The 46373-nt window shown below is 68.1% G+C and carries 49 protein-coding genes and 5 pseudogenes; 24 read left to right on the plus strand and 30 right to left on the minus strand.

All coding sequences use genetic code 11. The features are described from left to right. Positions 1–96: 96 nt before the first annotated feature. Positions 97–918 (minus strand): ABC transporter permease, encoded by an 822-nt coding sequence (locus ACGFU7_RS33885; RefSeq protein WP_393701008.1) that lies wholly within the window; start codon positions 916–918, stop codon positions 97–99. Then, positions 915–1859 carry an ATP-binding cassette domain-containing protein gene (locus ACGFU7_RS33890; protein ID WP_393701010.1) on the minus strand — a complete coding sequence of 315 codons (945 nt, stop codon included), beginning with the start codon at positions 1857–1859 and terminating at the stop codon, positions 915–917. The genes ACGFU7_RS33885 and ACGFU7_RS33890 overlap by 4 nt, the downstream gene beginning before the upstream one ends. 347 nt (positions 1860–2206) lie before the next feature. Here ACGFU7_RS33890 and ACGFU7_RS33895 point away from each other — a divergent pair, with 347 nt between their 5' ends. Together ACGFU7_RS33895 and ACGFU7_RS33900 are read left to right on the plus strand one after the other, a co-directional pair. Next, positions 2207–3400 (plus strand): alpha/beta hydrolase family protein, encoded by a 1194-nt coding sequence (locus tag ACGFU7_RS33895; RefSeq protein WP_393701011.1) that lies wholly within the window; start codon positions 2207–2209, stop codon positions 3398–3400. Positions 3401–3781: 381 nt separating this feature from the next. Next, positions 3782–4324: a DUF4303 domain-containing protein gene (locus ACGFU7_RS33900; RefSeq protein ID WP_393701013.1), complete on the plus strand. Its 543-nt coding sequence runs from the start codon at positions 3782–3784 to the stop codon at positions 4322–4324. A gap of 45 nt (positions 4325–4369) precedes the next feature. Here the strand turns inward: ACGFU7_RS33900 and ACGFU7_RS33905 are convergent, their stop codons facing one another. From ACGFU7_RS33905 to ACGFU7_RS33940, 8 genes are all read right to left on the minus strand, one after another. After that, a complete protein-coding gene (locus ACGFU7_RS33905; protein WP_393701015.1) occupies positions 4370–4672 on the minus strand; it encodes a hypothetical protein in 303 nt (100 codons plus the stop codon). A 49-nt stretch (positions 4673–4721) separates the two neighbouring features. Next, positions 4722–4940 carry an FAD-dependent oxidoreductase gene (locus ACGFU7_RS33910; RefSeq protein WP_393701090.1) on the minus strand — a complete coding sequence of 73 codons (219 nt, stop codon included), beginning with the start codon at positions 4938–4940 and terminating at the stop codon, positions 4722–4724. A gap of 87 nt (positions 4941–5027) precedes the next feature. Next, positions 5028–6104 (minus strand): LacI family DNA-binding transcriptional regulator, encoded by a 1077-nt coding sequence (locus tag ACGFU7_RS33915; RefSeq protein WP_393701017.1) that lies wholly within the window; start codon positions 6102–6104, stop codon positions 5028–5030. 68 nt (positions 6105–6172) lie between these two features. Further along, positions 6173–7429: an enolase C-terminal domain-like protein gene (locus tag ACGFU7_RS33920; RefSeq protein WP_393701018.1), complete on the minus strand. Its 1257-nt coding sequence runs from the start codon at positions 7427–7429 to the stop codon at positions 6173–6175. Next, positions 7426–8298 carry an NAD-dependent epimerase/dehydratase family protein gene (locus ACGFU7_RS33925; RefSeq protein WP_393701020.1) on the minus strand — a complete coding sequence of 291 codons (873 nt, stop codon included), beginning with the start codon at positions 8296–8298 and terminating at the stop codon, positions 7426–7428. The genes ACGFU7_RS33920 and ACGFU7_RS33925 overlap by 4 nt, the downstream gene beginning before the upstream one ends. Beyond that, on the minus strand, positions 8295–9182 hold the full coding sequence (locus ACGFU7_RS33930; protein ID WP_393701022.1) for a carbohydrate ABC transporter permease: 888 nt from the start codon (positions 9180–9182) through the stop codon (positions 8295–8297). Before ACGFU7_RS33930 ends, ACGFU7_RS33925 begins: the two co-directional genes overlap by 4 nt. Beyond that, positions 9179–10081, minus strand: a complete 903-nt coding sequence (locus tag ACGFU7_RS33935) for a carbohydrate ABC transporter permease (protein ID WP_393701024.1) — start codon at positions 10079–10081, stop codon at positions 9179–9181. Before ACGFU7_RS33935 ends, ACGFU7_RS33930 begins: the two co-directional genes overlap by 4 nt. A gap of 43 nt (positions 10082–10124) precedes the next feature. Next, entirely contained in the window at positions 10125–11375 is a 1251-nt protein-coding gene (locus tag ACGFU7_RS33940) for an extracellular solute-binding protein (protein WP_393701026.1), read from the minus strand. A gap of 365 nt (positions 11376–11740) precedes the next feature. Here ACGFU7_RS33940 and ACGFU7_RS33945 point away from each other — a divergent pair, with 365 nt between their 5' ends. From ACGFU7_RS33945 to ACGFU7_RS33955, 3 genes and pseudogenes are all read left to right on the plus strand, one after another. Continuing rightward, on the plus strand, positions 11741–14059 hold the full coding sequence (locus ACGFU7_RS33945) for a hypothetical protein (RefSeq protein ID WP_393701028.1): 2319 nt from the start codon (positions 11741–11743) through the stop codon (positions 14057–14059). Positions 14060–14288: 229 nt separating this feature from the next. After that, positions 14289–14447, plus strand: a pseudogene (locus tag ACGFU7_RS33950) (PfkB family carbohydrate kinase); the annotation flags it as partial. A gap of 176 nt (positions 14448–14623) precedes the next feature. Then, positions 14624–14776 (plus strand): hypothetical protein, encoded by a 153-nt coding sequence (locus tag ACGFU7_RS33955; protein WP_393701093.1) that lies wholly within the window; start codon positions 14624–14626, stop codon positions 14774–14776. Positions 14777–14959: 183 nt separating this feature from the next. Here ACGFU7_RS33955 and ACGFU7_RS33960 read toward each other — a convergent pair whose 3' ends face one another. Together ACGFU7_RS33960 and ACGFU7_RS33965 are read right to left on the minus strand one after the other, a co-directional pair. After that, a complete protein-coding gene (locus ACGFU7_RS33960) occupies positions 14960–16105 on the minus strand; it encodes an RNA polymerase sigma factor (protein ID WP_393701091.1) in 1146 nt (381 codons plus the stop codon). 8 nt (positions 16106–16113) lie between these two features. After that, positions 16114–16521: a YciI family protein gene (locus ACGFU7_RS33965; protein WP_393701030.1), complete on the minus strand. Its 408-nt coding sequence runs from the start codon at positions 16519–16521 to the stop codon at positions 16114–16116. Positions 16522–16819: 298 nt separating this feature from the next. Between ACGFU7_RS33965 and ACGFU7_RS33970 the strand changes: the two genes are divergently transcribed. Together ACGFU7_RS33970 and ACGFU7_RS33975 are read left to right on the plus strand one after the other, a co-directional pair. Continuing rightward, the gene (locus ACGFU7_RS33970) at positions 16820–18079 is read left to right on the plus strand and encodes a hypothetical protein (RefSeq protein ID WP_393701031.1); all 1260 of its coding nucleotides are present in this window, start codon (positions 16820–16822) and stop codon (positions 18077–18079) included. A gap of 176 nt (positions 18080–18255) precedes the next feature. Beyond that, positions 18256–18630, plus strand: a complete 375-nt coding sequence (locus tag ACGFU7_RS33975) for a DUF6262 family protein (RefSeq protein WP_393701033.1) — start codon at positions 18256–18258, stop codon at positions 18628–18630. Between the two features lie 368 nt (positions 18631–18998). Here the strand turns inward: ACGFU7_RS33975 and ACGFU7_RS33980 are convergent. Together ACGFU7_RS33980 and ACGFU7_RS33985 are read right to left on the minus strand one after the other, a co-directional pair. After that, a pseudogene (locus tag ACGFU7_RS33980) lies at positions 18999–19328 on the minus strand (SAM-dependent methyltransferase); the annotation flags it as partial. Between the two features lie 18 nt (positions 19329–19346). Beyond that, complete coding sequence (locus ACGFU7_RS33985; RefSeq protein WP_393701035.1) at positions 19347–20555, minus strand: MFS transporter; 1209 nt, start codon at positions 20553–20555, stop codon at positions 19347–19349. Between the two features lie 324 nt (positions 20556–20879). On the opposite strand from ACGFU7_RS33985, the gene ACGFU7_RS33990 reads away from it, so the two are divergent. Beyond that, on the plus strand, positions 20880–21137 hold the full coding sequence (locus ACGFU7_RS33990) for a hypothetical protein (protein ID WP_393701037.1): 258 nt from the start codon (positions 20880–20882) through the stop codon (positions 21135–21137). Positions 21138–21175: 38 nt separating this feature from the next. Here the strand turns inward: ACGFU7_RS33990 and ACGFU7_RS33995 are convergent. Both ACGFU7_RS33995 and ACGFU7_RS34000 read right to left on the minus strand, forming a co-directional pair. Further along, positions 21176–21784: pseudogene (locus tag ACGFU7_RS33995) on the minus strand (Ku protein); the annotation flags it as partial. Between the two features lie 192 nt (positions 21785–21976). Beyond that, positions 21977–22708, minus strand: a complete 732-nt coding sequence (locus ACGFU7_RS34000; protein WP_393701039.1) for a MerR family transcriptional regulator — start codon at positions 22706–22708, stop codon at positions 21977–21979. A gap of 54 nt (positions 22709–22762) precedes the next feature. Between ACGFU7_RS34000 and ACGFU7_RS34005 the strand changes: the two genes are divergently transcribed. Next, positions 22763–23050, plus strand: a complete 288-nt coding sequence (locus ACGFU7_RS34005) for a hypothetical protein (protein WP_393701041.1) — start codon at positions 22763–22765, stop codon at positions 23048–23050. A 511-nt stretch (positions 23051–23561) separates the two neighbouring features. On the opposite strand, the gene ACGFU7_RS34010 is transcribed toward ACGFU7_RS34005, so the two are convergent. Continuing rightward, positions 23562–24464, minus strand: coding sequence for a hypothetical protein (locus tag ACGFU7_RS34010; protein WP_393701042.1), 903 nt, complete (start codon positions 24462–24464; stop codon positions 23562–23564). 211 nt (positions 24465–24675) lie between these two features. Then, positions 24676–25113: a hypothetical protein gene (locus ACGFU7_RS34015; protein WP_393701044.1), complete on the minus strand. Its 438-nt coding sequence runs from the start codon at positions 25111–25113 to the stop codon at positions 24676–24678. 16 nt (positions 25114–25129) lie between these two features. On the opposite strand from ACGFU7_RS34015, the pseudogene ACGFU7_RS34020 reads away from it, so the two are divergent. Together ACGFU7_RS34020 and ACGFU7_RS34025 are read left to right on the plus strand one after the other, a co-directional pair. After that, positions 25130–25260 (plus strand): annotated as a pseudogene (locus ACGFU7_RS34020) (aminoglycoside phosphotransferase); the annotation flags it as partial. Between the two features lie 261 nt (positions 25261–25521). Further along, the gene (locus ACGFU7_RS34025) at positions 25522–26628 is read left to right on the plus strand and encodes a hypothetical protein (RefSeq protein WP_393701045.1); all 1107 of its coding nucleotides are present in this window, start codon (positions 25522–25524) and stop codon (positions 26626–26628) included. 41 nt (positions 26629–26669) lie between these two features. On the opposite strand, the pseudogene ACGFU7_RS34030 reads toward ACGFU7_RS34025, so the two are convergent. Then, a pseudogene (locus ACGFU7_RS34030) lies at positions 26670–26807 on the minus strand (IS5/IS1182 family transposase); the annotation flags it as partial. Between the two features lie 9 nt (positions 26808–26816). On the opposite strand from ACGFU7_RS34030, the gene ACGFU7_RS34035 reads away from it, so the two are divergent. Beyond that, positions 26817–27002 (plus strand): hypothetical protein, encoded by a 186-nt coding sequence (locus ACGFU7_RS34035; RefSeq protein ID WP_393701095.1) that lies wholly within the window; start codon positions 26817–26819, stop codon positions 27000–27002. Between the two features lie 278 nt (positions 27003–27280). Here ACGFU7_RS34035 and ACGFU7_RS34040 read toward each other — a convergent pair whose 3' ends face one another. Then, positions 27281–27565: a DUF6207 family protein gene (locus tag ACGFU7_RS34040; RefSeq protein ID WP_393701047.1), complete on the minus strand. Its 285-nt coding sequence runs from the start codon at positions 27563–27565 to the stop codon at positions 27281–27283. Positions 27566–27923: 358 nt separating this feature from the next. Between ACGFU7_RS34040 and thpR the strand changes: the two genes are divergently transcribed. After that, positions 27924–28520, plus strand: coding sequence for an RNA 2',3'-cyclic phosphodiesterase (gene thpR, locus ACGFU7_RS34045; protein ID WP_393701049.1), 597 nt, complete (start codon positions 27924–27926; stop codon positions 28518–28520). Positions 28521–28613: 93 nt separating this feature from the next. Here thpR and ACGFU7_RS34050 read toward each other — a convergent pair whose 3' ends face one another. Further along, a complete protein-coding gene (locus ACGFU7_RS34050; protein WP_393701051.1) occupies positions 28614–29816 on the minus strand; it encodes a GDSL-type esterase/lipase family protein in 1203 nt (400 codons plus the stop codon). 56 nt (positions 29817–29872) lie between these two features. Further along, the gene (locus ACGFU7_RS34055; RefSeq protein ID WP_393701053.1) at positions 29873–30454 is read right to left on the minus strand and encodes a TetR/AcrR family transcriptional regulator; all 582 of its coding nucleotides are present in this window, start codon (positions 30452–30454) and stop codon (positions 29873–29875) included. Between the two features lie 84 nt (positions 30455–30538). Between ACGFU7_RS34055 and ACGFU7_RS34060 the strand changes: the two genes are divergently transcribed. From ACGFU7_RS34060 to ACGFU7_RS34075, 4 genes are all read left to right on the plus strand, one after another. Beyond that, complete coding sequence (locus ACGFU7_RS34060) at positions 30539–31030, plus strand: FBP domain-containing protein (RefSeq protein ID WP_393701055.1); 492 nt, start codon at positions 30539–30541, stop codon at positions 31028–31030. A gap of 318 nt (positions 31031–31348) precedes the next feature. After that, the gene (locus ACGFU7_RS34065) at positions 31349–33052 is read left to right on the plus strand and encodes an amidohydrolase (protein WP_393701057.1); all 1704 of its coding nucleotides are present in this window, start codon (positions 31349–31351) and stop codon (positions 33050–33052) included. 31 nt (positions 33053–33083) lie between these two features. Continuing rightward, positions 33084–33872 carry a LuxR C-terminal-related transcriptional regulator gene (locus ACGFU7_RS34070; protein WP_393701059.1) on the plus strand — a complete coding sequence of 263 codons (789 nt, stop codon included), beginning with the start codon at positions 33084–33086 and terminating at the stop codon, positions 33870–33872. 79 nt (positions 33873–33951) lie between these two features. Next, a complete protein-coding gene (locus ACGFU7_RS34075; protein WP_393701061.1) occupies positions 33952–34449 on the plus strand; it encodes a transposase in 498 nt (165 codons plus the stop codon). Here the strand turns inward: ACGFU7_RS34075 and ACGFU7_RS34080 are convergent. After that, positions 34378–35142: a zinc-ribbon domain-containing protein gene (locus ACGFU7_RS34080; protein WP_393701063.1), complete on the minus strand. Its 765-nt coding sequence runs from the start codon at positions 35140–35142 to the stop codon at positions 34378–34380. The two genes, ACGFU7_RS34075 and ACGFU7_RS34080, sit on opposite strands and share 72 nt — an antisense overlap. Here ACGFU7_RS34080 and ACGFU7_RS34085 point away from each other — a divergent pair. Both ACGFU7_RS34085 and ACGFU7_RS34090 read left to right on the plus strand, forming a co-directional pair. Next, positions 35141–35935, plus strand: a complete 795-nt coding sequence (locus ACGFU7_RS34085) for a hypothetical protein (protein WP_393701065.1) — start codon at positions 35141–35143, stop codon at positions 35933–35935. The genes ACGFU7_RS34080 and ACGFU7_RS34085 overlap by 2 nt on opposite strands. Then, the gene (locus ACGFU7_RS34090) at positions 35922–36125 is read left to right on the plus strand and encodes a site-specific integrase (RefSeq protein ID WP_393701066.1); all 204 of its coding nucleotides are present in this window, start codon (positions 35922–35924) and stop codon (positions 36123–36125) included. The genes ACGFU7_RS34085 and ACGFU7_RS34090 overlap by 14 nt, the downstream gene beginning before the upstream one ends. A gap of 181 nt (positions 36126–36306) precedes the next feature. Here the strand turns inward: ACGFU7_RS34090 and ACGFU7_RS34095 are convergent, their stop codons facing one another. Both ACGFU7_RS34095 and ACGFU7_RS34100 read right to left on the minus strand, forming a co-directional pair. Further along, on the minus strand, positions 36307–36579 hold the full coding sequence (locus ACGFU7_RS34095; protein WP_393701068.1) for a hypothetical protein: 273 nt from the start codon (positions 36577–36579) through the stop codon (positions 36307–36309). 16 nt (positions 36580–36595) lie between these two features. Next, positions 36596–37492: an aminoglycoside phosphotransferase family protein gene (locus tag ACGFU7_RS34100; RefSeq protein ID WP_393701069.1), complete on the minus strand. Its 897-nt coding sequence runs from the start codon at positions 37490–37492 to the stop codon at positions 36596–36598. 150 nt (positions 37493–37642) lie between these two features. On the opposite strand from ACGFU7_RS34100, the gene ACGFU7_RS34105 reads away from it, so the two are divergent. The 3 genes from ACGFU7_RS34105 (at position 37643) to ACGFU7_RS34115 (ending at position 39059) form a co-directional block, all read left to right on the plus strand. After that, positions 37643–37858, plus strand: a complete 216-nt coding sequence (locus ACGFU7_RS34105) for a hypothetical protein (RefSeq protein WP_393701071.1) — start codon at positions 37643–37645, stop codon at positions 37856–37858. Then, entirely contained in the window at positions 37848–38294 is a 447-nt protein-coding gene (locus ACGFU7_RS34110) for a DUF6262 family protein (protein WP_393701073.1), read from the plus strand. Before ACGFU7_RS34105 ends, ACGFU7_RS34110 begins: the two co-directional genes overlap by 11 nt. A 162-nt stretch (positions 38295–38456) precedes the next feature. Beyond that, a complete protein-coding gene (locus tag ACGFU7_RS34115) occupies positions 38457–39059 on the plus strand; it encodes a recombinase family protein (protein WP_393701074.1) in 603 nt (200 codons plus the stop codon). 1028 nt (positions 39060–40087) lie between these two features. Here the strand turns inward: ACGFU7_RS34115 and ACGFU7_RS34120 are convergent. The 3 genes from ACGFU7_RS34120 to ACGFU7_RS34130 form a co-directional block, all read right to left on the minus strand. Continuing rightward, the gene (locus ACGFU7_RS34120; RefSeq protein WP_393701075.1) at positions 40088–41041 is read right to left on the minus strand and encodes a DUF2254 family protein; all 954 of its coding nucleotides are present in this window, start codon (positions 41039–41041) and stop codon (positions 40088–40090) included. A 466-nt stretch (positions 41042–41507) separates the two neighbouring features. After that, positions 41508–42515 (minus strand): DUF6528 family protein, encoded by a 1008-nt coding sequence (locus ACGFU7_RS34125; protein WP_393701077.1) that lies wholly within the window; start codon positions 42513–42515, stop codon positions 41508–41510. Positions 42516–42698: 183 nt separating this feature from the next. After that, positions 42699–43079 carry a HEAT repeat domain-containing protein gene (locus ACGFU7_RS34130; protein WP_393701078.1) on the minus strand — a complete coding sequence of 127 codons (381 nt, stop codon included), beginning with the start codon at positions 43077–43079 and terminating at the stop codon, positions 42699–42701. 540 nt (positions 43080–43619) lie between these two features. Here ACGFU7_RS34130 and ACGFU7_RS34135 point away from each other — a divergent pair. Next, positions 43620–43781, plus strand: coding sequence for a DNA-binding protein (locus ACGFU7_RS34135; RefSeq protein WP_355776693.1), 162 nt, complete (start codon positions 43620–43622; stop codon positions 43779–43781). A 1342-nt stretch (positions 43782–45123) separates the two neighbouring features. On the opposite strand, the gene ACGFU7_RS34140 is transcribed toward ACGFU7_RS34135, so the two are convergent. Continuing rightward, the gene (locus ACGFU7_RS34140) at positions 45124–45348 is read right to left on the minus strand and encodes a hypothetical protein (protein ID WP_393701080.1); all 225 of its coding nucleotides are present in this window, start codon (positions 45346–45348) and stop codon (positions 45124–45126) included. Between the two features lie 98 nt (positions 45349–45446). Between ACGFU7_RS34140 and ACGFU7_RS34145 the strand changes: the two genes are divergently transcribed. Then, the gene (locus ACGFU7_RS34145; RefSeq protein ID WP_393701082.1) at positions 45447–46199 is read left to right on the plus strand and encodes a hypothetical protein; all 753 of its coding nucleotides are present in this window, start codon (positions 45447–45449) and stop codon (positions 46197–46199) included. Here ACGFU7_RS34145 and ACGFU7_RS34150 read toward each other — a convergent pair. Beyond that, the coding region (locus tag ACGFU7_RS34150; RefSeq protein ID WP_393701084.1) for a transposase family protein at positions 46187–46373 on the minus strand (187 nt) is incomplete at its 5' end. The two genes, ACGFU7_RS34145 and ACGFU7_RS34150, sit on opposite strands and share 13 nt — an antisense overlap.

Here is a 46373-nt window from a genome sequence, read left to right on the forward strand (position 1 = left end):
GGGTTGACTCGCTCCGGTGTCCGAGCCGTCGGGAGGCGGCGCCCTCGCCCGTCCTCCGCGGCCCGTTGCCGAATCCGACCGCACCCACGCCGACCACTACGCGTCCCGCCGTTTCAGTGTCACCGCGGCTCCGCCGAGCGCTGCAGCCGCGTACAGGCAGAACACCGTGAATCCCGTCCATGGCGCCAAGGTGTTCGGATCCGACTGGAGGACGGCGAGCGCGTGTCCGGCGTTGCTCGGCAGGTACGGGCTGATCCGGTCGGCCCAGGAGGACGGGAGGGCCTTGACGAGCTCCGGCAGGACCAGCAGCAGACCGAAGACCGTGGTTATGCCGCCCGCGGTGTTACGGACCAGCGTGCCCATCGCGACGCTCAACAGTCCCACAACCGTCAGATACAGACCGGTACCGAGGACGGCGCGAGTGACACCCGGATCGCTCAGTGAGGCTCCGGCGCCCGTGGAGGACATCAGGGCCTGACCGGCCAGGAACGCCGTCAGGGACGTGGCGGTCATCAGCACCCAGGTCACCACCGCGTACACGACGGCCTTCGCCCACAGGACCGGCAGTCGGCGCGGCACCGCCGAGAAGGTCGCACGGATCATGCCGGTCGAGTACTCGCCGGTGACCACAAGCACACCCATGACACCGACCGCGAGCTGCGCCAGGAAGAACCCGATCAGGCTCAGTGCCGTCGGGTTGACAGACGCCCGCTCGGCCGCACCCATATCTGACCAGTGGGCGGCGGTGACGGCTGAGAAGAGCGGCCCCATCCCGATCATCGCCACGGCGGCGGCGAGCAGCGTGAAGAACGTCGAGCGCAGAGTGCGGAGTTTGACCCACTCCGAGTACAGCACCCGCGTCTGGGTGAGGTGGCCGCGCCCGGCGGCGGAGAATCGGGGAAGAGTATCGGTGTTCATGCCGCCCGCCCTTCGGTGCCGGAACCGGCCGGAAGCCGGTCCGGGGTCTGGTACTCGACAACGTCACGGGTCAGCTCCATGAACGCCTCCTCCAGCGACGCCTGCCGAGGCGTCAGCTCGGCGAGCGCGATCCCGTGGTCGGCGGCGATCCGGCCGATCCGATCGCTGCTCAGGCCGGTGACTTCCAACACGCCCCGCTCGGTCGACGCGACGGCGACATCCGGCCCGGTCAGCGCCACACGCAGCCGCTCAGCCTCGTCGCTGCGTATGAGCACGGAATTACGCGCGGCACGCCGCGTGAACTCCCTGACCGAGGTGTCGGCGATCAGCCGGCCGCGCCCGATCACGATGAGGTGCTCGGCGGTCACCGCCATCTCGCTCATCAGATGCGAGGAGACCAGCACCGTGCGCCCTTCGGCGGCCAGATCCTTGAGCAGATTACGGATCCACAGCACGCCTTCGGGATCGAGTCCGTTCACCGGCTCGTCCAGGACGACGGTGGCCGGGTCGCCGAGCAGGGCACTGGCGATACCGAGCCGCTGGCCCATGCCCAGCGAGAAGCTGCCGGCCCGCTTCCCGGCCACCTGTCGCAGCCCGACGATGTCGATCACCTCGTCCACCCGGCTGCGGGGGATGCCCGTGGTGACAGCCAGCGCGAGCAGATGGTTGAAGGCGGAACGGCCGGTATGGATCGAACGGGCTTCCAGCATCGCCCCGACCTCATGCAGCGGTGCGCGGTGCGCGGCGTAGTGCTTTCCGTTGACCATGACCCGGCCGGCGGTCGGGGCGTCCAGTCCCAGGATCATCCGCATCGTGGTGGACTTCCCGGCGCCGTTCGGCCCGAGGAATCCGGTGACAACACCGGGCCGGACGGTGAAGCTGAGATCCGCGACAGCGGTCTTGTCTCCATAACGTTTGGTGAGCCCGTGGGCTTCGATCATCGGATGTCCTCGTCGGGTTCGCAGTGGCGTCAACTGACCACCACGCTAGATTTCCGCCCCGGCGTGGCACATGAACCCACGGACTGAACCCACCGCCGAAGAACCGCATCCGCAGGTGGACGCCCCTACACCCGCAGATGTAGGCCTCGGCGCACCGGGCGCCCTCGCCGCACCCGACACCAGTGGCCACCGAGGGGTGACGGGGCGGCGGTAGCGAGGGTTCGACCTGGGGAAACGGATATGGAAAACACGGCTCACCAGCGCCGGACGGGGGCTTCCGTGTCCGGCGCCAGGACGCGACTGGGGGCTGATGTGCTGGACCGGCCACGGCATCTAGCGTCCAGGACATGCTCAAATCTTCTGCAACCCCGACCATTGCGCTGCTCACGCTCGCTCTAGCGTTGCCCACCGCCGACGCGTGGCCCGCCGCCGCAGCCCCGACGCATGTGCCCATCGCCGCTTCTTTCCGCAACGACACAGACTCACGCACATCGCTGCCCCGCCCCACCGGCCCGTACGCGGTCGGCCGCGACACCCTCCACCTCGTCGACCGCGCCCGCCGGGACCCGTGGGTGCCGGATACAGCTCGTGAGCTGATGGTCGGCATGTTCTACCCCGCGCTCCCCGGCACCGGTGCGCCGGCGCCGTACACCACAGTCCAGGAGGCCCGGCTGTTCCTGAAAAGCTATGGGTTGGAAGGCGTCTTCCCCGCCGAGACCTTGAGCGCCACGGCCACCAGCGGCCGCGTCGGCGCCCGGCCCGCCCGCGGCCGGTATCCCCTGGTAGTGCTCTCCCCGGGGTTCGGCGTCTCGCGCTTCACCCTCACCGGCCTTGCCGAGGAACTCGCCAGCCGTGGATACGTGGTCGCCGCAGTGGACCACGCCTACGAGTCCGTCGGCACCGCCTTCCCCGGCGGTCGGATGCTGACCTGCGTCGCGTGCGCGAAGGCCCAGAGCGAGCAGGACCTGGAGGCCGTCACCGCAGGCCGGGGCAAGGACGTGTCCTTCCTCCTGGACCGGCTCACCGGGCCCCGCCCGGCCTGGCGGTACGCGGGACTGATCGACCGGAACCGGATCGGCATGGCTGGTCACTCGGTCGGCGGCGCGAGCGCGGCGGCGACCATGGCGGGCGACCGCCGCATCCGGGCGGGCGTCAACATCGACGGCGCCTTCCACGCAGCTGTGCCCGCCGACGGACTCGGCGGCAGGCCGTTCATGATGCTCGGCACGGACGACGAGACGCACCGTCCCGGCGGTACAGACACGAGCTGGGACCAGGCGTGGAACCAGCTGGACGGCTGGAAACGCTGGCTGACCGTCGCCGGTTCGACGCACTACAGCTTCTCCGACATCCCCGTCTTCCTGGACGAACTCGGCCTGCCCGGAACGCAGTCGCCGCAAGCCCTCTCCGGCAACCGCTCACTGCACATCACCCGCGCGTACGTCGGAGCCTTCTTCGACCTGCAGTTGAAGCACATCCCCCAGCCGCTGCTGGACGGCCCGACGCCGACCGAACCGGAGGTCACCTTCAACAACCCGTAAACGGATGACGGAGCGGCCGTCGCGGTCACGGGCGCCGTGCATGGCCGCAGACCACCAGGGGCAGAGGCGGACTACCCAAGGGTGGCGCTGCCGCACAGGCCGGGATGCGGCCTTGAAGCCCTTCCGGGCCAGGCACAAGGCCCGCCCCGCGGTCGCCTCCGCTCCAGTTGGCTGCTCGACGACGGCTGCAGCACCGGCGTGGTGCCGATCAACCCCTGGGCCCGTATACCGGAAGACCTGCGCCCTTGATCGTGTGTCAGTGGCAAGTTTGCATTCCCCCAGGTACGGCCAGTTGCGATATCACGTTCCATAGTCGTCTTCGGTCGGGTTGATCCGGGGATACTGGGGCTATGACATTGCGCTGTGGTGACCGGTGCCGTCGTGCCTGACGGTGAGAGCTGGCTGCGGGTGGAGGTCGAGCGGGTGGCGCGGGCGGCTTTCGTCGGGCTGCTCAGTGCCCGTCCGGCTGCGGACTACTGCGGGTACGCGTTGTATTCCGACGCCGGCGCGATGACCGTGTGCTGCGCGGCCAACACCCGCTCGCACCTGACTCGGCTGCGGGCCGAGGACCCGGCCGAGGCGGAGTACTACGAGTGGACTCCGGCGGAGTGGGCGATGGAGGGTGTCGCCGCCGAGCAGTTCGCATCGATCTGCCGACGACTGCGCGCCGCGGGGCCGCACGCCGACGGCGCCGAGTTCACGAGGTTCCGGGACACCGTGTACGACGCGTGTGTGGCGGCACTCGAATCGCTCGTCGCCGCAGGCATCTTCGGCCCGAGCACCGATCACGTCGTGGTCTTCACGGTCTCCGACCCCGACGATGCGGACCCCGCGCACGAATCGGAGTGGATCCGCCGCCTCAACCCGCCAGACCACGCCGACCGGTTCGCCCGCTGGCGCGAAGCAGCCCCAGTACAACCGTAGGTCGTACGCGTGCGCTCCGTCGCCCGGATCCTGCCGGGCGGCAACTCACCTGTGCTGGAGCCGGTTGACCGGCAGTAGGCAGGCGAGCACGTCGTCGATGCCGTCCAGCATGAACAGTTCGTGCGCAGAACCCGCCCACCACACCCAGGGACAGCCTTGTGGCCGCTGCCGTGAGGGGGCCAGGTTCTGAGCCAGATGTCCGGCCTCCAGGAAGGCGAACCGCAGCGCACGCAGCCCGTAGTGCGCCCGTAGTGGGCCGAGTTCGACGTAGAGGCCGACCAGCGCGGGAAGCGCCGACACGTCGACGTGCGGGTCGGACGAGCCCTGGCCTGCGAACCATGTGAGCACTCGTCCGGCGCATGGATGCCGAGCGTGCAGTAGCGCCGGGCGGTGCCGGTCAGCGGGTACCAGTCACGGTAGTGGTCACGGATGGCGGTGCGTAGTTGGCGGTGGCTCCGTAACTTTCGATCCAAGGGTGCTCGTCTGGTGGGACGGCCTGCGCGGTGAGCCGGCCGCCGATCCAGTCGGTTTCCTCGGTGAGTACGACCGTCGAGCCGGCCCGGCAGGCGGCCAGAGGCGCAGCGACGCCGCCGAGCCCCCCGCCGACGACGAGGATGTCTGTGCTGAGTTCGGGCCTGGCGAAGCCTTTCGGGGGCGGGTGAGGGTGCGAGGTGCTGCTGGGAAGGACGCTGTGGGACGGGTGTCAGCGGACCGGACGGGCGGTTCCGCCCGGCTCCAGTTCGCAGGTCATGAGCTGATGCCGGGACAGCGTCCGGTCGCCCACGATGAGGCCGGTGAGCAGCCTGACGGCCGCCGCTCCCATGTCGCGGCGCGGCAGGGAGAACCCGGTGAGGGGCGGCTGGCCGGGGCCCGGGCGGGCGGGCGTGCCGAGGGTGGCCAGGGACAGGTGCTCGGGGAAGCGGTAGCCGGCGTGTTCTGCTGCCGTGAGGAGGGCGAGGTGGGCGGCGTCGGTGTCGGTGGCCTCGGTGACGATCGCCGTGACGCCCGCGCCGTGCCACGCCCGCAGCCGGTCGGCGGTGAGATCGGTGCCGTCGGTCCGCACGACGGTCTCCGGCCCGAGGGCCAGTCCGCATTCGGTCATGCCCTGGCGAAACCCGGCCTCCCGGTCGATGGAGGTGATCGCCTCGTCGGGCTCCCTCAGGTACAGGATGTGCTGGTGGCCGAGTCCGGCCAGGTGCCGTACGACGGCGGCGCTCGCCGACACGTAGTCCGCGCCGACGTAGGGCAGGCGGTCGCCGAAGTCGTCGTGGCGGCCGATATAGACCACGGGCAGGTCGGTGGCGAGGAGCCGGTCCATCTCCGGTACGGGCAGGTGCCGCCCCAGGAACAGGCAGCCGTCGGCCAGCCGGACCCGGTTGAGCACCTCGGCGTGCGGACGTTCGCCGGTGGTGCTGGAGGCGATGAACATCAGCAGGTCGTAGCCCTGCCGTGCGGATTCCTGCTCGATGCCCACCAGGAACGGGTAGTAGGCGTGCGACATCTCGGTGGGGAAGGTCTCGGTGAAGGTGTACAGGCCGAGGAGGTTGTTCTGCCCGGCGGACAGTCGTTTGGCGATCGGGTCGGGCACGTACCCGAGCTGCTCGGCGGCTTCCATGACCTTGCGCCGGGTCTCTTCGGCGATGCCGATGGCGGCGGCGCCGCCGCTGAGAATGAGTGAGACCGTCGGTTGGGATACCCCCGCCAATCGGGCGATATCCGCCTGACGGGGGCGGCGCGTACGCGAACCGCCCGGCTGTCCGAGCCCGCCGCTCGCCTTCATGCGCTGCTCCAAATCATTTCCTGAACGTCACCTAATGCGAATTAGATCAAGTGTATGCGGTTGGCCGATCACGGGGCTTCGATCCCGCCGTCGGGGCGGCGCACCTGGGCGGCCCATCGTTCGTGCAGGTGTGTCTGCGGCGGGTACTTGCCGGCGGCCTTCTCGTCGAGGTCGATGCCCCAGCCGGGCCGGTCGGAGGGGGTGATGTACCCGTCGACCGCCCGGAGCGTTCCGGGGAACACCTCGTCGACGGTCTCGGGGTAGACGTGCGCCTCCTGGATGCCGAAGGCCGGGCTGGTGACGTCGAGGGTGACGTTGGCGGCGGCGCCCACCGGGGAGACGTCCGGCGGTCCGTGCCACGCGGTCCGTACTCCCGTCAGTTCGCACAGGGCCGCGAGCTTGCGCACCGGTGTCAGGCCGCCGACGGCCGAGACGTGCAGGCGCAGGTAGTCGATACCGCCGGAGGTGATGAGCCGTGCGGCGTCGGTCACCGACGAGACCAGCTCGCCCGAGGCGATCGGCATCGGTGCGGCGGCGCGCACTTCGGGGAGCCGGTCGAAGTACTCGGGCGCGAGCGGGTCTTCGAGGAAGAACAGCCGGTACGGCTCCAGGGAGCGCGCGAGCACGACGGCCTCCTTGGGCGTGAGCCGGTTGTGCGCGTCGTGCAGCAGGTTGAGTTCGTCGCCGAGGACGTCGCGGGCTCGTTCGAACAGCCGCGGCGCGGTGCGCAGGTAGTGGCCGACGTCCCAGCCGTCCGGATAGGGGCTGCCGGGATATCCGCCGGCTGTGCCGTCGGCCCCGTAGCCGCCCAGGCCGGGCGACGCGGACTGCAGCCGCACATAGCGGTACCCCTTCTCCGCGAGGGCCGCAGCCCGCTCGACCGACTCCTCGATCCCGCCGCCCCGGGCCCCGGTGTAGACCGCGGCGGCGGTACGGACCCGGCCGCCCAGCAGCTCGTACACCGGCACCCCGAACCGCTTGCCCGCGATGTCCCACAGCGCCTGGTCGATGCCGGACAGCGCGTTGTTGTGCACCGGCCCGCCGCGCCAGTACGACGAGAAGTGCAGCATCCGGCCGATGTCCTCGATGTCGGCCGGGTGCCGGCCGATGACCATCGGCGCGAGGTGGTGCTCGATCGCGGCGGCCACGGCGTGGAAGCGCTGGGTGAAGGTGGCACAGCCCAGGCCGTACAGACCGGGCTCGGACGTGTCGATCCGTACGACGACGAGCGGGACACCGCCCGGGGCGGTGACGATCGCGCGGACGCCGGTGATGCGCAACGCGTCCCTGGCCGGCCACGGGGCCTGCGTTTCCGGCATGATCATGGGTGCTGCTCCTCTGGGTACGAAACCACGTGCGGACCGGTGTACGGATACTGCGCGGTGAAGCCGAGCAGCCGACCGGCGGGTTCGAGATCGATGGCCACGTTTCTTCCCTCCAGCACCGTCCGGCGCGGGACCCTCGGGTGGTGGGCCGCAAGGAGGTCCTCGGTGGGAGCGGTCACGAGGGTGTCGGGCGCGGTGACGAAGATGACGGGTGCGCCCTCCAGCGGGGCGGTCAGCCCGAGCAGGCAGGCACGGGCGGCGTCGCGCAGGTCGAGGTAGCTCCACATCTCCGACGCCCCGGCAGCCGGATCCCGAGCGAGGCGTCCGGCGTGATCGGCGAGTCGCCCGGGGTCTCCGAGGAAGGGGAAACGCAGGGCCGTAACCGTCATGCCGTGCCGCCGGTGCATCATCGCGGCGGTCGCCTCGTCCGCCTGCTTGGACAGGGCGTACGGGTCCTCGATCAGCAGCGGGACGTCGGTGTCCAGGGGCAGGTAGGGCGGATGCCGCTGGGTTCGGGCGAACGGCAGGCCGGTGATCGACAGGCTGCTGGCGATCACCGCCCGGCTCACCCCCCGCTGCCCCGCCTGTTCCAGGACCACGAACGTGGCCTGGGTGTTGGTGGCGAACACAACCTCCGGTGCCGCCACTTCCGGCGATGCGAGCGCTGCCAGATGGATGACGGTGTCGGCCCCGTCGAGTGCGTCGTCCACGGCCGCGGGGTCGCGGGCGTCGCCCACCACTACCCGGTCGGCCGGCAGAAGACCGGGGTCCTCGGCGACGAGTGCGGTAGCGGCGATGCCCCGGGACTCGAGTTCGCTCAGGACGGCGGTGCCGAGGCGGCCGGCCGCGCCGGTGACCAGGGCCCTCATCCCTTCAGCCCTGTGAAGGCGATGCCGCGGACGATCTGCCTCTGGAAGAACAGGAACACCAGGACCGGGGGGATGATGGCGATCAGCATGCCCGCGATGAGCAGGCTCTGGTCGGAGGTGTCGGCGAGCCGGGGCAGGGCCACGGCCAGCGGCTGGCTTTGGGTGTCGGTGATGGCGATCATGGGCCAGAGGAAGTCCTTCCAAGCGTTCATGACGGCCAGCAGAGCTACCACGGCCAGTATCGGCCGGGACATGGGCAGCACGATACGGGTGAGGATCCGCCAGGGACCGGCCCCGTCGAGGCGGGCGGCCTCGAACAGTTCCCGGGGTATGCCGTCGAAGAACTGCTTGACCAGCAGGACGTTGAAGGCGTGTGCGCCGGCTGGCAGCCAGACGGCCATCGGAGTGTTGGCGATGGAACCGCCGGTGACCGGCAGGTCCAGGATGGTCAGGTAGAGCGAGACCATCGAGACCGTGCCCGGCAGGAACAGTGTTGCCAGGACCGCGCCGTAGACGTATTTGCCGTAGGCCGGTCGCAGGACCGACAGCGCGTAGGCGCCCGTCGTGGCGACGAACAGCTGCACGACCAGGGAGCCGCCGACGAGAACGACGGTGTTCAGCAGGTACTTGCCGATCTCCAGGTTCGTCCATGCCGACGTCAGGTTGGACCACCGTACGTCGGCGGGCCACAGCGCCAGCGGGTGGTGCAGCGATTCCTGCGTCGAGGAGAGCGCACCCTTGAAGATCCAGTAGATCGGTCCCGCGCCCTCCAGCACCAGGGCCAGGATCAGCAGGATCCCGGTGGTCCCCAGCCCGAAGCGGGTTCCGTGCCGGCGTCGTTCCGCCTCCGAGAGCACCCCTCTCGCGTGGGTCTGCTCGGTCATTTCGTCCCCCAGGTACGGGTGAGTCGTAGATACAGCGCCGACAGAGCCGCCAGTACCACAGCCAGGCTCACGCTCAACGCCGCGGCTGTGCCGTAGTCCCCGCTGACGAACGCGTACCGGTAGATCAGAAGCAGCACGGTGACCGTCGAGTCCTCGGGCCCGCCGTCGGTCAGCACGAACGGCTCGGTGAACACCTGGAAGTTGTTGATCACCTGGAGCAGCAGCATGACCAGCAGGATGGAACGCAGCTGTGGCAGCGTGACGTGCCACAGCCGCCGCCACACCGACGCGCCGTCCAGTTCGGCGGCCTCGTACAGCTCGGTGGGCACGCCCGCCAGCGCGGCCAGATAGATGAGCACCGCTCCGCCCGCGCCGGCCCAGGTCGCCTCCAGGACCAGACTCGGCATCGCTGTGCCAGTGGACTGCAGCCACGGGTAGGGGCCGAGCCCGACCTGTCCGAGCAGTTGGTTGAACAGGCCGGAGTCAGGGTCGTAGAACCATTTCCACATCAGCACGGCCACCACTGGCGGCACCACCACCGGCAGGTAGACCAGCACCCGCATCAGCCCCGAGCCGCGCCGTAGTTCGGACATCAGCACAGCGAGCAGAACCGGCAGCGGAAAGCCGATCAGTAGGGCGATGCCGCTGAACAGCAGTGTGTTGTGCACCGCCGTGCCCAGCAGCGGGTCAGCCAGCAAAGTACGGAAGTTGTCCAGCCCCACGAACGTCGCCGGGTCGACGAGGTTGGTTCGCTGGAAGCTGAGCAGCACGCTGCGGATGATCGGCCACCAGGAGAAGACGCCGAAGACCAGCGCCGTCGGGAGAAGGAACAGAACGGCGGCGGCGTGCCTGGACCCGCTGCGCCACCATGCCGTCCGAAGTGCGGTCCGGGTGGTCACGGTGCGACCTCGCGGGCCGGAGAGCCGAGGGGGTCTATGCAGGTCACTGTGCCAGCTCCAGCGCCGACTTGGACCGGGCGGTAGCCTTGGCCAGCTCGTCGTGCGGATCGGCGTTCTTGCGGGTCAGGACGGCCTGGACGGCGGTGTCGAGCGCCCCGTACAGGTCCTGTGCGGCGACCGGGGGCTCCACCTGGTAGCGCAGTGCGCCGATGTCTTCCACGTACGGCGCGAAGTTCTTCGCCGGGATGTTGGAGTGCTTGTCGATCGCGGTATTCACGGGGTCGGACACCGCTGGAATGTAGAACGGCAGCGTGGGCAGGCCGACAGCCAGTTTGTCTGCGGCGTTTGCGACAGCCAGCTTCTCGGCTGCCGCCGGGTCGTAAGCAGGCTTCAGATAGAAGTAGTCGATCCACTTCACGGCCGCGGCCCGCTGCGCGGAGGTCGCCTTGGCGCTGACGACGGCCGTCAGCCCGCCCAACAGGGTCGTTGCCTTGGTCCCGGTCGCGGCCTGCTGCGGGATCGCTGCCATGCCGAAGTCGGCAGGCTTACCGGAGTATTGCGTGATGTACCGGTTGTAGCTGTAGGCGGTGCCGATCATCATGCCGATCTTGCCGGCGGCGAAGTCGCGCTCGGCGTCCTGCTGGGTGAACAACTGATTGGCACCCATCGAGTCGTCCTGCCAGCGCATCGCGGACAGCTGCTTCAGGGCGCTCTCGGCCGGGCCGTCCTGCAGCGCCGACACATACGTGGAGCCCTGCTTCTTCTCCATCCGGCCGCCGTAGGAGTAGGTCATGGCGGTCAGGATCCAGCCGCCGGTGTTCTTCACGGTCATCTGCGTGTACCCGGTCGCGCCCGTGGCGGCGATCTCCTTGGCGTCTGCCCTGACCTCGTCCCAGGTGGTCGGCGGCTTGTCGGGGTCCAGACCGGCCTTGGTGAACAGCGCCCGGTTGTAGACCAGGCCGAGGCCGTACTCGGTGACCGGGAGGCCGTACACCCTGTCGTCGCCACCGGTGGCCGGTGCAAGCGCGCGCTGGTCGAAGTCCTTGGCGTGCGGCAGGCTCTTGATCTCGCTGCTGAGGTCGGCTATCTGCCGCCGCGTGATGAGGCCAGGTGGCTCGGTGAGCGGCACGGTCAGCACCGTCTCGGCGTTGCCGCCGGCCAGCCTGGCCGCGAACGTCCGTGCGTCCCACTGCGTGTCGGTGGGCTTGATCTTGATTGTGGGGTTGGCCTTCTCGAACGCCGCGACCGCGTCGAGGAACTGCTGCCGAGTCTTGGGCGCCGTTGTAGCAGGCATTCCGGCCACGGTGATCGTGGTCTTTCCGGAGTCTGCACCGGACGACCCGGAGGCACAGCTGGCTGTCGTGGCCGTGAGCGTGACCGCGAGCGCACAGGCGCCCACCATCGCTCTGCGTCGACGCTGGTTCATAGGAGTTGGAACGGTCACAACCACTGGTATCCCCTTTGACCTAATGCGGATTAGGAGGCATCTAATGCGGATTAGGCGGGGGTGTCAAGGGTGTGACCGACATGTAACGCAGCGCGGCGAACCGGATACGGCGCAGGCCCCCGCAGCGACCTTGACGCCCCGGTTCCCCTCCGAGTAGACATCTCCCTAATCCGCATTAGGTCACCCGCACTCCCACAGGGAAGAAGACCCTCATGCCGCATGACCACAGGTCAGATCCAGCCATCCCCCGCCGCCGCTTCCTCGGCACCACCCTCGGCGGAGCGGTCGCGGCCGGCCTCGCCGGAGCGGTGCTGCCTGCCGGGGCTGCCCGCGCGGATACCGCCGCCGTTGTCTCCGCCGACGGCATCACGCTGGCCGCGAACGTCGACGGCAGCGTCTCCGTCCTCGACGGCGGCGGGGTCGAGCGCATCCGACTCACCGGGTTCATGGCCAAGGACAGCGTCGTCGGCATCCAGCGGACAACCGGTGGAAAGCCCTCACTCGTCACGCTCGACGACGGCAGACAGGCCATCCAGGTCGACTACACCCTGCCCGCGGCGGCCCAGGCAATCACGATCCGCGGCCTGTTCGACGTGACACCGCACCGGGCGCATCTGAGCTGGCAGGTCGGCGGCTCGGCGACCCTGCTCCCGGCCGGTTTCATGTTCGGACGTACCGTGCTCGCCCCTTCCGAACCCGAGTCACTCGCCGCGTTGACGACGTGGAACCGGGACGCCGGCGGTGGCATACCGTACGAGACCAATGACGGCGTGGTGTACCAGGAGACCTGGGCCGACGCCCGGGCGTACTTCCGGCTCGCCGCGACGACTCCGGCCTGGACCAACGCCACCTGGATCCACGCGCCCGGCGCGGCGACCGCCGACGGCGCTGCGACTGAGGCCGATCTGGTGCTCGGCTCCATGCGCCCTGCAGCCGGCGGCACGATGGGCGCGGGCCGTGCGCTCGGGGTCGAGGTCTGGACCGACCAGCCGTTCTCCGTCTGGGACGGGGGCGGCCTGCCGATGCCCCTGCACGCCGAGGTGGCCAACGGCGGAACCACCGACCGCGCGGTGCGCCTGTCCTGGTGGGCACGGGACTTCGACGGCCGACTGCTCGGCCGCGGCAGCGTCGACGGCACGGTCGCGGCGGGCGCCGCCTGGAACCGGACGTTCACGATCACCTCGCCACCGCGCGGAATCGTGTTCACCGAGGTGACCGCCACCTCGGGAACGGACAAGGCGTTCGCCCGCACCAACCTCGCGGTGCTGCCACCGCACGACTACAAGGCAGGCGCCGACAGCATGTTCGGCATCGCCAACTATCCGTGGCTCCTCAAGCCCGACACCGCCTCGGTCGTGGGCCTGATGCAACGGCTGGGCATCCAGCGGGTCCGGATCGCCTACGACGGCGGGCCCGGCCTCCCCCCGGCGACCCTCGACGCGGCGGGCATCAACCACAACATCGAACTCGCGGGCATCCCCCTGGGCGGTACGGCCACCGAGGTCGCCGCGTGGGCCGACACGAACACCCAGAAGGCGATCGGCTCCAGCGCGGACTGGTTCGAGGTCGCCAACGAGGTCAACAAGCCGTGGATGACCGGCCAGACCGCCGCCGCCTACGTCAGCGACGGGCTGCGGCCGGTACGCGACCGGCTGACCGCCGCCAGGGCCACCACCAAAGTCCTCAACGCGGGCCTGGCAGGCATGGACTACGTATGGACGGAGAACTTCCACGACGCCGGCGGCTGGGACCTCATCGACGGATTCGCGTTCCACCCCGGCCGGGGCAACTTCACCCCCGACTACGCGCCATCGCCGCAGGAGTGGACCCAGGGCACCAACGGCACGTACTGGAACTTCCTCGGCGGGCTCCGCAAAGCACGTGAAGTGATCGAGGAGTACGGCGAGAAGGAGCTGTGGCTGACTGAGGCGTACGCCTGCACCAAGCCCAACAGCTGGTGGCACGACACCTACCGGCACGCCGCCGAGAACGTACTGCTCAGCCTTGCCCTCGCCAAGGCCGAAGGGGTGCGCTGCGTCAACTGGTACCAACTGCACGACAGTGTCCTGGGGAAACCGCAGATGGCCGACCCCGCCAACCCCGAGTACCACTACGGACTCATGAACCGCGACACCAGTGCCAAGCCGTCCATGCTGGCCTACGCCACCGCCGCCCAGGTCCTGGACGAGGCGACATTCACGCGATGGCTGGACCTGGCCGATCCCGACCTCAAGGGGCTCCTGTTCAGCACGCCGGACGGCCCGGTCTCGATCCTGTGGAGCCGCAAGGACGGCTATGTGCTCAACGCCGACCACCAGAGCGACTCCACATGGTTCGCAGCTCCTGAGCCCTGGGTCGACGACTGGCGGACCAAGACCCAGCTGAGCGTGACCGCCGTCGGCCATACGGTCCGCGAGCTGGACTGCCTCGGCCGGGAACGGCTGCTCACTGCCCGCCAAGGCCGGGTCAGGCTCCAGCTGGACGGCGCGCCCCGCGTCTACTACGGACTGACCGGCGCCCCCGACGCCTGAGCTACGGCCGCTTCCGTCGGCTTCGGTCGGCTTCCATCGGTTGATGACAGCCGCGACCCACACCCCGTACGACCTCGACACCTAGAGACCTGCGTGCCCGACCTGTCCGCTCCCGATGTGGTGTGCATGGGCGAGACCATGGCGATGCACAGCCCCCCGGACTACCGCCCATTGGCCGTGCAGCCTGCCCTGACGCTGTCCGTGGGCAGGGCGGAGTCCAACGCCGCCTGTGGACTGGCCGCCCTCGGACACCGCGCCGCGTGGCTGGGGCCTGGTCGGCGCCGATCCGTTCGGCCAGCGCGTCCTCGCCGACCTCGCGGCCCGGGGCGTCGACGTGAGCGCCGTACGAGTGGACCCCGGCCGGCGGACCGGCGTCTACTTCAAAGACCCCGGCCCAGACCGGACCGGGGTGCACTACTACCGCCAGGACTTAGCGGCCACCCGGAGGCGGCCGGAAGCCACAGGATCGCCCGTTTTGTATGTGTACGGCCCGATGGGTGAGCATCGGGCTTCGTCGGCCTTCACGAGCGGCGGTACGTTGCGAGGGACGAGAGAAGAGTTCACATGGACTCCCGCACAGCGCGCCTGCGGCGCAAACTGGCCCAGATCCCGTTCCAGCCGCTGCGCAGCCACTCCTTCGGCGAAGAACGCCACACATTCCAACTCAGCCCCCGGCTCACCCGAGCAAAGGGGCTCTTCGTAGATGAGCCTGGGTGAGCTGCTTTTCAGGCAGCCGAACCGTCGCAGATGGGTCACCTTCACCGGGCACTTCAGCGGGCGGGTCTATTCCCCGCCGGCAACGCGTCGTGCAGCTGGTCTCGACCCGCCTACTCACTTTGAGGCGACCGCTCTGGCCACGGGGCCGCGCCAAGTGCCGCGGGAGAATCCGAGCGCGATCCGTCAGCGACACCGGCGGGCGTTGAGCCGGGCGGCCTGGCGCGTCAGGTGGTCGCGCTCGGCGAGGTTGGGTGCCTTTTGCGCCGCCTCGGCGTACAGCCGTGCCGCCGTCGCCAGGTCGCCGTCGCGCTCGTGGAGGTACGCCGCCACCGCGGTGTGGCGGGGCAGGGAGTCGTTTAGCGCCGCGAGCGCCGCCAGGCCGGCGCGCGGTCCGTCGGCCTCGCCGACGGCCACCGCGCGGTTGAGCCGGACGACCGGGCTGTCGGTCAGGCGCGTGAGCTCGTCGTACCACTCGACGATCTGCACCCAGTCGGTCTCCTCGGCGGTGGGCGCGTCGGCGTGGAGTGCCGCGATGGCGGCCTGGGCCTGGAACTCGCCCAGCCGGTCGCGGGCGAGGGCCGCCTGCAGGATCCCGACGCCCTCGGCGATCGACTCGGTGTCCCACCGGCCGCGGTCCTGCTCGGCGAGCGGCACCAGGCTGCCGTCGGGCGCGGTCCGGGCGGCGCGCCGGGCGTGGTGGAGCAGCATGAGGGCGAGCAGCCCCGCCGCCTCGGGTTGGTCGATCGCGGCCGCGAGCTGCCGGGTGAGCCGGATGGCCTCGGCGGCGAGGTCGACGTCGCCGGAGTAGCCCTCGTTGAAGACCAGGTAGAGGACGCGCAGCACGGTGGCGACGTCGCCGGGCTGGTCGAATCGCACGTCGGAGACGGTTCGCTTGGCCCGGCTGATGCGTTGCGCCATGGTCGCCTCGGGCACCAGGTAGGCATGGGCGATCTGGCGGGTGGTCAGCCCGCCGACGGCGCGCAGTGTGAGCGCGACCGCGGACGATGGCGTCAGCGACGGGTGGGCGCACAGGAAGTAGAGCTGGAGCGTGTCGTCCACCACGGGCGCGGGCCCGGGCGCCGGCTCCTCGTCGACGAGGTCCTCACGCCGGCGGCGGGCGGCGTCCGCCCTGGTCGCGTCGAGGAACCGGCGCCAGGCCACGGTGATCAGCCAGCCCTTCGGATCCCGCGGCGGGTCGGCCGGCCAGCCGCGCAGTGCCTCGACGAGTGCGTCCTGCACGGCGTCCTCGGCCGCCGCGAAGTCGGCTCCGCGGCGGACGAGGATCCCGAGCACGCTCGGTGTGAGGCTCCGGAGCAGGACCTCGTTCATCGATGAGGTCACTCCGTGACGGTGCACTGCCCGGCCAGGAACGGGCGCAGCTCGAGCCACTCGTGGATCGGCTTCCCGCCCGCCCCAGGGGCGGCCGACAGTTCCCCGGCCAGCTCGAGGGCCCGCTCGTGGCTGTCGACGTCGATCACCATCCAGCCGGCGATGAGGTCCTTGGTCTCGGCGAAGGGGCCGTCGGTGACCGGTGGGCGGCCCTCGCCGTCGTACCGCACGAACGTGCCCTCGGGGGCGAGCGCCTGGCTGTCGACGAACTCACCGGTCTCCTCGAGGCGGGCCGCGAAGTCGCGCATGTACTGCACGTGGGCCGAGATCTCCTCGGGCGTCCACTGCTCCATCGGCACGTCGTTGACCGAAGCCGGCGCGCCGCGGTAGTGCTTGAGCAGCAAGTACTTGGCCATCGTGTTTCTCCTCGGTACTGGTGCGGCCCATTCTGGCCGCGTTCACTACAGGGACGGAGCCAGCCACGGGTTCTCGACATCGCCGCCCGTTTTTTTGGCTCTCGTGGATGAGCCCGGGTGAGCCGCCTCGCGGTGTCCGGGTCCACGCCGTGGCGCGAGGGCGAGACGGAGCGAGGCCTTCCAAGATCAGCAGCGACCAAGCAACTGAATCAAGAGAAGGCCTCGCGTGCGTCACTGTATGTGTGCTCCTGGCGCGTCGTGGTGAGCTCGGACCGATGAGTTGTTCAGCGTGGAGGGCATGCACGTCCTCGACGTCACCCGCGATCCCAACGTTGGCGGTGGACAGGGTCTGGTGGTGCTGGACGTCGAGTCCGACGCCGATCTGACCGGCTGCCCGGACTGCGGGGTGGTCGCGGTCGGCCACGGCCGGCACGTCCAGTCCCTGCACGACGCCCCGCCCTTCGGCACACCGGTGCGGGTGCGGTGGCGCAAGCGGATCTGGCGCCACCCCGAACCCCTGGTGACGGCTGACTGCGTCATCGCTCCCGGTGGCCTGCGGATCCGGGACACCGCCACCGGAGTCACAGCATCGCCTGGATGCTGCTTCGGTCTGAAGAACTGGCGAGACTGGCTTGATCTGATGAACAGCGAAGAGCCGTGGCTCGGCCACGATCCCGCGCCGCACGTCGAGCGCGTCGGGGCGATCGTCCGGCTGTGGCCTGATGGGGATCATCCGGAAGGGCTCCCCATCGATTACGACAACCACAAGTCCCACCGCAAGCGCCGCCGTCTGCCCATCGCTGCAGCCACCGCCGCGCTGATCACCAAACAGCAGGTCGCGGTACGCACACGGTTCCCCGATACCCCAGCCGGAGACCTGGTCCTGCTGCCCACCCAGATGCGCGACCCCCACGGCGCCGAGCCCATCAGCGAGAGCCTGATCGCCACGTGGCACCGCACGTGGGTCACCGGCCTCCCAGACTTCCACCTCACGGTCACCGTCGACGCCGCTGTCCGTCGCACGACGGAGCAGATCCTGTTCGACAAGGCCCGGATCTTCCTCTACGCCTACCGGCACAGCTACGCCCAGCGCCACGCCGACGCCGGAGTCGCTCCCGACGTCCTCAAAGAACTGATGGACCACCGCCAGCTCAGCACGACCCAGGGCTACTACCGCGTCGGCGAGAAGCGGCGTCGCGAGGCGGTCGACCGGGTTACCGCGATGCAGTTCGACCGGCACGGCAACAGGATCTGGCGCCAGGCCCAGCTCCTCCTGGACTCCGGGTACGCCCGCCGCTCCATCGGCGAAGTCGCGGTGCCCCACGGTCTGTGCACGGAACCCTCCAACGTGGCCGCCGGCGGCCACGACTGCCCGTCCGATTCCGCTGCGTGGGGTGCAGCCACTTTCGCACCGACGTCTCCTACCTCCCTGACCTGGAGACCTACCTCGCGGACCTGCTGCGAAGCCGCGAACGCCTCGCCGCGTTCGCCGCCGACGCCTGGGCCACCACCGAAGCCATGCCGCCCGATGAGGAGATCACCCGCGTACGGCACCTGATCCGTCGGGTCCGCGGCGACCTGGACGACCTCACCGACGAGGATCGCTCTCAGATTCGGGAGGCTGTCGCCGTCGTGCGCCCGCACGCGCCGTGTCGTGTCACTGGGCGTGCCCCGCATCGCCCCGAACCTGTCCGAGCTCCGTCCCGAAAGGTCCGCAGGATGACCCACCACCCCATGAACGAAGGGAAACGGGCCGACTCCGCCCGACGCCGCGAACGGGTCCTCACGGCCCTCGACAATGCCGTCAAGGCGGGCGGAGACATCACCGTCTCCGGACTCGCCCGCGCCGCACGGGTCGATCGCACTTTCCTCTACCGCCACCGCGATTTACTCGAACGCATCCATGCCGCCGCCCGCACGCCGGCCGACGCAGGCGGGCAGATGACAGCAGTGAGCCGGGCATCTCTGCAAGCCGACCTGGCCAACTCCCTGGAACGCAACAAACGCCTGACCGTCCGAGTCCGCCAGCTGGAGACCTGGCTGTCGCAAGTCCTGGGGGAAGCGGTCTGGGCCGAATCAGGTCTCGGAGCAACCCCTGGTCATCGCTGACCTGCTCGGCATCCACCCCAAGACAGCCGAACGCTGGGCCACGCTCGCCGGCGAGAACTGGTCCGAATACGTGTCAGCGCTGACGTTGAAGGATCCCTGAAAGCGGTTCAGGCAAGATTTTCGTGATGAGTGACGGGCAGTAATCCGGATCACGCGAGGATGACTCCTGCCCAGAGTGCCCTGCCTACGCGCACCGCGCCGATGAAGCACCCGGCTCCGTCTGCATTCCGGTCGTCACCGGCACCCGCCAGGCCAGCAACTCCCGGCCGAGATGGCCGCCCATGCGGCCGACCGCACTTCGCCGACGCCCGGCAGAGCGTCGAACGGCCGCGCGGATTCCTGGGTCGGCGGCGACTTGGCGGATGGACTCAGGAGGTGCCAACGCGTACGGCGGTCGCTGCCAGGGTGGTGTAGTTCATTGTGAAGCGTCCGCCCAGGGAGTCGATGGCGTCCCCAACCGCGTCCAGTATCTCGGCCAGCTGGTCGGGACGGAGTTGGGTGAGGCCGCCGGTGGTGGGTAGGAGGTTCAGCCATTGGTCGCGCGTGTAGGACTGCTCCCAGTCGAATCGCCACTGTTCGGGAGCGTTGAACTGTTCGGTCCCGCGGATTTTGTCGGCGAACTTCGCGTATGCCGCCTGGTAGAGGCCGAGCGGACGTCGGGCCGGTTGGTCGTTGAGCGGGGAATCAGGCGCCGCTCGCCAGAACTCAGGGTGCGGCTATGCGTGCGCCTCGTCTGGTTCTCCGCTGGGTCCCGCAGCTGCAGCTCCCTGTCGAGATTTGGTTCGCGTGCCCCAGCGTTCAAGCGATGGGCCGACGGCGCCCACAGCGGCGAAGAACGCGCCGAGGAGCAGCCAGCCGGCCGTGCCCAGTCCGAGCACGACGGTGGTGAGGATGGCGGGGGCGAGCGCCTGGCCTGCGCTGAAGCCAAGCCCGAGAAGCCCTTGGTACTGGCCTTGGGCATGGTCTGGTGCCAGGCCGAAGCCAAGGGCGAAGCCGGCCGAGGACTCCCATATCTCCCCGAGGCTGTGGACGAAGATAGCTGCGACCACGAGGCCGGCGGCCGCCCACACGGGAGCGTGCGCGGTCAGGGCCATCATCGGACAGCTGAGGAGGAAGAGCAGTCCTGCCGTGCGGAACGCTTTGCCGCCATCGCGAGGGGATTCGATGCGGGATCCGATTCTGGTCTGCAATAGGACGCAGACTCCAGCATTGATCGCGGATACCGCGGCCACGGTCCAGCGCGGTGCGTTTGTGTGCTCTGAGATCCATATAGGCAGAAGCAGGGACACCACCGGGTATTGCAGCCCCATCGCACCATAGAGGGCTGTGAAGGTCACGAACGGACGGTCGGTGAGAGCGATCCAGCGGCGCTGCTGCGACGGTGGCGCCAATGCCCTGTAGTTGGGGAGCAAGAACAGGAGGAGGGCGCACAGTGCAAAGCTGGCCGCGTTGCCGAGAATCAGCACGATGTAGGCAGTACGAGTATTCGCTGTAACCGCAAATCCGGCACCCACGGTTCCCAGGACGACGCCCAAATTGACGTAGGTACGGAGCTTTGCTCTAAACGGCGCTGGGCGGTCAGTACCGACCCGGACCACGAGGGCTCCCCAGGCTGCGCCGCCAGCGGCTGCGGCAAGCCGGTCAACGGTAGCGATGACCGTGAGGGCAGTCCAGCTCTCGACAAGTACGAGAGCGGACATCGCCACTGCTTGAACCGTCAAAGCGAGCATCATGATCGTGCGCGGTCCACGTCGATCGGCCAGGTGACCTCCCGGTATCCCCGCGAGTAGGCCGATCAAGCCGGCGACAGTGAGGGCGGCACCCACCTGCACTGCCGGTAGATCCACGACCAACGTGAAGTAGAGCGCCGCCGCCGTGTTGAAGAGCCCATTGCCGACTCGGTTCACGAAGCTGGCCAGGATCAATACACGCTCTGACCTGTTGCCCCCCGCTATGTGAGCTATTCGGCTTCGGCCGGGCGATCTTCCCTTGATCATGGGCGCAGGCTAGCAGCGGTCGCACACACCGTCAGTGGTGCGAAGTTGCTGGCCGTCCACGACACCACCTCCGTGCCCTTCAAGATCCAGGATGGGGCACTTCGTTGCTCGGCAACCAGGTGATCCATTTGCTCGGCCAGCGATCTGAGGAAGGCAGGGAAGCCCCTCCGGTGAGTCCCGGGCGCCGAATACCGCGACTCTCCAATATCGACGCTTCACCAGTGGCACGCGGACACCGAGGACGCCCTGGCGGTGGGCTTCACGGGACCACGTCTCCGGCCATACCACCTGGCCCTGGTGGTCGGGGACGAGAGCGGGCCGGTCCGACTGTCGGCCCGTCCGGAGCCCGTCCTCGCGGCGCGTATCGGGTCCGTTCTGACCAGTGCGGAGATGGTGGGGGAGCGGCGGGCAGAAGGGGAGACGTACACGAGGGTGGAGACCGACCTGGTGGTGGAGGTGCTGGCCGGGTCTGGGCGGCACGGGACGTTGACCGTGATCCGGATGCGGTGAGGGTCAGCGGCGGCCGTTGCGGATCTGGTAGATCCAGGTCAGGAGGCGCTGCGTTTCTTCGCAGCCGTCTTCCTGACCGTGCCTTTCTTCGCGGCCGCCGTCTTCTTTGCCGTGGTCTTCTTCCCGGCCGTCTTCTTGCGGGGCCGCATTTCGTGCACGGTCGCGTCCTCGTCGTGCTCACCGCGCGCCTCCTTGGCCGCCACCACGGAGGCGTTCAGGGCGGCCATCAGGTCCACGACCTTGCCCGGTTCCCGCTACTCTCCCTCGGCCGGCTCGGCGAGCTCCTTGCCCTCCGACTTCGCCGCGATCAGTTCCTCCAGGGCGTCACGGTACTGGTCCCGGAATCCGGAGATGTCGTCCATGGCCATGGTGTCGGTGAGCTGGACAGTGCGCTCGATCTCGTCGTCGTCCAGGTCGGTGGCCTTGGGTGTGAGGGATTCGGGGCTGCGGATCTCGTCCGGCCACCGCATCGAGTCCAGCACGATGGCGCCCTCACGTACCCGCAGCAAGCCGAGGCGCTCGCGGTTGTGCCACGCGAATTTGGCGACGGCGACTTTGTCGGAGCGCTCCAGGGCCTTGCGGAGCAGGGTGTAAGGCTTGGCGGCGATCTGTCCGCCGATCGCGAGGTAGTAGCTGTCGCCCTTCCGGTTGCGGCCACTGTTTGAACGTGACCGTTGACCACTTTGCTGCGGGGTTAGGGCGGTGAGGATCGCGGCGAGGTCGTCGGGAAGCAGACACAAAGCAAGACCTGTTCGACCGCGCCTCCTCGTGACTCCTGAACGACTGAATCCGCTCGCCAGCCACAGGAGAGATCAGAACGGGGGTTTGTTCACAGACGCTCACGCGTCCAGTTGCGCGCGAATGAGCGTGTCGAGTCGCTGCCACGCCGGGGACGAGGCATTGACCGTGCCCTGGATGAGGGCGGGGATCTCGGAGCCTGCATCCAACTCGGGCCGCTCGTCAGGTCCGTAGCGGTCCCGGGTCGCGTCGACGATCCGGCGTGCGAGGCCGTCGACGCGGGGATCGTCGACGTCGAGGTCGTGAGCGTGGTCGTAGTCGAGGAAGAGCTGCCGTAGCGCCGGGTCGTCCAGGATCTCGGCCTGGTCGCGGAACAGGGTGATCGCGCGGTCTGGATGGGTGGCGAACACGAGGATCCACAGGTCGCGTTGCAGGTCCACCCATCGAGGTGTGAATCCCCAGCCAGCCAGGTGCTCCAGATAGTCACCGACCTCGGTAAGCAGCGGTGCCAGATGCCCGGCGGCGAGCTGGCGCAGGCGCCCCTGCGCTGCCCGCAGACCACGGATGCGGGCGGTGAGCTCGTCGTCGATCTCGCGCAGCGCCTGCCGGAACTCCTCGTCGGTCGCAGATCTCAGGTCCCGGATACGGGCCAGGGGAACGCCGGCTTCGGCGAGGGTGCGGATTTTAATCAGGTCGATGGCGTCGTTCGCGCTGTACCGCCGGTAGCCCGACGCATCGCGGTCGGGCTCCGGGAGCAGGCCCTTGTCGTGGTAGACGCGAATGGTCTTGGTCGACACTCCGATGTACGTGGCCAGCTGCCCGATGGTGATCACTCGGTCATCGTCCCACTTGACCTTTCCCCTGGGGCAGGGTCGCAACATGGCGTCATGGAGAAGACGAATATCGATCGGGAGACCCTGCGCGAGCTGGCCGACGAGGGCAACGAGACAGCTCTGGACCGGCTGGCCGACCTCGCCGACGAAGCGGGCGCCCTCAGCGAGCTGAGCGAGCTGTTGGACGAGGGGTCCATGCGCGCCGGCTTCCTGCTCACTCGACGCGCGGCCGAAACCGGCGACCTGCGCGAGCTGCAACGGATCTCTGACGCCGGATACGAGGAGGCCGGGAAGGAGCTGGACCGGCTGCTGAAGGCAGCGGTCGACGGGCATGGGATTTGAGGTCCGACCGGCCACTGCGGCGGCGCTTCAGGCCGCTGGATTCGCCCCGCCGTACCCGATACGAGGACGGCCGTCCGAAGACCAATCCTGAATTCAAGGGAGTCCGAGCTATTGGGTGTGTGGTCGGCGGCCTTGGGCTCCGATGCGCGTGACGCCAGTGACGGCTTCGAGCTGTTGCCGCAGGCGCTGGTTGTCCAGTGTGACCTGCAGGTTGCAGCGAGCGTGAGATGTGCGGTCAGTTCCCTGTTGCGTCGCTTCAGCTTGGCGTTCCTGGCAACGAGCAGGTCGTAGTGGCTGGTTGGGGTGCCGACTTCGGGCGGGCTGGACCGGGCGGCTTCTGCGATGTCCCGGGCGATGTCGGGGAAGTGGCGGCGGAAGGTGGTGTTGCTCAGCCCGCACTCGCGGGCCAGGGCGAGGACAGTGGGGCGCTTGCCAGTCTCGGCGGCCTGCAGCCGCAGCCGGGTCAGGGCCGCGCGGACCTGCGCCGCCGTTGGGGGGTCGATCCGGCGGGTCACTCGGGCTCCTGAGATGTGGTGGCGAGGAAGTCTTCGATCTGGTGCTTGCGCTGGACCAGCCGGTGCTGCAGCAGAGGCGGCAGCGGCGGCGTTGCGGTCAGCCCCTGGTCGAGGAGTTCGACCTCCCGCCGCCAGGCGTCGACGTTTTCCCTGGTGAGGGCGACGTTGCGGCAGGCCAGTGGCTGGCACTGGGGGTGGTCGCCGAGTCCTTCGAAGGTTCCTTGGTGGGCTCGTTCGCAAAGGGCCTTGGCCGGGTCGTGGACGTAGGTGATGTAGGTGCCGGGATAGATCGCGGGGTCGTCCCGGTTCATGATCCGTCGGAGTCTGCGGTCGTCGAGGGCGACGGTGCCCTGGAGGCGGGTTCGCTGTCCGAAGTCCTCCAGTCGGCGGGCTGCCTCGGCGGCTGCCGGGCCGGCCAGGTGGGTGTGCTCGTGGGCGTCGATGACGGCCAGGAGGTGTTCGCCGCGGGCGAGGGCTTGTTCGCTTTCGACTTCGGCCCTGAAGCCGGAGTCGCTGGTGCCGGCGTATCCCTCGAAGACCTGGATGCTGTGGTGGCGGTATTGGAGCGCTCCGGCGATGGTCCCGCCGGGGCGGCGGGCGATGAACCGGGCCAGGGTGCGGCGGAACTGGGCCGTGTGCAGTTTGAAGGGGCGGCCGTTGAGCACGGGGATGGCGTCGTGGCGTCCATGGGTGTCGCAGTAGCGGTTCACCCAGGCGGCGAAGTGGTTGAGGTTGTCGTTCGTCCGGCCGGTGGTCATGGCGGCATGGCGGCGTCCCTTGTGGCCGCCGGGGCCATGGTCGAGACGGTTGAAGAGGTGCTCGACGTCGGGCGGCTGGAGCATCTCGAGCACGGTGATCGCGCGGGCGACGGGTTCGCCGACGTTCCAGATCGCCTTCACTCCGCGGGGATCGTCCTCGCCTTGAACGACAGGCTGGTGACTTTCCATCGGTAGGGACTTCCGGTGCTGTCTCTTGGTGAGCAGGCAGCCCCTGGCGAGGGCTTTGACTACTGGCGGGAGGGGGTTATTCCGACCGTGCACTATTCCCCTTCGGGGGACCGGCTGAGCTGGAAAGCTGAAGGGTCCTGGTCTCAGCCGGGATCGGTGGCGATCAAGCCCGCCGTCGGTGGGTGGGGTCCTCTGTGCGAGTGCCCGAGGCAGTCTGCGTGGGGCTGGCGGCCACCAGCAGTGCGGCGAGCACGACGGGGGCGGCTGTCTGGTACCCGATCCACACCTCACCCCCGGCGCTGCTGCCCTGCCACGCCATCAGGAGGCCGGCAAGGGCCGCCAGCACCCAGCCGCTGTCGTAGGCAACCATGAGTCGCGTGTAAGTGCGCATCGGGCGGCTCCGTACATGTCCGATCTCGATCCCACCACCGATCAGTAAGGCCACGCCAGAGACAACCATCAGCCAGGCGGGCACGCCGAGCAGATGACCGAGTGGGGCAGCGCCGACGATGTAGACAGCAGCGAGCAACACCTTGAAGACGCCATCGGCGATGATTCCCACCGTCCAGCGTGTCACTGGCGGTGTCGCGACCTGGGCCATGAGCGTTCCTCCCTGCGCGGTGCTGCGCGCCCTCAGCGGCATCCACATCGGAGACGCCGGCTCCACGGCCGCCCCGGAGGCAAGCCCACCTGGGGCCCACCCGCCCACGCTGCACTGCAACGCCTCACCGCATCGATCCACCAGTGATCAAGCACCCCGGCGGGAGGTTAAAGACAAGTTGAGTACCTGTTTCTGAACTCGGAGCGTCGAGACGCGGTGGCTGTGTCGGGGTATGGACGGGTGAGGAGACGGACAGCACCGAGCCGGACACCGGCGATGAGGACGAGATCCTGCCCGAGCTTCTCGTGGCTCGGGCGGACGGGATGTGTGTCCCTCGTGCGGAACTCGTCCGCAGTCCAGGCCAGCAACCCGCAGTCCGGCGGGCTGTCCGGTTCCTCGTGGTGTCTCATGCCGCCGCATACGGTGCGCCTGGCTGAGCCTTTTGGCACCAGGGCGACCTTCCCACGGCAACAATGGACGTTGTTGCAAACACAATTGGGGGTGCTGATGGTTGAGACAGTGGTTCAGATCTTCACGCAGATGGCAGGCGGGGCTCTGACCTCGGTGGGCACCGGGGTGGGACAAGCGGTATCAGACATCGTGCGCGAGCGCTTCGCGACGGATGAACGTGGCCGTTCGGCAGTACAGGCAGTCGACGACCGGCCCGGGAGCCCGGAGGCGACAGCCTCACTCAGGTCCGTGCTGCGAGCCGAGTTGGAGGCCGACCCGGAGTTCGCCCGGAAGATCTCCGCTGCCTTGGAAGAGCCCCCTCCTGCCGCCTCCTCACGCTCGGTCTCTGGCAGCATCACGATTGACGGCACAACGATGCGGGGTAACCAGACAATCGCCCTCGGGCCCGTGACGTTCCACAACACACGCAACATCCGTCTGTCCCTGGTCGGTGCCGCCTTGGTCTTTCTCGCCCTGGTCATCTTGGGAATCTATGGCGGGACACGGCTGGTCACCGGGGGAGACCCCGGTCAGGAAAGAGCTGTGACGGCGCTGAGTTCCGCAGATCTGCGTCAGGTAATCCCCGGCCCGGGAAGCCTGCCGGCAAAGTGGACACGGCCCAAGCCGCCCGAGCACCTGACGGGAAGGCAAGCTCCAGGGTTGGTCGCGGTCGAGGCCGTCGACTACCTGATGGGGGACCCGGACGCCGAGCTGTCCTTTATTGCCGCCGGTTTCACGGACGCGGGCAAGGCCAGCGACTTCCTCCGCGCCGTGAAGAAGTCGAGGGACCCGGACGGACAGGTAGAGGAGGAGGGCGTCAGCGTCCCGATGCCGAAAATCGGGGATGAACTCTGGGCCGTAGCAGGGCCCGCCAGCAGTATGCACCCCGGCGGCGCCTACCTAGTTCTGCGTGTCGGCACAGTTGTCGTGAGTATCAATGGCTATGACACTGACGACCAGGCATTCGCCACATCGCGGCTGGAAATATTGGCGAGAATGATGACTGAACGGGCGCAGCAGGCGCAGAACGGCCAAGCTCCGACCGCCTATGTACGCGATGCCTGAAACGCGCGTCGGCCCAGCCACCACGTTCGAGGCATGTCTCAGGCTGCGTGCGCCACCGGGGGCGGGGTGATGGGCAGGCGGCTCGGATTCTTCTTGCCCCTGGTGAGACGCCTGGTCATGAGCGTAATCGCCGCCCAAGTGATCAAAGTTTCGGAATGCTGGACGAGCCGTTCATAATCCGCGCCCTCATGGGCGATACCGGCGAAGACCCGCAGGAGCCGTACGAGACCAACCTCGCTCACGCAGGACCCTGCGAATACCGACTGCGCTTGCACGCCCGGGGCCGGGACATCAACCCCGATGGCGTGCAGGACGAGGACGAGCCGATCGCAGAGCACTACCTGCTCCAGGTCTGGCCGAAGCGCACCACGTAAAGCTGGAGAAGTACGCCCGGTTCTTCCGGCGGAAGGCGCCCGAGAATACGGCCCCACCCCCACCCTCGGCCGCTGGCCGCTCAACGCAGCCCCGGGCATGCCGAAGGTGACCTCGGGTAAGCCCTCCTGCGCGGCGGCTTGCCCAGGGCGCCGAGGGCGTCGGCCCGGGTGTTGCCCGCGCCGAACACCGTGCCCGGGCCGACGGCGAAAGAGGAACGATGCGCTGAGACCGCGCGCACCCGCCGCCCCGACGATCGTGGCCCACCCGGCGGCTGCATCTACTCCGTGGTGGCACGGCGTCGGATGTCCGCATACACCCGCGCCCGCACCCCCGCCTCTCCTGCGGCACGCCACACCGGAGTGATCCTGGAGGTGGCCCACCACTGCTGCAAGCTGTCCATCACCGCACGGATGGTGTCCTCGTCGGCGGCGGTGACGTCCAGGACAACGAGGCCCGGCTCGGTGATGTGCTGCTCGTCGATACGCATACCCCCGATGACGAAGCGGCCGCCCGGTTCGTCGGCAGCCCCGTGACCGCCCGGACGAGTGACAGCCGTAGTCACGCTGCTCTCCGCAGGTCGCGGGGGTGCCACCGGGCCCGTAGACAGAGAAAGCGCAGCCCGCGGTCTGTGACAGGACGACCTGGGCTGCTGCCCCTCACACCGGGGCCCGCGCCACCCCAGAGGGTGCGGGCCCCGGCGACACCTGGCGGAGGGAGCCGACGGTGGTGCCAGGCCCGAAGCCCGCACCCTTCCCTGGCTGACAGGTGCTGCGCCCTCCGGTGGAGCCGCTGCTGGCCCAGCAGCGGCCCGGCCGTGACGCCTGCCGGAAGCGGCTTCCTCGGCATCGCGACCGCGAGCGCCTCTCCCACATTTACCTGGGCCGTCGCGTCAACCACCCGGATGCGGTACGAAGTCCGGTGTGAACGAACAGACTCGGCCCGCGACCGTTCGCGTGTTCATCGCTCTCGCCCCGCCCGACCACGCGAAAGAAGAACTAGCCCGGGAGCTGCGCCCCGCCTATGACACGCACCCTCACATGCGGTGGAACCGCATCGAGGACTGGCACATCACCCTGGCGTTCCTCGGGGAGCTACCGGCCGAGACAGTTCCGTTCCTGCGCCCGCCTCTCGCCAACCTCGCAGCGGACCACCAACCATTCTGTTTGGCACTGCGCGGCAGCGGAAACTTCGACGACCGGGTGCTGTGGAGCGGAATCGACGGAGACCTCGATGAGCTGCACATGCTTGCCGCCGATGTGCGTACCGCGGTCAAGAGCTGCGGTGTCGCCTTCGAGGATCGGCCCCTGCGCCCACATCTGACGTTGGCCCGTGCCCGCCGAGGAGATCGTTCCTCGGCAGGAGAAATCGCCGAAGGGTTCGCCGGATTCACCGGACGCCGATGGCCTGCCGAACGTCTGCACCTGGTCGGCAGCAACGTCGGCCGTAGCCGTGGACCGATCCACTACCGCGAATTCGAGGCTTGGGCCCTCGGCAACGGGAACTGCATTGGATCTTGAACGAACCAACCAGGGCCAGCCGACAGGCAGTACTCGACCTGGCGGGCGATGAAATGGTCGAGTGCGGCACGTCGTACTCGCCGGTCGGCCCGATCAACCCCTCTGGCAGCCGGTCAGTGGTTCTCCTTGGTTGAAAGGGCCGCCGCCGAAGGCGAGGTGGGCGAAGCGTTCGCCGATGCGCTGGTGGGTGGCGGGGTCCGGGTGCAGATCGTCGGGCAGCGGCAGTTCGGCGTGGTCGGCCTCGCCGTAGAGGTCGAGGCCGTGGAGGTAGTGCAGGTTCGGGTCGGTGGCGGCACGCTGCTGGACGATGCGGGCCAGCTCGTCCCGGATCACGGTGAGGGTCAGTTTCCCGGCGGCGCTCTGCGCGGGATCGCCGGTGGCCACGAACCGCAGCCGCCCCTCGCTCATCGCGCTGAGGTCCGGGGCGCTGGGTCCGGGCGTGTTCTCGTGGATGGCGCAGTAGATGGGCGAGACGACCAGCAGCGGGGTGGTGGGGTGGCCGTCGCGGATGGTGTCGAGGAAACCGTGGACGGCCGGGCCGAACGCGCGCAGTCGCATCAGGTCGGCGTTGACGATGTTGATGCCGATCTTGATGCTGATCATGTCGGCGGGGGTGTCGCGCATGGTACGGGCGGTGAACGGGTCGAGCAGAGCGCTGCCGCCGAATCCCATGTTGACCAGCTCCACCTTGCCCAGAGCGGCGGCCAGGGCGGGCCAGATCCCGGTTGGGGTGGCAGCGTTGGAGCCGTGGCTGATCGAACTGCCGTGGTGCAGCCAGACCTTGCGGCCGCTGGGCGGTGGCGTGCGGACGGGGGCGTTGGTGCGCAGGGCGGCCAGCTGGGTGGTCTCGTCGTGCGGCAGCCAGATCTCGACGTCCTTCTCGTCGTCCGGCAGGTCGGTGAAGCGCAGGGTCTCCACCGGCCCGGGACGGGTCTGTGCGGTCCCGGAGGCCATGTCGATGGTGAGCGTGTCGCCCTCGGTCGCGCTGGCCCGGCCCGCGAGCCGCCCGTCGACGAGGAGCTCGTACACCCCGTCGGGGCGTGGCGGCGCTCCGACGTAGACCCGTTTGGTGGCCACGACGTCCAGCTCGACGGCGGTGGCCCGGGTGCGGAAGGCCAGCCGCACTCCGGAGGGCTGTGACTCCGCCATGGCCAGCTGGCCGTCGGGGATCTGCTGCCGGGCGCGCGCGGGCAACCGGTGGGGCAGTACGCCGCGTTCGGTGCGCTCCAGGTCGAGGGCGCCGCGCAGGAGGCCGGCGGTGATGGGAGTGGTGATCCAGTCGTGCTCGGCGTTCATCTCGTCGGTCTCTTCGATCAGGAGGGTCAGTTGGCAGTGGCGGCCGGAAGGGTTGGTCAGGAGGTGGTGGGCCAGGTGCGCAGCAGGGCGTCGAGCGCGTTGAGGATCTCGGTCCAGCTCTCCTGCGAGTCAGGGGTGCTGTGGCTGAAGCCGCCGGCGGTCTCCAGGCCGACGTAGCCGCTGAAGACGCTGCCCAGCAGCCGCACCGCGTGCGTCTGGTGTGGTTCGGCCAGGTTGTATCCGCGCAGGATCGCCCGCGTCATCTGGGCGTGCCGAACGCCGGCGCTGGCGGCCGCCGTCTGCGGGTCGAGCCGGAACTGGGCTGCGGCGAAGCGCCCCGGGTGCTTGAGGGCGTAGTCGCGGTAGACGTTCGCGAAAGCGGTAAGGGCGTCTTTGCCGGCCCGTCCGGCCACCGCGGTGGAGACCTGGTCGGCGAGTTCCTCCAGGGCGAGCAGAGCGATCTTGGTCTTGAGGTCGTGCGCGTTCTTCACGTGCGAGTACAGGCTCGCGGTCCTGACACCGAACCGCCGGGCGAGTTCCGCGGGGGTCGCCTGCTCGAAGCCGACCTCGTCGGCCAGCTCTGCCCCCGCCCGGACCAGGCGCTCCGTGGTCAGTCCTACCCGTCCTACCCGTGCCATGCCCATCCTCCGAATCGCTTCTCATCCCTGACATCAATGATTATGTAAGTGCCTAATCTGATTAGGCAAATTAGCGTGCCCTTTATGAAGCCACTGACTGAGCAAGAGATCCGCACTGCGTTTGTGAACTGCACCAAGGGCGAGGCCAAGCGCCTGACCGTCCCCCGCGACCTGGCCGAGCAGTGCTGGGGCGATCTGGACTTCCTGGGCTGGCGAGATCCCCAGGCCCCCGACCGGGCCTACCTCGTGACCGAGCTGGACGGGAGCCCTGTCGGCGTCCAGCTGCGCTCCTCCGACGTCGGCTCCTGGCAGATGCGGCGCAGCATGTGCTCGGTGTGCGTGACCACCCACACCGGGGGCGTCTCCCTGATGGTCGCGCCGAGGTCCGGGAAGGCCGGGCAGCAGGGCAACTCGGTTGGCGTCTACATGTGCAGCGACCTGGCCTGCTCCCTGGGATCGGCGCGATGGAGCAGGGCGTGTCCTTGGTGGTGGGCAGCAACCCAGGCCCGATCAGTGTCTGTGACCTCGTCGTCGACCCAGGCGAACCGGAGTCAGACGAGATCACGAATCAAGTGACTGTCCACTCTGCTATTTCTCCTGAACATCCACGGCTCCAAGATCCGCAGCTGCTGCGCAAACCAGCAGACAAACGCTGCTGCTAGAAGTGGACGAAGCCACCGCCTACATCTGTGCCCGGGTCACCCACGGCGAACCGCGGCTCGCCCCACGCCCTCCCGAAGCCCGACACGATCCCGAGCACGAGGCGTCAGCCCGCCACTGCGAGAGCGCGTATCGGTGGGATGACCGATGTGCGTGAGGCGGGGGAGTGGCCATAGTCCTCGGGAGATTGTTCGCGGGTGGCCGTGGTGCGCCCGATTTTCGAAAGGACCTTCAGTGGACACGTATGCGGATCTGGTGTTTCTCGGTGGGCGAGTGGTCACGGTCGATGCGGAGTTCTCCGTCGCCTCGGCCCTGGCGGTGACCGGTGGGGTCATCAGTGCCGTCGGTGGGCGGGACGACGTCGCGCCGCTCGTCGGACCCGGCACCCGCGTCGTCGACCTGCGGGGGGCGACGCTGCTTCCCGGAATCAACGATTCCCATCTGCACGGATGCGCCTTCGGCATGTCGACGCCGCCGCTCTCCCTCGACCTCGGCCATCCCGCCGTGTCCTCCCTCGCGGACGTGGCCGAGGCGGTACGGGAGGCGGTCGGGCGGGTTCCGGGCGGGCAGTGGATCACGGGGCACGGCTGGGACACCGGTTATCTCGACGAGTGCGTCTCCGATTGGTCGCGGCTGCCCTCGCGGCGCGACCTCGACGCCGTGAGCCCGGACCACCCCGTCGTCCTGTACTCCTTCTCCGGGCACGCCACCTGGGTCAACTCCAAGGCACTGGAGCTCATCGGGATCGGCCGGCACACCGTCGCGCCGCCCGGCGGGGCCATCGTCGTGGACGAAGCCGGGGAGCCGACCGGGCTGCTCCACGAGGGGGCCCAGGCCCTCGTCCAGAACGCGCTGCCGGCGCTCAGCCGGCAGGAGCGGACCGACGCGATCAGGTCGACTCTCGCCACGCTCGCCCGGCTCGGCGTGACCAGCTACACCGAGCCCGGGCTCGGCCCCGGCGGCGTCGGCATCATGCGGGGCGCGCTCGGTGCGGAGACCCTCGACGTCTACCGCCGGCTGCTGGCCGACGGCGAACTGACCGCCCGCCTCGGCGTCCTGCTCCTGCCCACCGGCATGGCCAGCACCGCCGAGGAGTTCGCCCGCACCCTCACCGCCCTCGGCGAGTCCGGCGACGCCGATCCGCGCCGCATCGCGATCCACGGGGTCAAGATCTTCGCCGACGGCATCGTCCCCAACAAGACGTCCTGGATGCACGAGCCGTACGTCGGCGGCGGCTGCGGCTCCCTGTGCGTCGGCGGCGAGACCGACGCCGAGCGGATCGCCGAGATCGACGCCATCATCCGGCACGCCCACGCCGCCGGGCACCAGCTGGGCGTCCACGTCACCGGCGACCGGGCGTGCGACACCGTTGCGGACGCCTTCGCCGCTGCCGTGGCCGAGCACCCGCGGCCCGACGCCCGCCACTACGTCATCCACGGCGACTTCCTCACCGAGCACAGCATGAAGGTGCTGGCCGCGCACGGCTTCGGCGTCAACATGAACCCCACCATCAAGTGGACCGTCGCGGACATGGAGGAGGAGTTCGTCGGCTCCGAGCGGGCCGCGTACGCATGGCCCTACCGCCATGCCATCGACGCCGGCGTGCGGGTCGCGAGCGGGTCCGACGCCCCCGTCACGTACCCGGACTGGCGCCAGGGCGTCGCCACCATGGTGCTGCGCGAGTCGAAGGCAGCCGGTCGGGTCAGCGGCCCCGAGCAGTGCATCGGCCTGGCCGAGGCGATCCGTACGTACACGATCGACGCGGCCTGGCAGGACTTCGCCGACGACTGGAAGGGATCCCTGGAGCCGGGCAAGGTCGCCGACCTCTGCGTGCTCGACGGGGACCTGCTCACCGCCGACCCCCACGACATCCCGGAGATGCCCGTCGTCCTCACCGTCGTGGACGGGCAGGTCGTGCACGACACCCTTCGCGATTGACGTATTCCGACCACATGATCATCCTTGGAGGATGGCAGCAGAGCGGAGCAGGGCGGACATCCTGGACGCGGCCGTCCACGTCCGTGAGGCCGCCAGGAGCGCCACAAGCGGCGCGACCGGCGTCGACACGGTCCTGGCGGCGCTGTCGGAGGTGATGGAGTACGACCACGCCTCCCTGGCCCGGTGGGATCCGCTGCGCCGGCGCCACACCACCCTCGCCGGGAGCTACCCGGACGACGCCACGGCCTATATCGAGACCCGCCTCCACCACGACCCGGTGTTCCCCGTGCTCCGCAGCCCGGCACGAGGCGGTCTCTGGCTCAGGGACGTCCCCTGGCAGCTCCTGGCGGCATCCCCGGGCTTCCAGGAGGTGCTGTGTCCCCTCGGCATCGAGGACGGCGTGGCCCAGTGCCTTTTCGCCGCCGACGGCCGGTACGTCGGCATGCTGAACGTCAGCACCCGCCGGCCGCGGCGCACGCCCGATCCGGCGCGCGCCGTGGTCACCCTGCTCACCGAGGCCCTCGCCGCGGCCGTCGCCCCCCGCGCAGGCCTACCGCCCGAGGAGATCGCCGCGGCCGATCCCGCCGCGGACGCGCGGCACCCGGATGCGCGGCGGCCTGGCGGACTCTCGCCACGGGAGCTCCAGGTGCTGGCCGAACTGACCACCGGCCGCACCAACCGGGAGATCGCCGAACGGCTGTACATCACGCCGCGCACCGTAGGGACCCACATCGAACACATCCTCGCCAAGCTCGACCTCCCCAACCGTGCGGCCGCCGCCGCCCGAGCCGCCGCCTGGGGAATCGAACCCTCCCGTTGACGCGAGCCCGGCAGCGCGAAACGTTTGGCAGCCGATGGCCGAACGGCTCGGCGTGGACCATCAGCGGTTGCAGTAGTTCATGACCTCGTCGACCTGGCCGGTGGACACGGTCCGTAGCGGGCTGGGCCGCCGGGCGGTGGCCGTGGTGCGGCCGCAGGTATGGGTGGTGGACGACACCGGGTTCCCGAAGGACGGGACGTCCTCGCCCGGGGTGGCCAGGCAGTACTCCGGCACCCTGGACGAGGTCGGGAACGGCCGGACAGGGGGCAGCGTCCATGCGGCCTCCGACACCGCTTCCTGCCCGCTGTCCTGGCGGCTGTTCCTGCCCGGCAGCTGGGACGGGGCCCAGGCTGCGGACCGGCGGGCCCGCTGCCGGGTCGCCGACGAGGAACGGCACCGGCCGAAGTGGCAGCTCGCGCTGGACATGCTCGTGCATGGTCGGAAGGCAGGCGTGGAGCTCTTGATCGTCGAACACGCTATGCGGCGGGACGGTTGCCCTCTGTGTTCAGCGTGTGCTTCTCCGGTAGCAGTGGGGGCAGCCGCTGTTGGATATTATTCGGTGCCGTACTTGGGCTAGCCAGAGGTGCTGGCGGCTACAGATCCAGACGGCTCGGTAGGAGCTGCCGGGAGTCACCTCGTGTGGGCCTATCACATTTTCTGGGTGCCACTGGGCCTTCAGCTGCGGGTAGTTGGTGGCGAGGTCATTGCCTTGGCCAGCACGCTTGTTGGAGCAGTACGGGCAACCTAGTCCGCGTCGCACGGTCTGACTGACGGCCTGATCGAAACTGTGTCCTGCGGGACAGCGAAACCAGACTTTCTGGTTTGATCCTGGCGTGAGCATGTGCGGGGCCAGCGGAGCATTCTTGGCTGCATCCCAGTTATGGGCGAGGCCGGGGTGGAGGGCGGCGAAGGACTTGTTGCCGAAGTCGTAGCGACGCCGTGCGGTCACCTCGGCGCGTGCCTCGTCCTCGGAGCGCACTACCCCCGCGGCGTGGTAGTCGGCCAGGTAGCGCATGACATGTCCTGGCGAGACGCTCCGGAGGAGGCGGCCATCGGTGATTGATTCCAAGATGGTGCACACCGCTGAGTGGATGCTGGTCATGTCGACGGCAACATCATGCGGATGAAGGGGTTGCAGTGGCCGCTGGCGGACCCGGATCACGTCGTAGCCGGCGTTGCGCAGGGCCGTGGACTTTGCTGCATCGGTCTCCGACCTCGTGAGTGTCAGAGGCGAGGGGCGTATGGCGTAGTCAACTAGAGTCCTGTTCATGACACTCGTTCAGCATCACCGGGAAGGTCTGCGAGGCGCTGCCCAGGCCGGAGACTCCGAGGCCGCGCGCGAATACGGCAGGCTCCTGAGTCTTCTCCCCGCTGAGATCGAAGAGCCCGGTGATGAGTGGCCGTGCGTGCGGTGGTTTCGCGTCGCACTAGAGGCGCGCCCCGAGAACCACGAAGCTGCTGCTTTGCTGGCCGCCCGCCTTTCTCATGACGCCGATGCCCTCACCTACGCCTATGGGCTCGACGACGAGGACGAGGATTTCGACGAGGACGACGAGGGTGAGGAGGGTGACGAGGACGAAGAGATCGAGCAGGCCAGGGGGGATTGCGAGCGCATGCGAAAGGAGGCGCGGCGGCTCTACGAGGAAGTGCTACGAGCAGATCCCACACATCCAGCCGCCCGCAGCGGGCTGGCCGCTTTCGAGGGCACTCCCTTTTCGGTGACGCCCTACAGCCACTACTTGGTCGAAGGCGAGTACTGGAGCGGCACGGTCGGATGCCGCGAACAACTCGTCGTCAGTGACGCCGACGAACTGCGGTGGGCGTGTGATGACTGGTTCGCTGATATCGCCGGTCTCGGCGCCTACCATCTATCGGTGTACGCCTCAGGGGAGCGGCTGAGCCATGTGAGCCTGAAGCCGCTGGTTCCAGTTGCCGATGGGTCTCTGGACTGGTCTGTGATCACTATTCCGTCACTTCCCGGGGAACCTCTGCCTCACGGCCATCCCGCGCTGCTGGACGGCCACACCGCGCACTACGGCTGGTACTCCCTTGACCTCGGATGACCAACCAGACCGAGACCCGATCAACGCGCTGGCCGCCACCGGCTTGACCAATGCAGACGGTGAAGCACTCGCCTTCTCGCCCCACGACTTTCGAAGGATCTTCGTCACCGACGCCATCATGAATGGCCTACCCCCGCACATTGCCCAGGTGATCTGCGGGCACAAGAGCATCGACACCACGATCGGATAGCGGTCTATCCCGCCGAAACGATCGAGGCCCACCGGGCGTTCATCGCCCGCCGTCGATCCGCCCGCCCCAGCGAGGAGTGCCGGATCCCGACTGAAGAAGAGTGGGACGCTTTCCTCGCCCACTTCGAGAAACGAAAGGTGTCCATCGGCACCTGCGCACGCGCCTTTGGGTCCCCATGCATTCATGAGCACGTCCCGTCAGATGCTCGCTCCTCCGACCTGACCCGGCCCAACGGGCACGACTTGCCGAGATCCGCGACAACTTGATCGCCCGAATCGCCGAAGCCGAGACGGAAGGCTGGCTCGGCGAGGTCGAAGGTCTCCAGGTCAGCCTGGCTGGCGCCGAGGAGAAGCTCCGCCAGCTCGATCGGGGCCACGGGCAGCATACGGCCGTGGACCTTGACATCCCCACCACGAGTGGTGATCGATGAACCCACGAAGGCGGGCTGCCGCATGGCCCTCAACCAAGAATCAAACGCCCTTCAGAACACGATCAAGTGCCGCCCGGCCTGCAGGTCCCCAGTTCGGCTTGCCGCCGGGAAGGCCCCGATCTCCGTTCTGCCCCATGAGCATCAGGAAGAGGCTCTTCATAGCGGCCAGCCCGCGGGCGCGCCGGATCGCCGCCTCGTCTGCACGCGCGTACATGTCGAAGAACCGTGAGGCCGTGCCCGCGGGTAGCAGCACCCATGCGGCGGCGAGGTCCCACGCCGGATCGCCGGCGAACATGCAACCGAAGTCGACGATGCCCGAGAGCGTTCCGTCCGAGACGACGACGTTCGCGGGATGGAGGTCGCCGTGCACCCACACCGGCGGGCCCACCCACGCGTGGGCCGCAACGGCGTCGTCCCAGACGGCCCGGACGTCGGCAGCGATGTCGTCGGGGGCAACGGCCTGGAAGAAGCTCTCGAAGCCGTCCGTGCAGTTCCGGGGATGGGCACCGCGGTCCGTAGTGATTGGCGCCTCGGCGGGCGCCTCCACATGGAGCGCCTGGAGGAAGCCCGCCAGCGTATCGGCCGCGTGGGCGCCGCGGCTGATCGAGCCGTGGTCCAGCGGCTCGCCGGGAACCCACGTCATCACGGTCCAGTGCTTGGGGAAGCGCTTGGACGGTTCGCCGAGCCGCACCGGGGTCGGCACCGGGAGCGGCAGGCGCGGGGCCAGCACGGGTAGCCACCGCCGCTCGTTGAGCTGGAGCTCCGGGGTGGGGTCCATGCGCTGCATGCGCACGGCCAACTCGTCCCCGAGGCGCCACATTTGGTTGCCCCAGCCGCCCGCCACCTCGCGGATGGCCAGCCCTGCAAGGTCTGGATGTTGCTCCTGCAGCAGGTCGCGGACCAGGTCTGCGGTGATCTCGATCTCGGTGTCGGTCATGCGAAGTCACAGTACTGAGGCGGCAGGCGGAGCGGCTCTCACTCTCCGGAACGTCTCGCTGTGATTCCTCTGGCATCACCAATTCGGTTTCAGAGAGCTGCAGATCAGAGGCTTTGGGCCGGAGCGGCCCCAAAGTTCAGAGAAGCCTGCTTGACGTGCCCGGTGTTCGTGACGACGCCGGAGTTCCTGCCTCAGCACCGGCAGCAGCGCCAACAGCTCCTACAGATCGTCTCGGCGGCCGAGGCCCGCGGCCAGCTCCGCGTCGCCGAGATGAACCAGCAGGCCCTCGGTAACCTCGACCGGATCATCGCTTCCCTGGAGGACGACGAAGCTCCCGGCGGAGTGGAGGTGGCCGATGCGGGCTGACAACTCCCGCCATATCGTCGCCGCGGCCGGTAACCGCCACGAGTACACCCTGGCCAAGGCGATCAAGGCCCTACGCGAAATCGACGCCGCAGGCACGGCCGTCACCTTCGACAGCGTGGCCCGGGCCGCCGGCGTCTCAAGATCTTGGCTCTATACCCAGCCCGACCTGCGAGCCGAGATTGAACGCCTTCGGACCGAACGTCAGCGAGCCTCTGACGGCCCGGTTCCGGCCCGGCAGCGAGCTTCCGACGCTTCCCTCATCTGGCGCCTGGAGGCCGCCAACGAACGCAACCGCCGCCTCACTGAGGAGAATTGCCGGCTCCGAGAACAACTCGCCCACGCACTCGGCTACCTCCGCGCCGCCCGGCTCCAGAGCCCGCCCATTCCGGAAGCCCGCCGCCAAGGTCGAGGTTCCGCAACGATCGGGCCCTGCTGACAGGACCCTGGGAAGCCTCGTGAGCTGCCTCATGGAAGCTGTCCTCACCGCATCAACCCAGGTCAGCGAGGCACAGTGTTTCGGAGCTCAAGATATCGGTCGTCTGCCGACACTCGCTCCCACGAACACGAATCCGCAGGTGGGCAGTGTCGGCAACTCGCAATGCTTCTTGGCTACTGCCGCACTTCGACGGCCGACCAGAACCCTGATCATCAGATCGATGCACTACTGCGCAACGGCGTCGACCGCGACAACATCCACGTGGACGTCGCCAGCGGCGCGAAAGCCTCGCGCCCGAAGCTCGACCTCGTCATGCATCTGATGCGCGAAGGCGACACCCTCAAGGTCACCCGGCTCGACCGGCTCTCCCTTTCCGTCCTGCACCTGGTCACCCTCGGCGCCGACCTGCGCGAGCGCAGCATCGGGCTGCACGTCATCGAGCAAGGCATCGACACCTCCACCATGGAAGGCCGCGCCATGTTCGGGATGCTGAGCGTGCTCGCAGAGCTCCAGAGAGAGCTGATCGTGGCGAACACCAACGACGGGCTCGCCTCTGCGCGGGCCCGCGGCCGAGTCGGCGGGCGCCGGCCCAAGCTGACTCCGGACCAAGCCGAACTGGCCCAGCAGCTCTACGACGCCCGCGAGAAGACTGTCCAGCAGATCGCCGACATGTTCAACGTCCCCCGTGCCACGGTCTACGGACACCTCGACCGCGAGAAGACCGTGCCTCGCCAGTCGAAGAAGACCGCTGCGGCACAGCCCTGAAATCTACCGGCGAGTTATTTGCTCCCTGGTGTCCGAGCTAGGACTACAGGGCCCTGTCGGCGGCTTCGTGGGGCGGGAACGGTAGTTCTGGGGCCGAATGGGTGACCTTGGTGTCTGGTGCTCGTTGGGCTCGGTAGTGGGTGTGCGGTCTCGTGAGAGGGGGTGTTGTGGTGGGTGGTGTGCGGGGGCTGGTGGCACCCTTCGTGGTGCCCGGGCCGTGCGGGGTGGCGATCCGGGACCGTCTCAAGCACCTCACCCCCCAGGACGAGAAGGTTCTGCGTGCGGTCGGTGAGCATCAGGGCCGTCTGGCTTCGCGTGATCTCACGACCCGTTGTGCGGATGGTCTGGGTGACAGTGGGATGAACTGGGAGCAAGTGAGCATTTCGCCTTACTGCTTGATTGCGGGCAATGAAGGGCGCCCGGCTGGGAGTTTCCCCAGCTCAGGCGCCCTTTTCCATGTCTTTAAAAGAAGCCCAGCTTCTTCGGCGAGTAGCTCACCAGTAGATTCTTGGTTTGCTGGTGGTACACGATCCGCATCACTGTTGACCAGCGAAAACGGATTCCTTGGTGCTCTTTGAGCGAGGCTTGGTCCGGGAATGGCCCGGATCTTGGGGCACTGAGGCGGTGCAGCCAGCGCTCTCGGATGACCCGCCCAGCGCCTGGACCGGTGGCGGTCCGCCGGGGGATCGCAAGGAGCCCGGAGACTTGACATCGAGACCCCGCATATTGGAGCCGTCCCGCGCAGGCTGCACGCCGGCGCAGGAGACCGTCATCTCTCGTCGGTCGCCTTGTTCGCCAGGGCCTCGGCGAGATGGCTGTTCCCCGTGCCCGAGACCCCGGCCACAGCTGGATTCGGGCGAACTTTCTCGGCCTGACAGACCGTCCGGTTGCCGGCCCACTCGCTCCCCGGGAGCCATGAGCCCGGTGATCAGTCACTGCCTGCCTCGGCTCCTCCCAGACCGCGCGGATCCGCCCGGGCCGCAATGGCGTTCAGCAGCGGATCGGGCAGCGCGGTTGCGGCCAGGCGCTCAAGCGCCTGACGGCGTTCGACAACCGGTGTTGTGCGTGCGTCTGTCGTGACGGCGAGCAGGTGGTCGAACAGGGCGTTCAGGCGTGCGTCGGACGACCTGCGGGTTGGCGGCACCGTAGAGGACCGTTTCGTCGAGGGCGAGGGAGATCAGATCGGGCCAGTGGGGGGCGGAGCTGTGAACACGTGGCCGGCCGCGCCTGTCCACCAGCCAGGCGGGGCCGAGGGGCCGGTCCGACAGGCGCAGGAGTGCGTCCTCGATCTGGTCCAGTGCCTGAACTGCGGTGGTCGGGTCGTTGACGGCGGGGGACAGCGCCCTGATGGCGATGTCCGCGAGGAGACGGAATCCGTACGCGGCGTCCTGCTCCACGGTGCGGCTGGGCCCGAAGCGGACGCAGGCGGCCATATGCCGGGCCAGCCGCTCGTATCCAGCCCGGTCGGCGTCCCGGCCTTCCGGTGGCTCCACATACGCCACCGTCGTTCCCGATCCGACGAAGTCACCTACGGCGTGCACGAAGCGGACGCGGACGTCGTTGCGGGAAGCGAGCCGGGTCAGACGGGGCTCGTCCAGAGCGACGATCACGGACGGCCGTCCGCGGTGCAGGACCGGCAGTTGTCCGTCCGGTGGGTCCACGTACGGACCCGGGACGGGCGGCTCGGTGTCGGCGGGATAGGTCTGGTCGACGACGGCGCGCAGCCGTTCACCCACGGCCCGGGCCAGTCCGCCGCCTGTCACGGCATGCCGGAGGGAGGCGAGCAGGGACAGTACGGTCACGGCGTCGACGAGGACGAGTGCGACGGCGAAGGTCACACTCAGCCGGGGAACGTCCTCCCCTCGGATCTGGCTCAGTGCGACCAGCGTGTACAGCGCGGTGCCGATCAGGAGGCCGAACAGGACGAGGTACCGGCTGAAGTGGCCGAGGGCCGCCACCAGCCGGGGTGACATGGACTGCACCGTCTGGACGACCAGGGTGATCGCTCTTCGTTATTGGTGGAGAGCAATACGTTGCACACGCCGGAAATCGAGCGACTGCTACCCGGCTACGGTCCCCGTGATGGCCCTTGGCAGGCCAGGCGACTGAGACGGTCCGCCGGGCCGTCACGAAATTCCTGGGGCCGGCGTGATGTGTAGGTGAGTGACGTTCTCCGACGAAGACGACCCGAGCTGTCGAGTGTCAGGCCACCGGTGTGACCGGAGAGAGCACTCGGTTGGCGTCGCCTCCCTGGACAGCGTCTCGGGCGCCGGAAATCGCCTCGTGGGGCACGCCGAGGGAGACCGCGCTGACATCTGACAGGTGTGCTCCGTCGGTCCGATCGAGCGGTACCCGTCTACCTGACCGGCATGGAACGATCGCCGAACATCTTCAAGGCACCCACCACCTGAGGGCGGCCTGTTGGAGGTGCCGCCGCGGGCCGGAGTGTCAGACCCACCAACGGGCTTTGTAAATACTCGTCGAGGGCAGGGAGTCGTAGCGGTCCGGGTTGATGAAGCGGACCTGCGAGCTGCACCAGGTGCAGCTGGTCTGTCCGTCGGGCCTGACCGTGATGATCTGGCCGGTCTCCGGATGCTGGCTGATGCTCTTGACGCCGGAGCTGTCGAGACCGGGCGGCTGAGTGGCCCTGGCGAACGTGCCCGTGGCGACCGAGAAACGGTAGACGTTCCTGCTCGTACTGAGCCAGCGGTCGCCGGGGCTGCCCGGCACCGGAGCCAGGTCATGGCCCCCCGTCGCGGGCAGCGTGTAGCGGTACCGCAGGGTCAGATCGGGCCGGGCGGCGGTTCCGGTGAGGGCCAGACCGTGGAGCTCGCTGGTGCCGATGACCCACAGCAGGTTCCGGCTCTCACTCCAGGAAACCGCGTGAGCGCCGGCCAGCCTGTACTGCACGTAACGGCTGGCCCGGGGCCCCTGCGAGGCCGCATAGAGACGGACGTACCCGCCGGTGCTCGCAGCGATGGCGACGTTGCCGTCCGGAAGCATCTCGAGGCTGTGGACGTTGTCGGCGCGCGGAAGGGCCTGCGCCCAGTACGTGGTGCCCCGGGTCCGGTTGACAGCTACCGTCAGCCCCCCCGACGCACTGGCGAGGAGGAACACCCCCCTGCTCGTCACCGCTTGCGTCGCCTCGCTGACGTTCACCCAGCTCCGCGCCGGGGCGAGGTCCGAAAGCCCGGGGTCGGACGCGGGATTCCAACTCCACAGCCGCGACAGATCCAGCGATCGCCCCCGAGTGCTCAGCAGCGTCTGCGACTCTACGAGGATCACCGACTGCGAACGCTGGTCACACAGCAGAAGGGTTCCCTGGGTGGCCAGGGAGCGTGCAGGAGCTGCTCCCAGAAGTGGAACAAGCCCCGCGACGGCAGATGCCCGCAGCAGCCCTCGACGTGTCAGCCCGGTCTTCGGTCCACTCACAGCGCGAGATTCCTGATTCAGCATCCGCCATGCCTATCACGGTGCGCGCAGCACCCCTGAGAACGTTATGACGCGGCGCAGCGGAAGTAGCTCGTCCGTCGTAAGGGTGGGTGCCGGGACCTGATTTCGAACCAGGCGAACATCTGGCGCACACACACTTTGCGGCGCCCGACCGGGGGCAGCCAGTGCGTGATGATGGGCAGACCGTCACCGCAGGAACAGCGCTTTCCCCGCGGACATCTGTTTTGGTCGCACCCTCCACTCCTGCGTAGGTGAAGGCGGAGCTGAACAGCTTCCGTCGATCTCCAGGTTCGCCAGGGCGATTGCCGCCCATTCCCTGACGGTGGGCTCGTCGTCGTTCAGGAGGGCGATCAGGGCGGGGCCGCAGCGTGGGTCCGCCCCCTCCTCGAAGACTTCGATGGCGGTCAGCCGGCCGAAGCGGCCCAGGGCGGGCAACCTGTCGGAGATCGCGAGGGTCGAGTCACCGCCGAGGGTGACCAGTCGTGCGCGGGCGTCGTACGAGGCGGCGTCGTCACCGTCGAGCTGTTGGACGAGGGTCTCGATGGCCGCACCACAGCAACGCACCACGGCGCCTGGGTTGTTGGTGCTGTGGGGTCGTAGGGCCCGTAACCTCGATCGGCTCACCGGCGGCAGGCTGCCCGTGCTCGTCACGGATGGCGCACCCTCGCCCTCCGCTCGCACCGCCTGGCCTCGTGACCGAGGCGGAAACAGGCGCGATGAGCAGGCCTTCGTAGTGCAGGGCGATACATAGCAGAAGATGCCCGGTTACCGAAAACGGGGATCTTCCAGAGCATTGATGGTGTTCGCATTCGGCTGTGCTTGGCGGTGGAGCCGTGGCGGACACAGTTGGCAGAGCCGTACGCATCCGAGAGGAGATATTGGGTGGCTGTTGCCAGCTACTGCTACATCAATGACCAAACTTTCATGCCCACAGCCACTGCTGCTCGCTACGCAAGGTCTCCTTCCGGACCGCTCGCTTGTTCGCCGAGAGGAAATCATCCGTTGTATCGATGCGTGATACCTGGCTGCGTCTTGTCGTCCACTCCGGGATGGCGACCGTGCAGAAAATGGGGATCTCTGCTGTTCTTAATGTGAAGGTGATATTGCATGGCTCGTCCTCCGGCGCTGAAGCTCGCCGAGGTTCTCGCGGAGATTCGTATGAGTCCGTCGGCGTTCTACCGAATGCGCGCTCGCGGGCAAGCGTCCCGCATGATCAAGTTGCCCAATGGTGAACTCCGGTGTCGTCGTGCTGACCTGGATGCCTGGTAGGACATGTGCGAGAGAGATACTGATACTTGGCGATGAGTTACAATGTCCGTTTCTGGCACATACGGGAGCGCCCCGATCGACGCAAGCCGTTTATGGTCCGGTGGACGGTCAATGGGCGCGAAAAATCAGAGTCATTCATGACCGTCGGGCTCGCCGACAGCAGGCGGTCAAAGCTGATGACCGCGGCGCGCGATGGTGAGCCCTTCGATGAGCACACAGGGCTACCAGCGTCCGAGCTATCAAGCAGCGGACGACATGGTATGACCTTGCGCACGAATACCTCGACCAGCGTTGGGACCGCACGCCGGGAAACACCCGCCGCACACTGGCCGACGCATTCGCCACCATCACGCCTGCCCTTGTGTGCTCTGGCGTGACCTATTCGGGGCCGCGGGTGCTGCGGCGAGCGTTGTACTCCTGGGCGTTCAACAAGAAGGCGTGGGAGAAAGAGCCAGTTGAGGAATGGCGGCAGGCGCTGGACTGGATGAAGCGGAACTCCCTGCCCGTCAGCGCTCTCGCGGAAGCCGATGTGCTGCGACGGGCACTGGACGCCTGTGCCTCAAGCTGGACGGCAAAGAGGCTGCGGCCAAGACGGCACGGCGCAAGCGGGCTGCGTTCAACGAAGTCCTCAACATCGCTGTGGAGAAGGGTTACTTCACGGATAATCCCCTCAACGGGCTCAGGTGGAACGCTCCAGCGGTCAACGAGGACGTGGACCCGGCTGCCGTTCCCAATCCCGCCTGGACCCACTGTCAACCAGCCTACGCCCACGGCAAAAGCAACGGCATTGGGCTTAGATGCGCTCCAGGGAGGGCGCCTGACAGGTGAAACACATGTTCAGGCGCCCTTTTTTGACGTCTAGAAGAAGCCCAGCTTCTTCGGCGAGTACGAAACCAGAAGATTCTTGGTCTGCTGGTGGTACAGCGGCAGCAACTTGCTGACCTGCGAATATGGCAGCCGTGGAGACCTTGCCGGGACAGCTGGCCCGGGAATGGTCCGGATCTTGACTGATGCAGACCTTGGGGCTGCGGCTCTGTTGGATTGGCCGTAGCCGCCCGCTCCGAGCTGACGGTCCCACCTGGCACAGGTTGTAGATCGCGTCTTGTGCGGTACAGGGTGGTCCAGGTGACGCGCGTAAGTGCAGGTCAGGCCCCTGTGGTCCAGGAGCGTCTACGGTGTTGGTGATAGCGATGTGAGAGATGCGTACCCCCGTCGGCAGGTGCCGACGGGGGTTCTGCGTGTCGCGGCGGGTCTCTCTGCGGGGCGATCGATGTGGCCTGTCGGGTCGGGGCGTCTACGTCCCTTCTGCTGGGGGCGGGCGTTGACGACACTTCGGGTGCGGTCACTGAGGGTGCCTTCTGCGGATGGGGAGGACGCTCAGGGTCATGACGGTGCCGTCGTCGTGGAAGGAGATCGGCCCGTTCCATCTGCCGGTTCCGTGGGTGTTGTGCGGGGTCGAGCGGCTCTGGAAGGCGGCCTGACGGTATTCCTCCACATGGCCCTTCTTGATGAGTTCGTACAGGTGCTCGGCCATGCCGGAGAATGCCTCGATGCGTACGGACCCCATACGGAAGGCATGGTCCGTGCCGACGAATTTCGTGCAGCCGACTTGGATGTCTTTTCGTCGTCAACGCTTGATGTGGCGGCGAAGGCGGGCACGTCGTAGTGCTGTCGTCCCTGGCGTGTGGTGAGGTATTTGGCGGTTTGTGGTCCTCCGCCGGCCAGAGCGGTCAGGTTGGCAGCTCCGGTACGGGCCAGGAGCTGACCGAACCAACCGCGGTCGGCTTCGGCTACTTGGAAGCCGTCGACGGTCCGTGCTCGTTTCCCGTCGTGGGCGGGTATGTGAATGGCGTTGGGGTAGGGGATGCCGGCCTTGTCTCGGATCTCCATATCGGCGTTTCCCGGGGCACCCGGTGTGCGGAGGGGGAGAAGGGATTCGCCTCGCGCCTGCAGGGCATTGACCACGATTCCGCCCTGCCCCATGAGTTCTGTGGACAGGATCAGGCACGGTGTCGTATTCCACGGGCCGATGTGCATGCCTTCGGTCAGCTCGGCGCCCTTTGCCAGTTGCTGGACGGTGGTGCTGCGGGTCCGCCCTCCTCGTTTGCTCGGCTTCTGGTGGTTTCCTCGGCAGGCCACGAGCGTGATTTTCGACGGCTCGCCGGGTTTCCACGCTTCGATGAGGTAGTCGGGGCGGGCCGTGAGGTCTTGTTCCGTTGTGAGACGTTCAAGGGCCAGCCGGCTCGCAGGACGGTACTGGTGTCCACGATCGAGATGACGTGGTCCGGGTATCTTTGTTTCACGATGTGTTCTGCCACGGCGAGTCCGAAGCCGACGGCCAATTCCCGGGCCTGCATGGCCTTGTACCAGCGCTCGGGAGTGCGGCCCTTGTCAGTGAACCTTTTTCATCCTGAATAGCCGCAGGTCATCAGGGTGTGGACGGCCTGGACGATGGTGCCGACGCGTCGGGTGGAGCATCTGGTTCGCCGGAGGATCCGCCACTGCTTCAACTGAGCGAAGGCGCGTTCGCCGGGCGCCCGGAGCCGGGCGTGGTCACGGTTGAACTGCTGGTAGTGCTCGGGCTGTTCGCGG

This window comes from Streptomyces sp. NPDC048473 (assembly GCF_043200155.1).
Classification (GTDB): Bacteria; Actinomycetota; Actinomycetes; order Streptomycetales; family Streptomycetaceae; genus Streptomyces.

Excerpts from the sequence above, each read along its gene's own strand:
- ACGFU7_RS33965 (WP_393701030.1), bottom strand. The coding sequence starts at position 16,521 with ATGGCCAAGTACTTGCTGCTCAAGCACTACCGCGGCGCGCCGGCTTCG.
- ACGFU7_RS34075 (WP_393701061.1), top strand. The coding sequence starts at position 33,952 with ATGACCTCGTCGACCTGGCCGGTGGACACGGTCCGTAGCGGGCTGGGC.
- ACGFU7_RS34110 (WP_393701073.1), top strand. The coding sequence starts at position 37,848 with ATGCGGGCTGACAACTCCCGCCATATCGTCGCCGCGGCCGGTAACCGC.
- ACGFU7_RS34140 (WP_393701080.1), bottom strand. The coding sequence starts at position 45,348 with ATGGGGTCCGTACGCATCGAGGCATTCTCCGGCATGGCCGAGCACCTG.
- ACGFU7_RS34025 (WP_393701045.1), top strand. The coding sequence starts at position 25,522 with ATGCCGCCGCATACGGTGCGCCTGGCTGAGCCTTTTGGCACCAGGGCG.
- ACGFU7_RS33945 (WP_393701028.1), top strand. The coding sequence starts at position 11,741 with ATGCCGCATGACCACAGGTCAGATCCAGCCATCCCCCGCCGCCGCTTC.
- ACGFU7_RS33885 (WP_393701008.1), bottom strand. The coding sequence starts at position 918 with ATGAACACCGATACTCTTCCCCGATTCTCCGCCGCCGGGCGCGGCCAC.
- ACGFU7_RS33895 (WP_393701011.1), top strand. The coding sequence starts at position 2,207 with ATGCTCAAATCTTCTGCAACCCCGACCATTGCGCTGCTCACGCTCGCT.
- ACGFU7_RS34070 (WP_393701059.1), top strand. The coding sequence starts at position 33,084 with ATGGCAGCAGAGCGGAGCAGGGCGGACATCCTGGACGCGGCCGTCCAC.
- ACGFU7_RS33955 (WP_393701093.1), top strand. The coding sequence starts at position 14,624 with ATGGACTCCCGCACAGCGCGCCTGCGGCGCAAACTGGCCCAGATCCCG.
- ACGFU7_RS34060 (WP_393701055.1), top strand. The coding sequence starts at position 30,539 with ATGAAGCCACTGACTGAGCAAGAGATCCGCACTGCGTTTGTGAACTGC.
- ACGFU7_RS34135 (WP_355776693.1), top strand. The coding sequence starts at position 43,620 with ATGGCTCGTCCTCCGGCGCTGAAGCTCGCCGAGGTTCTCGCGGAGATT.
- ACGFU7_RS34035 (WP_393701095.1), top strand. The coding sequence starts at position 26,817 with ATGGGCGATACCGGCGAAGACCCGCAGGAGCCGTACGAGACCAACCTC.
- ACGFU7_RS34115 (WP_393701074.1), top strand. The coding sequence starts at position 38,457 with ATGCTTCTTGGCTACTGCCGCACTTCGACGGCCGACCAGAACCCTGAT.
- ACGFU7_RS34125 (WP_393701077.1), bottom strand. The coding sequence starts at position 42,515 with ATGCTGAATCAGGAATCTCGCGCTGTGAGTGGACCGAAGACCGGGCTG.
- ACGFU7_RS34085 (WP_393701065.1), top strand. The coding sequence starts at position 35,141 with ATGACACTCGTTCAGCATCACCGGGAAGGTCTGCGAGGCGCTGCCCAG.
- ACGFU7_RS34080 (WP_393701063.1), bottom strand. The coding sequence starts at position 35,142 with ATGAACAGGACTCTAGTTGACTACGCCATACGCCCCTCGCCTCTGACA.
- ACGFU7_RS33960 (WP_393701091.1), bottom strand. The coding sequence starts at position 16,105 with ATGAACGAGGTCCTGCTCCGGAGCCTCACACCGAGCGTGCTCGGGATC.
- ACGFU7_RS33915 (WP_393701017.1), bottom strand. The coding sequence starts at position 6,104 with ATGAAGGCGAGCGGCGGGCTCGGACAGCCGGGCGGTTCGCGTACGCGC.
- ACGFU7_RS34005 (WP_393701041.1), top strand. The coding sequence starts at position 22,763 with ATGGAGAAGACGAATATCGATCGGGAGACCCTGCGCGAGCTGGCCGAC.
- ACGFU7_RS33890 (WP_393701010.1), bottom strand. The coding sequence starts at position 1,859 with ATGATCGAAGCCCACGGGCTCACCAAACGTTATGGAGACAAGACCGCT.
- ACGFU7_RS34055 (WP_393701053.1), bottom strand. The coding sequence starts at position 30,454 with ATGGCACGGGTAGGACGGGTAGGACTGACCACGGAGCGCCTGGTCCGG.
- ACGFU7_RS34100 (WP_393701069.1), bottom strand. The coding sequence starts at position 37,492 with ATGACCGACACCGAGATCGAGATCACCGCAGACCTGGTCCGCGACCTG.
- ACGFU7_RS34095 (WP_393701068.1), bottom strand. The coding sequence starts at position 36,579 with ATGCGGCAGCCCGCCTTCGTGGGTTCATCGATCACCACTCGTGGTGGG.
- ACGFU7_RS33975 (WP_393701033.1), top strand. The coding sequence starts at position 18,256 with ATGAACGAAGGGAAACGGGCCGACTCCGCCCGACGCCGCGAACGGGTC.
- ACGFU7_RS33920 (WP_393701018.1), bottom strand. The coding sequence starts at position 7,429 with ATGATCATGCCGGAAACGCAGGCCCCGTGGCCGGCCAGGGACGCGTTG.
- ACGFU7_RS33930 (WP_393701022.1), bottom strand. The coding sequence starts at position 9,182 with ATGACCGAGCAGACCCACGCGAGAGGGGTGCTCTCGGAGGCGGAACGA.
- ACGFU7_RS34050 (WP_393701051.1), bottom strand. The coding sequence starts at position 29,816 with ATGAACGCCGAGCACGACTGGATCACCACTCCCATCACCGCCGGCCTC.
- ACGFU7_RS33925 (WP_393701020.1), bottom strand. The coding sequence starts at position 8,298 with ATGAGGGCCCTGGTCACCGGCGCGGCCGGCCGCCTCGGCACCGCCGTC.
- ACGFU7_RS33940 (WP_393701026.1), bottom strand. The coding sequence starts at position 11,375 with ATGCCTGCTACAACGGCGCCCAAGACTCGGCAGCAGTTCCTCGACGCG.
- ACGFU7_RS33970 (WP_393701031.1), top strand. The coding sequence starts at position 16,820 with ATGCACGTCCTCGACGTCACCCGCGATCCCAACGTTGGCGGTGGACAG.
- ACGFU7_RS34015 (WP_393701044.1), bottom strand. The coding sequence starts at position 25,113 with ATGGCCCAGGTCGCGACACCGCCAGTGACACGCTGGACGGTGGGAATC.